The sequence below is a fragment of the Pseudomonas sp. NPDC089547 genome (assembly GCF_050280665.1).
Taxonomy (GTDB): domain Bacteria; phylum Pseudomonadota; class Gammaproteobacteria; order Pseudomonadales; family Pseudomonadaceae; genus Aquipseudomonas.
Window position 1 is genome coordinate 1 of the sequence record NZ_JBNNVS010000013.1, and the last position, 57,671, is coordinate 57,671.

A 57,671-nucleotide genomic window follows, 5' to 3' on the forward strand; every position below is an offset into this window, starting at 1 on the left:
TTGAACGTATCCAGTCATTGCTTGCCTCACTCTGCTCAGCTATTTCGCTCTTCTGTATTAAGCCTGTAGCGCTTCTCTAAACACGTACCAGTGCTAGGTGAAGCTGTACGAAGACAGCGTGCCACTGTTCAACCGCTTCCAGATCGAGAGCCAGATCGAAACCGCCTTCCAGCGCGTGGTCGACCTGCCGTCCGGCGGTTCGATCGTGATCGACCCGACCGAAGCCCTGGTATCCATCGACATCAACTCCGCGCGTGCCACCAAAGGCAGCGACATCGAAGAAACCGCCCTGCAGACCAACCTGGAAGCGGCCGAGGAAATCGCCCGCCAGCTGCGCCTGCGTGACATCGGCGGCCTGATCGTCATCGACTTCATCGACATGACCCCGGCGAAAAACCAGCGCGCCGTTGAAGAGCGCGTTCGCGAATGCCTGGAAGCCGACCGCGCTCGCGTTCAGGTTGGCCGCATTTCGCGCTTCGGCCTGCTGGAAATGTCCCGTCAGCGCCTGCGTCCGTCGCTGGGCGAAAGCAGCGGCATCGTCTGCCCTCGCTGCTCCGGCACCGGCATCATCCGTGACGTCGAGTCGCTGTCGCTGGCCATCCTGCGCCTGATCGAAGAAGAAGCGCTGAAGGACCGCACCGCCGAAGTCCGTGCACAAGTGCCGATCCCGGTAGCTGCGTTCCTGCTGAACGAGAAACGCAACTCGATCACCAAGATCGAACTGCGCACCCGCGCACGCATCATCATCCTGCCGAACGACCACCTGGAAACCCCGCACTTCGAAGTCCAGCGCCTGCGCGACGACAACCCGGAAGTGCTGAACAACCAGTCCAGCTACGAAATCGCCGCCACCGAGGCCGAAGAGCCCACGCAGCCGACCGCCACCCGCACCCTGGTTCGCCAGGAGGCCGCCGTCAAGACTGCCCCGGCCCGCGCCAATGCGCCGGTACCGGCCAGCGAGGAAGAGCCACAAGCTGTTGCGCCAGCGGCCCCTGCCCCGAGCGCCCCGGAGCCCAGCCTGTTCAAGGGCCTGGTGAAGTCGCTGGTCAGCCTGTTCGCCGGCAAGGAAGAGCCTGCCCCTGCGCCGGTTGTCACCACCGCCGAAAAGCCCGCCACCGACCGACCACGCAACGAAGAACGCCGCAACGGCCGCCAGCAGAGCCGCAACCGCAACGGCCGCCGCGACGAAGAACGCAAGCCGCGCGAAGAGCGCGCCGAGCGCGCACCTCGTGAGGAGCGCCAGCCACGTGAAGAACGTGCCCCGCGTGAAGAGCGTGCGCCACGTGAAGAACGCGCACCTCGCGAAGAGCGTGCACCGCGTGAAGAACGTGCACCACGCCAGCCACGCGAAGACCGCCGCAGTAACCGTGGCGAAGAGCGCGTACGTGAGCTGCGTGAGCCGCTGGACGCCACCCCGCCAGCTGAACGCGAAGAGCGCCAGCCGCGTGAAGAGCGTGCTCCACGCGAAGAACGCGCACCTCGTGAAGAACGTGCTCCACGCGAAGAGCGCGCACCTCGTGAAGAACGTGCCCCACGCGAAGAACGCGCACCTCGCGAGGAGCGTGCTCCACGTGAAGAACGCGCACCTCGCGAAGAGCGTGCCCCACGTGAAGAGCGTGCCCCACGTGAAGAGCGCGCACCTCGTGAAGAGCGTGCCCCACGTGAAGAACGCGCACCGCGCCCACCACGCGAAGAGCGTCAGCCACGCGTAGCCGAGGAAGCGGCCGAGCAGGCTGCGGAACTGGCCGAAGAGCAACTGCCAAACGAAGAACTGCTGCAAGACGAGCAGGAAGGCGCCGATGGCGAGCGCCCGCGCCGCCGCTCCCGTGGCCAGCGTCGTCGCAGCAACCGTCGTGAGCGCCAGCGCAACGCCAATGGCGAGCTGATCGACGGCAGCGAAGAAGAAGGCAGCGAAGAGCAACCACAACAGCACCAGGCCACCGAGCTGGGCGCCGAACTGGCTGCCGGCCTGGCCGTAACTGCCGCTGTCGCCAGCAGCAACATCAGCGCCGACGCCGAAGCCCAGGCCAACCAGCAGGCCGAGCGTGCCACCGCTGAAGTCGCTGCAACAGCAGAAACCGACAACAGTGAAGCCGCCCAGCCGGTTGAACAGGCTGAAAAGGTCGAGCAGGTCGAGGCTGTTGCCAAGGCTGAAGAAGTGGCCGTGGCCCCAGTGGTCGAGCTGCCTGTCAGCGAACCGGTGGTCGTGGCCGAAGCCACTGCTGCGCCAGTGGTTGAGGTCGCTCCGCAGCCGGTCATCGAAGCAGCACCTGCCGCTGAGCCGGTAGTGGTTGCCGAAGCGCCAGCGCAGGCGCCGGTGGTCGAAGCCGGTGAAATCGAGCAGGCTCCGGCCGTGATCGAAGCCGCTCCGGTTGTCGAGCAGCCTGCACCGGTTGTTGAAGCCCAGCCAGAAGTGGTGGCCGAGCCTGCACCTGTGGCAGTCGAGCCGGCGCCGGTCGAAGCCCCGGTAGCGGTAGAACCTGCCACTGTCATGCTGGCCAACGGCCGTGCGCCGAACGACCCGCGTGAAGTACGCCGCCGCAAGCGTGAGGCCGAGGCTGCTGCCAAAGCTGCGCAGGAAGCTGCTGCCACCGAGGAACCAGCCCTGGAAGCCGCCGATGAGCATAAGCCTCATCACGGTTGATAGCCAAGGCTGAATGAAAAAGCCCCGCCAGTGCGAACTGGCGGGGCTTTTTCTTGGGTAGGTGCCTTGGGTCAGCGCTGGCTGCCGCCCTTGTAGGAGCGGCCTTGTGTCGCGAAAGGGCCGCGCAGCGGCCCCGGCAACTCATGATTTGATGCTGAAGCCCGGGGGCCGCTTTGCGGCCCTTTCGCGACACAAGGCCGCTCCTACAAAGAGCAGCATCATCACCGCATCAGTAAAGATTAGGCTCCATCTCCAGCTCAACCCCGAACCGCTCCAGGATATCGGCCTGAATGCGCTGGGCCAGCGCATGCATCTGCGCCCCGCTCGCCTGGCCATGGTTGACCAGTACCAGCGACTGCAAGCGATGCACACCCGCATCCCCCTCGCGGTAGCCCTTCCAGCCTGCTTGCTCGATCAACCAGCCCGCCGCCAGCTTCACCTGGCCATCAGCCTGGGGATAAGCCACCACGCCCGGGTACTGCGCACGAATACGCTCGACCTGCCCAGCCGACACCACCGGGTTCTTGAAGAAGCTCCCGGCATTGCCGAGCTGCGCCGGGTCTGGCAGCTTTTCGCGGCGAATACTGCAAATGGCATCACTGATTGCCTGCGCAGTCGGTTCGGTCACGCCCTGCTCTGCCAGGCGCTGGCGCACCGGGCCGTAATCGAGATGGGCCTGCAAGGTGCGGCTCAAGGCAAAACGCACGCGCAGGATCAACCAACGCCCCGGGTTGCGCTTGAACAGGCTGTCCCGGTAGCCGAAGGCACACTCTGCCAAGCCGAAATCATGGAGCTCGCCGGTTTCGCGATCCAGGGCCGTCAGGCCGGCAAACACGTCCTTGATCTCTACCCCATAAGCACCCACGTTCTGCATCGGCGCAGCGCCTACGGTACCGGGGATCAGGCTGAGGTTTTCCAGGCCGCAACAGCCCTGCGCCAGTGTCCACTGCACAAACGGGTGCCATGGCTCACCTGCCTCGGCCTCAATCACCACGCGCTCGCCATCGTCGCTGAGCACGCGGCGACCCTGGCTGGCCATGTGCAGCACCAATGCATCGATGTCACGGGTCAGCAGCAAGTTGCTGCCGCCACCGATCACCAGCACTGGCAAGCCCTGCTGATGGGCATGGCTCAGCGCCTGGCGCACCTGCTGGTCATCCTGCGCCTGGCTGAAATAGCGCGCCTTCACGTCGATGCCGAAGGTGTTGTACGGCTTGAGCGATACCTGCTCCTGCCACTGTACCGTCATAGCCGCCCCTTGATTTCCAGCACCAGAGCCTGGCACGCCGCCTCGACCAGGTCGAGCACCTGCTCGAAGCCGTCGGCGCCGCCGTAGTATGGGTCCGGCACTTCATCCAGTGCGCAACCGTAGCGGCGCAGGAACAAGTCGAGTTCGCCTACCGCCATGTGCGGGCGGAGGGCGCGCAGGTCACGCAGGTTGCTCTCGTCCATGGCCAGGATCAGGTCGTACTCGGTAAAGTGCGCCGCCTTGACCTGCTGGGCACGCTGCTGCGACAGGTCGTAACCACGCGCCAGCGCAGCCTTGCAGGTGCGGCTGTCGGGCGCCTTGCCGACATGCCAGTCACCGGTGCCGGCAGACGCCACCTGCACCCGGTCAGCCAGCCCCGCAGCCTGCAATTGATGGCGCAACACGCCTTCGGCGGTGGGCGAGCGGCAGATGTTGCCCAGGCACACGAACAGGACGCGCATCAAGCCTCCAGCAAGCGCCTTACGCGCTCCAGGTCTTCGGGGGTATCCACGCCCACGGCAGGCGCCTCGATGGCGTCCTCGACGTGAATGCGCACGCCGTGCCACAGGGCTCGCAACTGCTCCAGCGCTTCGGTTTGCTCAAGCCAGCATGGGCCCCAACCGACAAAGTCCTGCAAAAAGCCAACACGGTAGGCGTACATGCCAATGTGGCGGCGATACGGCACGCCTTCAGGCAGCGCGTTGCGGTCCTTGGCAAAGGCATCGCGGGCCCAGGGCAGCGGCGCACGGCTGAAGGTCAGGGCCAAGCCGTTCTTGTCACTGACTACCTTGACCGCATTAGGGTTGAACACGGTTTCCGGCTCATGGATGGGCTCGGCGAGGGTGGCGATGCCCGCCTCTGGATGCGCAGCCAGGTTGGCCGCCACCTGGTCGATGATGACCGGCGGAATCAGCGGCTCGTCGCCCTGCACGTTGACCACGATGGCATCAGCCGGCAGGCCCAGGTGCGCGGCCACTTCGGCCAGGCGGTCGGTGCCCGATTCATGGTCGGCACGGGTCATCAGCACTTCGGCGCCGAAGGCCTGGCAGGCTTCAAGAATGGTGACGTCGTCGGTGGCGATGACCACGCGGCTGGCAGCGCTTTTACGCGCCTGCTCCCACACATGCTGCACCATCGGCTTACCGGCAATCGCCAGCAGCGGCTTGCCCGGCAAACGCGTGGAACGCAGCCGGGCAGGAATCACTACCGTGAAGTCCAGGCTCATTTGTCCAGGCGCTCGTCGTCGGTCAGGGTACGCGCCTCGCTTTCCAGCATGACCGGGATGCCGTCGCGGATCGGGTAGGCCAGGCCGGCGCCCTTGCTGATCAGCTCGGTCTTGTCGGCGCTGAGCTTGAGCGGGCCTTTGGTGATCGGGCAGGCCAGGATATCGAGCAGTTTGGTGTCCATTGGAGGCTTCCTTTAGGCCGGGTGGCCGGAAAATGAAAACGGGCTCAGGGCTTGTGCAGCAGGCGCTGCAGCTGGCTGTCGAACCAGGCGCTGAACGCCGGCGTGGGCTGCGCCTCGACGGCCAGATACCACCAGTCGTCAGCAGCGAAGGCCCGGCATTTCACCGCGTCCTTCTCTGTCATCACCAACGGCAGCGGCGGGTTGAAGGCCAGGCTCTGGGCGCTGAACTGTGCATGGTCGGCAAAGGGGTGCGGCACCGGCTGCCAGTTTAGCCCCAGCAGGGTATTGAAGAAACGTTGCGGGTTGCCGATACCGGCCACCGCGTGCAGGCGCTGGCCTGCCGGGAAGTGGTCAAGCGCGCGGCGTTCGCCACTGCGCAGGTTGACCAGTGCGGACGGCTGCAGGCAGAAACCAAACCCATCGACGCGGTCTGCGCTGGCGCCATTGAACAGCACCGCATCGGCGCCCTGCAGGCGTTCGACGGGCTCTCGCAGGGGCCCTGCCGGCAGACAACGGCCATTGCCCAGGCCGCGGGCGGCATCGATCAGTACCAGTTCCAGGTCACGGGCCAGCCGGTAGTGCTGCATGCCGTCGTCGCACAGAACCAGGTCTAGCGGTTCGCTGGCCAGCAGCGCCTGCACCGCGCGCGCGCGGTCGGGGTCGATCATCAGCGGCACGCCTGTGCGCTGCACGATCAGCAGCGGCTCATCACCGGCCTGATCGGCAGCCTGGTCCGCCCGCACGCGCCAAGGCAACTGCGGCGGCTTGGCGCCATAGCCGCGGCTGACCACACCTACCTTCAGCCCCTGCTGGCGGCAGTGCTCGATCAGCCAGAGAATCATTGGCGTCTTGCCGGTGCCCCCGACCGTGATATTACCCACCACGATGACCGGCACGGGCGCCCGGTAGCTGGCACTTTCGCCACTGAGAAAGCGCGCCCGCTTGCGCATGACCACGCGGCGGTACAGCGCCTCCAGCGGGCGCAGCAACGCCAGGGCCGGGTGCCCGGCATACCAGGCAGCAAGCAAACGGTCGGTGAAAGCCATCAAGGCGTGCCCTGGGCCGCCTCGACAGTGGTCATGCGCAACTGGCTGAAACCGAGCTTGCCGGCAGCATCCATTGCAGTGACCACAGCCTGGTGCGGGGTCTTGCCGTCGGCGCTGATGGCCAGCGGCAGCTTGTTGTCGCCGCCCGACTCACGCTCGATGGCTTCGCTCAAGGTGGCCAGGTCGCTCTTGGGCAGCAGGTGATTGTTCACCGAATACACACCCTCGGCGCTGATAGTGATTTCCACCAGCTTGCCCTGATCGGCCGGCGCCTGTTCGGCACTGGCGGCCTCGGGCAGCTCGACACGCAACTGAGTCTCGCGGGTAAAGGTGGTGGTGACCACGAAGAACAGCAACAGGACGAACACCACGTCGATCAGCGACGCCAGGTTGATGTCGACGTTCTCCCGCTGGCGATTGCGCCGGAACTTCACGCCTTGCCTCCGGCCACTTCCACTTCGCGGTCGCCCTGGATCACTTCCACCAGCTTGATCGCCTCCTGCTCCATGCCCACCACCAGCTCATCGATGCGGCGCAGCAGGAAGCGGTGGAAGAACACCGCCGGGATACCGACCATCAGGCCGGCAGCGGTGGTAACCAGGGCCTTGGAGATACCACCGGCCAGCACGGACGCATTGGCGGTCATCTGCGAACCCATGAAGGCGCTGAAGATGTCGATCATGCCCAGCACGGTGCCCAGCAGGCCCAGCAGCGGGGCCATGGCGGCGATGGTGCCGAGGGTGCTGATGTAGCGCTCCAGTTCGTGGATGACGCGCGAGGCGGCTTCCTCGATGCACTCTTTCATGATTTCGCGACCGTGACGCGAGTTGGCCAGGCCTGCGGCAAGGATTTCGCCCAGCGGCGAATCGGCGCGCAGGGCCTTGAGCTTGTCACTGGTCAGCTGTTTGTCCTTGATCCACATCCACACCTGGCCCAGCAGGTGCGGCGGGGTGACGCGACTGGCGCGCAGGGTCCACAGGCGCTCGACGACGATAGCCATGGCAGCGATGGAACTCAGAATGATCGGCAGCATCATCCAACCACCGGACTTGACCAATTCCCACACAGTAAACGCCCCTTCGGAAAAAGGCCGCCACTCTACCATAGGCGCGCCAAGGGCTCATCTGCCGGAGGTCAGGGAATTGGCCTGCAACCTGCGCCGGCCCTTTCGCGGGCTCGCCCGCTCCCACAGGTACTGCACCGGCCTCAGGTTCAGTGCAATGCCTGTGGGAGCGGGCGAGCCCGCGAAAGGGCCAGATCAGCCACCCACAACATCACGCCAGAATCGCCGCTGCCCGCGCATACCCTCAACCTCCCCCTGCCCCCCCAATACCAGCCGCAATGCACCCTCCACAGCGGTGTCATGCATCTTCACCCCGTGCCGACGATAGCGCTCGACCACCTGCGCATGCGGGTGCCCAAAGCTATTATTACGCCCACGCGATATCAGCACCCCACGCGGCGCCGTGGCACGAATGAACGCCTCGCTGGACGAACTGCGGCTGCCATGGTGCGGTGACTGCAACCAGTCAATCCGGGGAGCCTCGCCAGCCGCCAGCCAGGCCCGCTCGGCCCCGGCTTCAATATCACCCGCCAGCAACAATCGCTCACCCCGCGCCTCGACCAGCAGGACACAGGAACGGTCATTGCTACTGCGCCCATCAACCCAGCGCCACAGCGAAAAACGCACGCCATCCCATTCCCATTGCTCGCCACTGGCACAAGGCTGCAACTGAACGTCACTCAGCGCTTCCCCTCCAATCATCCGTCTGACCGGCAAACCACGCTGAATGGCTGCAGCACCCCCGGCATGATCAGCATGGGCATGACTGACCAGCAGCAAATCCAGGCTACCCACACCCAGCTTGCGCAAGGTCGGCAGCACCACCCGCTCCCCCAGGTCGCTTTCACCCCTGGCCGGCCCGGCGTCGTACAGCAGGTTGTGATGCCGAGTGCGCAACAGCACCGCCAAGCCTTGGCCGACATCCAGCTGCCAGACCTCGACCTGCCCGAACGGCACTGCTTCCCGGGGGACCCACAGGGCTAGCAGCATCATCCCACCCAACCCTCGCAGCGGAACGCCACGGGGTAGCAGCACCAGCAATGCGCCCAGGCAGACCAGCAGCCACGCCCATAATGGCAAGGCCGCCGGCACCCACGCCGGCCGTTGCTGAGCCACCAGCGCCAAACCCCGGAACAGCGAATCCAGCAGACCACCTGCCAGCCACAACAAAAGCTCCCCAGCCCCGCCCAGCGGCAGCAGCAAGGTACCCAGCAACGCCAACGGCAACACCGCCAGGCTGATCCACGGTACCGCTACGAGGTTGGCCAGCGGCGCAGTCAGGCTCACCGGCAAACCCACGGCCAGCAACACCGGCAGCAAACCGATGGCAATCACCCATTGCGCGCGTGTCCAGGCTTGCCAGGGCCGCCAGCCACCCAGGCGGGCAGTGAAGCAATAGGCAAGCGTGGCGACGGCGCCAAACGACAGCCAGAAACCGGGTAGCAGTGCTGCCAGCGGTTCGATCAGCAACACGGCAACCAGCGCCAGCAGCAACGGTAGAAAAACACCAAGGTGACGAAAGCGCAGGCGCCACAGCAGCACCACTGCCAGCATGAGGCAGGCGCGCTGCACCGGTACACCCGCACCGGCAAGCCAGCCATAGGCCAGCGCCGCCGCCATGGCCAGGCCACACGCCCAAGGCAGCCACGGCAACCGGGCGGGCCACAACCCCCAGCGTGCCAGCCCGGCTATCAGGCCATACAGCAAACCGGCCACCAGGCCGATGTGCTGGCCTGAAATCACCAGCAGGTGCACCGTGCCGGTGGCCTGCAACGTCTGCCAGTCCTCTCGAGCCAGACCTGCGCCGTCGCCGAGCACCAACGCAACCAGAGCGGCCTCCCGGCCATGGGCCTCTACAGCCAGCAAGCGCTGACGCAGGCTGTCACGCCAGCCAGCAACAACCGGTGCCAGCATTTGCCCAGCCTTGACCGAACCTGTGCCGCCCACCCGCCGCGCCAGCAACTGCGCCTCCCGGTCCGGCCCATGCGGGTTCAGCAGCCCGGCCGGGCGCTGCAAGGTTACCGCCAGCCGCCACTGTTCACCCGCCCGCACTGGCGGCCCGTCGAACCAGCTCAGTTGCAGGCGTTGTGGCAGCTCGGCGCGCCGCGAGTGCGCTGCCTCCAACTCGAAGCGCACACCTTGTGCAGTCCGGGCCGGCAAGCCGACCACCCGCCCCTCCAGCCACAGCGTGCGGCCATCAAGTGCGGGCGCAAGGCGATCATCCAGCGCCCCTTGTGCAGACCAGCACGCCCAGCACAAGCCCAGCAGAAAAATGCCCAGCGGCCACAACCGGGTAAACAGGCTACCGACGGCGCCGCCAGCCAGCAGCACCAGCCACCCGACCGATGGCAATGCGGGGAGAAAACCCAGGCACAACAGCCCGAGTGCGAGCGCAAACATCCCTGTGCGCATGAGGTAGAGCTCCAGAAGCGAAATCACCTCTGAGGCATAGCCCAATTATCGGCAAAGCTTGCTCAACAATTGTCACAAACTCTAAACGAGGCTGAACCCGAATCAGGGCATACTGCCCGGATCAACGCTCCGGGAGCCTACATGCCGCGCCGACTTTTCAAACGCTACATGCCGGACCCGACCAGCATTCGGGAACACAAGTCCTTACGCTTTTTCGGCAAGTTGCTGCACGACCCGAACCTATGGCACCTGAACCGCCACTCGGTGGCGCGGGCCATGGGCGTGGGCCTGTTCGCGGCGCTGATTCCGATGCCGGCACAAATGCTACTGGCTGCCGCGCTGGCCATTCCGGTGCGCGGCAACCTGCCAATTGCTGTCAGCCTGGTGTGGCTGACCAACCCGCTGACCATGCCGCCGGTGTTCTTCGTCACCTACATGACCGGCGCCTGGCTGATGCAGGTGCCGCCACGCACCCTGCCCGACGAACTGACCTTCCAGTGGATCACCGACCAGCTGTCGACGCTGTGGCAGCCCTTCCTGCTCGGCTCGGTGGTGTGCGGCGTGGTGCTGGGAATCGCGGGCTACTTTGCCACCATGCTCTACTGGCGCTGGTGGGTGGGCCGGCAATGGCGCCGCCGCCAATGCCGTTGCAAGGCCTCAGGCCCGCATGCCGCGGCCGCTGACCAACAGGCGGACACACACACCATAGAGCACCGCGGTGGCGACCAGCATGAAGGTAATCGCCGTGCCAATGCTGATGTCCGACACCCCTAGAATGCCGTAGCGGAACGAGTTGACCATGTGCAGCACCGGGTTGGCCAGCGACACGGTCTGCCAGAACGGCGGCAACAGGTTGATCGAGTAGAACACCCCGCCCAGGTAGGTCAGCGGTGTCAGCACGAAGGTGGGAATGATCGAAATATCGTCGAAGTTGCGTGCAAACACCGCGTTGACGAAGCCCAGCAGCGAGAAAATGGTGGCAGTCAGCAGCACCACGACCACCGTCACACCCAAGTGATGCACCTGAAGGTCGGTAAAGAACATCGACAGGATGGTCACGATCACCCCCACCGCCAAACCGCGCAACACACCGCCCAGCACATAGCCGACCAGAATGGTATGCGGCGATACCGGCGACACCATCAGTTCTTCGATCGAACGCTGGAATTTGCTGCCGAAGAAGCTCGACACCACGTTGCCGTAGGAGTTGGTGATTACCGACATCATGATCAGCCCCGGCACGATGTACTGCATGTAGGTGAAACCACCCATGTCGCCGATCTGCCGGCCGATCAGGTTACCGAAGATGACGAAGTACAGAACCATGGTGATGGCTGGCGGCAGAAGGGTCTGCGGCCAGATGCGCAGAAAGCGCCGTACTTCGCGGTAGACGATGGTGTTAAGGGCGACCCAGTTGGTGCGCAGTTCCACACTCATACGGCCACCTTCGACAGGTTTTTTTCCACCAGGGACACGAACAGCTCCTCGAGTCGGTTGGTCTTGTTGCGCAGGCTCTGCACCTCGATGTTCTGCAGCGCCAGCTGGCCGAACAGCGCGGTAATGCCGATATCCTTCTCCACTTGCACCTCAAGGGTGTGCGGGGTCAACAGCCGGCACGGGTAGCCTTGCAGTACCGGCGCACTGGTCAGGTCCTGCTTGATGTCGAGTACGAAGGTTTCTACATGCAGCTTGCCCAGCAGCTGGCGCATGCTGGTGTTCTCGACGATGGTGCCGTGGTCGATGATGCCGATGTTACGGCACAGCTGTTCAGCCTCTTCCAGGTAGTGGGTGGTGAGGATGATGGTGATGCCTTTCTGGTTCAGTTCGGTGAGGAAGCTCCACATCGAACGGCGCAGCTCGATGTCCACCCCGGCAGTGGGTTCGTCGAGTATCAGCAGGCGTGGCTCGTGGATCAGCGCACGGGCGATCATCAAGCGGCGCTTCATGCCGCCCGACAGCGAACGCGACTGCACATCACGCTTGTCCCACAGGCCCAGCTGGGTCAGGTACTGCTCGGCGCGCTCCTTGGCCAGCTTGGGCGGAATGCCGTAGTAGCCGGCCTGGGTCACGACGATGTCGAAGGTTTTCTCGAACTGGTTGAAGTTGAATTCCTGCGGCACCACGCCCAGGCAGCGCTTGAGCGCCGAAGGCTCGCGGTCCAGGTCGTGGCCAAACACATTGACCGTGCCGCTGGTCTTGTTTACCAGGGTAGAGAGGATGCCGATGGTGGTGGACTTGCCGGCGCCGTTAGGGCCGAGCAAGGCGAAGAAGTCGCCTTCGGCAACGTCCAGATCGATCCCTTGGAGGGCCTGGAAGCCATTGCCGTAGGTTTTGGTCAGCTGTCGAATGGACAGGGCAGAACTCATAGCGGGTCACGTACCGAGTGAAAAGGTCAGGACACGCCAGGGCAGATCACTGGCGCAGTGAGTGCGGCCATGGTGCAAGGCCAGGCCGCACAAGTACAGTCACATCTATTGATAATGACTATCGAAGAAGGCTCAGGTGAGGGCAGTCATCACCGCCGCCTGATAGGCCGTGCGCGCTTTCAACCGCTCGTACCAGGCTTCCAGGTGGTGCATGGCCGGGCGCTCGATGGGCATTTCGAACCAGGCATAGACAAAGCTACCCAGTGGGATGTCGCCCATGCCTATCTGGTCACCAGAAAGGTACGGCTGTGTGGCCAGGGTTTCGTCGGCGATTGCCAGCAACTGTGCGCATTGCTTGTGCGCGGCATTGATCGCCACCCAGTCGCGCTGGTCTTCCGGGGTGCGCAGCAGGCCCCAGAACAGCGGGCGGAACGGTGCGGCGAACGATGAGGTGGTCCAGTCCATCCACTTGTCGGCCAGGGCGCGCTGGCGCGGGTCTTCGAGGTACCAGCCCTGCTCTGCGCCGTATTCGGCGCACAGGTAGCGCACGATGGTGTTGGACTCCCACAGGGTCAGGTCGCCGTCCTCCAGCATGGGTACCAGGCCGTTGGGGTTGCGGGCACGGTAGTGCGGCTCGTTGACCACGCCGAAGCCGCCACCGGCGTCGATGGACTCGAAGTCCAGGCCCAGTTCGTGGGCGATCCACAGTGCCTTGCGCACATTGCTCGAATTCTTGCGGCCCCAGATCTTCAGCATGGCGATGTCCTTATGGATGCAAAGGGTGAACAGTCTACTCCAGAGTTTTGTCGCCTGTACCGGCCTCTTCGCGGGTGAACCCGCTCCCACAGGATCACCACAGCCCTCAGGTTCGTTGATCCCTGTGGGAGCGGGTTCACCCGCGAAGAGGCCGGCACAGGAAAACAATGCACTGAAACTCCCACCGCCACACCCTGTCACTGTTCTGACCCTGCCGTTCACAGCGTTGCGTCTAAGCTATCCGGGACGGCTCAAGCCCTTGGTTCCAAGGAGGACCGATTATGTTGCTGTTGTGGTTGGTAGTGTTGGTGATCGGCGCGGCTTACCTCACGCACCGACGCCTGGCGCCCTTGCAGATTCTCGGGGTCATGGCGGCCTACGTACTGCTGATGGGCATTTTCAGCAACGCCCCCGGCTGGCTGCTGGCCCTGATCTGGATCGTATTGGCGCTGAAAATAGCCTTGGTGGCGCTACCGGAATGGCGCCGCAAGGTCTTCACCGGGCCGGTATTCAACTGGTTCCAGCGTACCCTGCCGCCGATGTCACAGACCGAGCGCGAAGCCATCGAAGCCGGCACCGTCTGGTGGGATGGTGAGCTGTTCAGCGGCCGCCCCGACTGGCGCATCCTGCTCGATTACCCGGCGCCGAAACTCACCGAAGAGGAACAGGCCTTCATCGATGGCCCCACTGAAGAACTCTGCGCCATGGTCAGCGACTGGCAGATCGGCCAGGACCTCGACCTGCCGCCCGAAGCCTGGGCGTACATCAAGCAGAACGGCTTCTTCGCCCTGATCATCCCCAAGGAATACGGCGGCAAGGGTTTCTCCGCCTACGCCCACTCCCAGGTGGCGATGAAACTGGCCACCCGCAGCGGTGACCTGGCCTCCACGGTCATGGTGCCGAACTCCCTCGGGCCGGCAGAACTACTGCTGCATTACGGTACCGACGAACAACGCAATCACTACCTGCCGCGCCTGGCCCGTGGCGAGGAAATCCCCTGCTTCGCCCTCACCGGCCCGCTGGCCGGATCTGACGCGGGTGCCATGCCAGACACCGGCATAATCTGCAAAGGCCAATGGAACGGTGAAGAAGTCATCGGCCTGCGCCTGAACTGGGAAAAGCGCTACATCACCCTCGGCCCGGTCGCCACTCTGCTGGGCCTCGCGTTCAAGGCTTACGACCCTGACCACCTGCTGGGTGAAGAGGAAGAACTGGGCATCAGCCTGGCGCTGATCCCCACAGACACGCCCGGTGTGGAAATCGGCAAGCGCCACCTGCCGCTGGGCGCTGCCTTCATGAACGGCCCCAACAGTGGCAAGGACGTATTCGTCCCGCTGGACTTCCTGATAGGCGGCCACGCCATGCTCGGCAAAGGCTGGATGATGCTGATGAACTGCCTGTCGGTGGGCCGCTCGATCTCCCTGCCCGCCGTAGGTACCGGGGCCGCCAAATACACCAGCCTGGTCACCGGCCAGTACGCCAACATCCGCGAGCAATTCAACGTGCCGCTGGCAGCCTTCGAAGGCATCCAGGAATCGCTGGCACGCATCGGCGGCAATGCCTGGCTGATGGACAGCGCCCGCCTGCTGACCGCCAAGGCCGTGGACCTGGGCGAGAAACCCTCGGTGTTGTCGGCGATTCTCAAGTACCACCTCACCGAGCGCGGCCGCGAATGCATCCAGCACGCCATGGACGTGCACGGTGGCAAGGGCATCATCATGGGCCCGAACAACTACCTGGGCCGGAACTGGCAAGGTGCACCGATTTTCATCACGGTCGAGGGCGCGAACATTCTCTCGCGCAACCTAATGATCTTCGGCCAGGGCGCCATTCGCTGCCACCCGTTCGTGCTCAAGGAAATGGCCCTGGCTGGCCGTGAAGACCGCGACCAGGCGCTGACGGAATTCGACGACCTGCTGATGAAGCACATCATGTTCGCTGCCGGCAACGCGGCGAGCACACTGGTGTTCAACCTTGGGCTGGGCCGACTGGAGAATGTGCCGGGTGATGCCTTGAGCCAGGGCTACTTCCGCGCCCTCAACCGCCAGGCATCAGCCTTTGCTCTGCTGGCCGACCTGTCGATGATGCTACTGGGCGGCGCGCTCAAACGTCGCGAACGCCTGAGCGCGCGGCTTGGCGACGTGCTGAGCTACCTGTACCTGTCCAGCGCCGCGCTCAAGCGCTACCACGACCTCGGTTCACCGAAGCACATGCAGCAACTGCTGCGCTGGGCCATGGAAGAAAGCCTGGGCCAGGCGGAAAAAGCCCTCGACCGGCTGCTGGACAATTTCCCCAACCGCTTCATCGGCTGCGCCCTGCGCGTGCTGGTATTCCCCTTCGGCCGTCGTCATACCGGGCCCAACGATGAACTGGACGCCGAGGTAGCAGCGCTGATTGGGCGTAGCAAAGGCGATCCGGCGCTGGAGGAACTGCTTGCCGGTTGCTTCCGGCCACAAACCGATGGAGATCCAGTGGCGGCACTGCAACGGGCCTGCGACTTGCTGGAGGAAGCAGCACCCTTGCACAAGGCGCTGCATCAGGCGATCAAGGACGGCAAGGTACAGCCGGCACCTGGGCAGTCGGCAATCGATGCCGCAGTACAGACCGGTGCGCTTCAACCAGGTGAAGGCCTGAAGCTGCACGAGGCCGAAAAAGCCCGCAGAACCGTGATTGATGTGGACGCCTTCAACAAAGCGCAATTGCTGCCCGAGCACGGCAAGGTACGCTGAAACAAGGGGGCCGTTTTGCGGCCCCCTCCCTACCGGCGTATACTCCGCGCCCGTTTCAACCACCTCGAGGACCATCCCCATGGCCACCCCCCACCAGCAATACCACCTGCAACTGCTGAACCACCTGCGCACCATCCTGGTGGCCCTGGGTGACGCCGAGCAGGTACCGGAGGAAAGCCACGCCCTGTTCCTGGAGCGCTTCGACGAACTGTTGACCCTGCTGCCACAGAACCCGCTGGAAAGCCAGTACCTGGGACAGGACCTGCTGTGCCAGGTGATCCAGCGTTACCCGCAGATTGCTCATCTGGTACCCCGCGATTTGCTGTGGTTCTTCGGTGGTGACTGCCTGCATTACATGCCTGATGAAGAGCTGGACCTGTACCAGCAACTCGAGGAGCGTCGCTACGAAGCCGAGCGCAACGACGAGCCGTTCGACTGGCACCAGGAAAAGCAGCTGCTGGCCCAGACACCGCCTTCGACCCGCCACTGACCGGGCCATTGCTCAACGCGAGTAGTAGTCGACCAGCGTGTCAATATCGAGCATCGGCATCGCAATGATCGTCAGCCCCCAGCGCCATTCATCCAGGCTGGACGTGTCCACCCCCATGACGACAGAGTAAGGGCTCGGGCTGTTCGCGGCCGGCTTGAAAACGCCTGAAGTAACCGAGCCATTGCCCGCAACTACCTGCCAGGATACACGCGAGTCTGCAACCGCTTTTTCCTCTTGATCGAGGTTGAAGTAAAACAATGAAAGCTTGAGGCCCCCGACGTGCCTGGCAACCCGGATAAAGTGCGTCGGGTGTACCCAGCGAATTACAAACGTAGCATAGGCCGCTTGCCCCCCTGCAGTTACCTTGATGATATCTGTGGCGGTCGGGGTAGCCAGCGACGCGCGGTAGGCGGCAGGTATGAATGTGTCCCCGCCTTCATTGAAACGCACTGCCGGTTGCATTGATTGCGGCGGTTTGTAGTGGTGCTTGCCGTCCTGCAGCAGCAGCTCGCCACGCAGTGTGCCTTCCGCCCCCCAGGTTGCCTGCGCCCCTGCTGGCATCAGCTGGAGCTCTTCCAGCTTGCCTCCACCATCGCACAAACTAATCAGTGGAGAGCACTGCAGTGGCTGTGCATGGATAGTGGCCTTGGTTTGCGCCGTCGCAGCTTCAGTAATAACGTATCCACCGACGTAGTATTCCATCGGAGGCATATACCCTCCCGCTGTCCACTTCATTGACTTGCTGGGCGCGTACAGCCCAACGACCCAGTCTTTGTCCAATGGCGGCACTTGGGTCAGGGTGATCGGGAATGCCACGATATGAAAACCGACTGCCGAGTCTGCGTACGATGGCGTCTGAATTGGATCTGATTGGGCAGCTACCTGACCAGGCTGGTTGAAAACCTGGGCCCGTATCTGCGAATCGTCATAGTTGAAATAAACCCACACGTCCCCAAGAAAAACAGACATTGGCATTGTCAAGGTTGAGACCTTCATTCGCTTCAACGGCTCATAGTGCTGCTTGAACCGGTCGGCACTCAATCGGTCATTATCTATTACGTAAGTAGCAGGTTTCGCCCAGTGCAGCCGAACCTCACGGCCTTCCCCTGTGTGGTATTCGATATGACTGCTATTGAGATCAAAGATCACCTCAAGCACCTTGCCGACGCTGGCGTCCGACTGCTCGATTCTCACAGCCTGGCGCGCATTCATACCATTGGGTTTACTCAACGCCAGCCGCAGGTCGGTCAGCAGGTTCTTGTACAAATTCAATTTTTGCCCTGACGTATCGAACTGCAACTTTGGGTAGCCCAGGTTCACCAGGCTCAGCTCCCAAGTCGTTCTGTTCATCTCGCGCTCGGCAACCACCAACTCACCCTCGCCTACATCGTGACCACTGCGCGCATAGCGCTCGGCCCATAAATTGTTCAGCTGCGATACATCGTTATAGCCAATGACGAGCAACACCGAAGCCTCTGCGGCTGCCGATGCGTCCAAAACTTCTTTTCCAACACGCTCATTGCTTTCTTTCTTTTTCTCCCTACTCATGACGTCACTCTCCCATCAACAAAGCCCTGATTTGCCCATAAACAGGCAACATTGAAAACTGGCATTTTTGCCAGTTGCCGGGCGTGAAGAAGCGACCCACTCTTGAAGCAGAATCACGCATTAGGATTTTACCAAGCACTTATCGGTATTTTCCTACATGCGATTATTACCTGACGACCTAATCTTTTCTTCACCTGCCGTCCAGTTGTCCGGCAGAAATCCATAGGCCGAAACACCCTGCCTACAACTGTTCCACAGTGGAGTTCAACATGAAGAAGAAGCTTATCCCGCTTGCCATCCTGCTTGGCCTTGCCAGCAATGCAGCATTCGCCAATACCGGTTCGATCAACTTCTACGGCCAGGTGCACGCTGGCACTTGCCCGATCGAAATCATCGACCCGTCGACCGGCCTGCCGGTAGCCCGTATCAACATGGGCAACGTCAGCGTTTCGCAGTTCGCGGCCATAGGCGATGAAGCTGCGTCGCGCGCCTTCGGCATGCGTGTCACCCCGGGTGCTGGTTGCGTCGTCACCCCTGGCAGCAGTGCCAAGGTGACCTTCACTGCCGCCTATGGCGGCGCAGGTACAGGTGGTGCGCTGTATGCACTGGAGCCAGGTGGGGCAAACGACCTGGCCTTGATCATCAAGGACAATGCCGGCACACCGATAGACAACGCCACGCCTTCCAAAGACTACCCACTGGATGACACAAACCCCACCACCATGATTTTCTCTGCGGCCTATAAGTCCACTGGGGCCGCCGTCACCGCCGGTACAGCCAATACCGATGTGCAGTTTCTTGTCGACATCCCATGAGAAAGCACCTCAGGCGAGCTGACGCCGCCTGAGGTTTCCTCATTCCATTCAAAAGGTATCGCCAGATGAAGATTCACCTGCGCCGCCTTGCCTTGGGTATTTGCCTCGCGGGCATGATGCAAACTGCTCAGGCAGCGCTGACCGTCAATACCACGCGAATCGTGTTCGACAGCGACAAACGCAGCACCTCCGTAGTGATCGCCAACCCCAGCCCCCGCCCCTACGCGGTGCAAAGCTGGGTCAACACCGCAAAGGACGACACCGATACAGCCGTCCCCCTGGCAACCTCGCCCGGGTTGTTCCGCCTGGACCCCGGCAAGGAGCAAATGGTGCAGATCAGCCGCTTGCCCAATAAGTTGCCCGAGGATCGGGAAACGCTGTTCTACCTGAATGTTCAGGAGATCCCCGAAGCAACGCCGGAGGATGTCAACGTACTCAATGTTGCACTGCGTACGCGCCTGAAGCTTTTCTATCGCCCCAAAGAATTGAAAGACCGGCCCGCAGACCGCATTGGCGAGCTGAAGTGGTCCGTGCGCCAAGGCCCTGGGCGTGTCGAACTCGTGGTACACAACCCAACGCCCTACCATTACACGTTCGGCCGCCTTGAGGTCAGCACTGCTGGTAGAACGGAAGCGATCCAGGCAATGGCCATGGCGCCGCCATTTGGTCTGCAGGTATATGAACTGGCCCAGATCAAAACGCTCAATGGCTTGCAGTTGACCTTTACCACCATCAATGACTACGGGGTCGCTACCCCGCCGATGCAAAAAGCACTGTCGAGCCTGCCCTGAGCCCGCCCCTGGGTCACATCCGATCAAGCCCCTACGGGCTCGTTTTCTATTGCTACTTACCTTGAACAGGACACTTTTTATGAAGCCCTTAGTCGTTGCCATTGGACTTGCCATGGTCAGCCAACAAGCGCTTGCAAACACGGGTTCGATCAACTTCTTTGGTCAGGTCCACAGCGGGACCTGTGCAATTGAAGTCATCGACCCTTCGACCGGCCTGCCCGCCAGCAGAATCTACATGGGCAACGTGAGCGCCGCCCAGTTCAAGCAGCCAGATGATGAGGCTGCAAACCGCGCCTTTGGTTTGCGCCTTACCCCCGGTAGAGGCTGCATACTAGTCCCCGGTGCCAATGCCAGCGTAACCTTTACCGGAAATTACGGCGGCGCCGGCGCCAGCGGCACACTGTACGCTTTGGAGCCAGGTGGCGCCACGGGGTTGGCTTTGATCATCAAGGACAATGTGGGTACACCCGTAGACAACGGGATCGCCTCCAAGCAGTACCCCCTGCATGACAGCAAACCTACCGACATGTTGTTTTCTGCTGCTTACAAAGCAATCGCTACACAGGTAACCGCTGGTTCCGCTAACAGTGATGTGCAGTTCAGGGTGGACATACCGTAAGCAGGGCAAAAAAATCGGGCCTCACGGCCCGATCTTCATTGCATCTGCGTCATGCCTCCTGGCCCGACAGCCTGTCCAATGGGTCGTAGCTGTAGCCGCTACCATCGTAGCTGCTCAGCCGCCCCAGGGCGTCATACGTCAACACCTTGCCCTTGTCATCCACATTCATGTTGCCGTCCTCGTCATATTCCAGCGTGAAGTCGGCATAGTCAGCATGAGTGTTTTTCACACCTGTCAGTTGGGCGGGGTCGTCATTTTCAAACAGGTAGCTAGCCTCGTTTGAGTCTTTACTACCGTCCTCTTCTTCGAAGTCGGTGAGTAACCAGGTGATATTATCGAGCGCATCGAACTCGAAGAACTGCTGACGAATGGTCTTTCCAGCCGGGTCTTTCGGGCTGTGGGAAAGCAATCCCTCACAGACATACTCCTCGAGGCGACCACGCCGGTCATATTTGTAGGTCTCGTCACGCAAGACACTACCATTCTCGGACAGGCGTTTGGACGTGATCTGGTCAAGCTGGCTGTATTCCTGCCCCAGCTCCTGTACCCCCTGTACCAGCAGCCCTGCTGTGTCCACCAGCGCCTGCACACTATCATTGGCAAACTGGAAACCTTCGATCGGTGCCTCGACCACGGTATTCAGGAACACGAACCTGCGCAGGCATTCCCGCCCCTGGTGGTCATATTCAAGCTCCGTGGCCAACCCTTGCGTACCATCGAGCGTGAGAATGCACTGGGTATTGCCCAGCCCATCGTAGAAGAACCGGCTACTGGTAGTCCCCAGCGCAGTCTGCTCCAACAGGCCACTGGCGTAGTAATCGTACGTCTGCGTCTGACCGAGCACATCTTTGTAGAACAACTGGCGCCCCAGCAGACTGGTGCCATATTCCATGGACCAGGTCTCGTTCCCGATCGTACGGGTTTCCTGCTTGATCTCGCCAGTGCTGAAATAGGCCCGGGTGAGTTCCTCGCCCTCCTCTTTGCACCAGGTGAGCCGCGCGTTATGCGGGTCGAATTCATAGTCCGCCTGTCGACCCGGAATACGCCGCACTTGAGGTTCCTCACCCAACTGCGGAAGGTACTGGTACTCGATGACATTGCCGGCGGCCGTCTTCACTTTGCTTGGTTTGGTCTGGCCTGGCTCGTACTGCATGTGGCGAACCCGCCCCCCGGTAACGGAGGTAATCATTCGGTTCAGGCCGTCGAAAACCTGCTCACCCAGCACGATGCCCCCGACGCTGATGCTGATCGGCAGGTCTTCACTGCTGTGCACAGCATAGTCGCGATGCACCACGGACCTGTCTGCCAGGGTCTGGTCCACCAGACGGCCGAATACGTCATGGCTAGAACGGGTGATGGTGTCGCGTGCATCGATTTCGCGCACATTTCGCCCCAGCCCGTCATAGAAATACTCATGTTTGGCATACAGCTTGTTCGCCAGGTCGAATCGCCGAACCAAGGCAGGTTGCTCAAACAAATTCAGCCAGGTGGTGGTCTTGCCCAGGCTCAGCGTTCCATCGGCAGACTCACTCCACACGGTCTGGGTAGGCAAGTTGCCTTTGGGGTCCGAACCGAAAGGGTTGGACCCGATCAGGTCTTGCTCCTGGAACCGCTTGACACCATCCGGACCGATCTCGCAACGCTGCTGCCCCCAGTCGTCGTAGTCATAGCGGGTCGCCAGCGGCATTTGCTCGGCGCCCTTCCAATCGTATTCGACGGCTTCGGTCAACTGGCCAAGCTCATCGTAGGTAAACGCATTACGAGGGCGGAAGACCTGACGCAGAAGGGCATCCCCACCGTCGACATCGGCATCATGACGCTCCTCCCTGGCCACTCGTCCCAGACCATCGATGTACGAGCGGACAGCAACCCCCTTGACATCCACCCGACTTTGCGAGGCCTGGCCACCAGCCCCGCTCACAAGCCCGTACTCGTAGGTGCGGGACGCCTTGTACTTGTCGTCATTGGGCGACACCGTTTCCCGAATCACACGGCGCAGAGCGTCGTAGGCGTACTCGATTTCAACATCGTTGTCATCGCGATTCAGAACGGGCTCGCCAATGAGTATCGAATGCTTAAGCGTAATCACCTTGCAAACATTGCGCGGCAGGCCAGTAACCGGGTCGATCTCGCCATGATCGAAGCCAGTCACCTGCTGCTCGGTCACCAGCACAGGGTGCCCAGCAAGGTCTTCCGTGCTGTAAGTAAAACCGGTGTTGGTGCTTTTACCGCCCATGAGCAAGGTTTGCAGCAACGGGCGCCCATGGCGCAGCAGGTCGGTGGCATCATCGATCGGGCGGGTGGTAGTGACCTGCAACGGCGGCTGCTCCACCTCGCCAACCACTTCAAACAGGCTCTCCTTTGTCAGCACCAACCACACGGACGCGGGCAGTTTGGCCGAGGCCCCCGGGTACCCCACCCGAGGGAGCTCTTCATACTCGAAGTGTCGACGCAATACAGGTGCAGGCTCGTCGCCACCCGCCGCAGGGTATTCCGTCACGCTCTTCTGGTTGCGCACGAAACCGTCCGGATCATCCTCGCCAGGGTAATACTCGATAACGGTACGCTGCCCGGTGGGCAAGGTCTGAGCAATCAAATTGCCATGCAGGTCATACTCGGTTCTGGTGGCAGGCTCCTCGCGTACCCGAGAGGCCTCCCCCTGCACCGACCATGTGCTGCCTTGCTCCAGCGGTAGCTGGAAGTTGCTCGGCTGATTGTCGAATTCAGTCGCCGTATTGCCGTGATACGTTGTGCTGCTGGCGACTTGGTTCTTGCCCTGCACAACAACCTCATTCACCTGCAAGTGAAAACGGTTGTAAGTGCGCTCGGTGGTGCGCAACACCTGGTCCTTGCCATCAGCGCCCTTGCCCCATTGGTGAGCCATACTGGCATACAGGTAATCGGACCGGGCGCGATAGAGGTTGTCTTCGCCATCGTCACGCCAGCTGACACCGCTGCCATTACCTACAAAGTTGTGCGGGGCCTGAATACCCTCATTCAAGATGGTATAGGTGTAGGTGGTTTTCATCGACGGCTGGCCTGCGCCAGGGTTGACGGTATGAGAGGTTACCCGCGGTATCGCTGCGCGCGCGCCCCCCCCTGGCAGCAGGTGGCCGGTATCGCCATTCTCCCCATAGCGGATATCTTCCACACTACCGTAGGGTGTCGATACCTTGGCCAGGCAAGTAAGCCCATTGGCGGTGGTGTATTCAAAACGCCAGTTGCCACCTGCTTCACCCGGCAAGTCAACTTGGCGCAACTCGCCACCGGTCAGGCTGAGCTTGTACTCTGCGACCGGCTTGCCATCATTGGCATGGGGGTGCAGCTTGAGGATTACCGTGGTGCCATAGCTGATTTCCAGCAATACCAGGCCCGTGCCGTCGACAATCTGCTCCAGCCTTTGGTTGTTGTCATACTTCAACAGGATACGATGGCCCGATGCCGCGCGGATCTCTGAAGGTAATGCCACCACATTATTCCCGGTCCCGTACTCACTCAGGACTTCTTCCATGTGGGACTTGTGAACCACACGATACTGCTTCTTGCCTCCCGCACTGTCATCGAAAAAGCGAAACATTTCGAGTTTTCTTTCCTTGATGCCTGGCTCATCGCCAGACCCGGTCACCTTGAAACTTTCGCCGGTATGAAGCCGCAACATGCGAGTGGTCGGCACGTATTGGGTAAGGTCGATATACCAACCTTGGCCAAAGCCGGCGTTCTTGTCGCTGAATGGATTGAACACCAGGCGAATCGGCAATTCTGGTCCAACCTGATAGTTACCCACGAGGGAGGGCAGGTTGATACTCAGCGCGTACTGGCCAGTGCGCGGATCGACTGTGTTCTGCACAAAACCGGACGCATTGAATGCATTGGAGTGAAGTACGGTTTCAATAGCCATATTATTTATCATCCGAAGGAGATTGTGTTGCATCTCACCTCAGTGCACAGGCGCACTGAGGTGAGCCGTTGTTTAACGAATCGAGAGTTTCAGGACATCGCGATGGGTAATGCCCTTCTTCTCTTCATCCGCCGTGACGGCAAAACTAAACTTCAACGGATGTGTGTTACCCTCCACATCCAGCAGGGTGAACTCCAGGTCCTTTTCAAGTGCCCGGCGATACCCCGGATCTTCGAGGCCACTCGACAGAACAAAGCCTGAATCCCGCTCCAGGGTGATCATCAACTGCCCGGCACCCGGCTTCGCACCCTGCACTTGGCTCGGCAATGTGTATCCCCGATTCCTGGCCATGCGGTAGAGGAGACCGTCGAACAACAATTCGTCCCTGATCTGGCCATTATTCGACTCGAAAGAGAACCCGGTAAAGCTGACAAAATCATCGTCTTTGATAGGCGGCGTGGACGACCCGGGCTGCCACGACCAACGCACACCCGATTTTTTATCGGTATCCTTGATAAACAGCCGGGCAAACTTGGTCACCCGGCCCTCTCTGAGCACGTGCTCTAGCAACCAGTTATCGGTACTGGTGTCGACGTAAGCGAACTCATCACCCTCGGACGGTGACGTATCCCCCGCTACGCGCGTACGCCTGAAGCAGTACAGCTCCTGGGTAAAGGACGGGATGTCCTGCCCGCGCAATTCCAGTTTACCATTTTCGCCAATGCGTTCAGACGTAACCACTTTTCCTGTCAAGGTGTTCTGTATCGACGCAATCACCCGGATCATCCCCGGCTTACGGGAATGCAGGAAAAATCGGCGGTTTCTGGTCTGCAAAGGCGCGCTCCCCCCAGCCTGCACTGCAGGTTGACGCTGGATGTTGTTTGCATCCCTGTTGACCGCCCAGTCTTCCTCGTCACCATCTCCGGCAGCCAAGGCTTCCTCCAGCGGGGCGAGGAAAGGCAGATCGTTATTGCTGTCGGCATTCAAGAACTTCAACGTGGCCATATCGGCGTCGGAGATTTCGACCGGTTGACCATTGTGATCATTGGCAGCAGCAACGGTCACCTCGACTTCGATTTGCTGCCAACCATTGGCGTAGCACTGGGGTGCACCGAGGGCCTTAAGCTCGAAAGTGCTTATTAGTTCCCATGACAACAGACCGGCTGTTCCCTGCCGGCTTTCGCTGAACTCGACGATGGCGTAGCCGGTGCGATCAATGCCATCAAACGCAGTCACAACCGCAACCGGCAATTGCGGACTTTCCGGGGGAATGTATAGGTTACCCTGGAACTCCCCCTCCCCATTTACAGTCCAGGTCACAGCGTGACCAAGGTCTTGCTTGAAGTCTTCAGACATTACCGTGAACGGTATAGGCTGCACCGACAAGGCTTGAGCCACATGGAACGGAGCCACATTCAGGCTCGCATGCCAGCGGATCACCACCACTGCGCCTTCGGCGCTATCCCCGGTCAACCGGTTGGTGCAACGGATCCGCTGGACCTTGAAAAAATCGCGGTCGCCGCCAGGCGGATGGGGCGTGAAAATCGCCCGACCGTCACCCTTGTCGTCAAGCTCACCTATCGGCTGATCGAGCGTTTGCACCCGATTGTCGCCCCCCGACAGAAGTACCGCCTCGACCAGGCTCCACTGCAGGCTACCGCCGTCGACACTGGAGGCGCGGAGTTCGATCGGGGCTTCACCTTGCACCCATGTGGCAACCCGCGGTGCTACTTGCACCGCACGGGCACTTTCCACTACCAACGCGTGACTACGCACCGGGTCACCGGCTTCAGACGCAGTGGCGGTTACCAGCACCATCTGCTGGTCCTCGACAAAACTGCCTGCCGGGCTTGTGCTGTAGCTGGTGCCATTGAATGTGCCAACCGCCGCTGGGCGCTTCAGGTTGGTGGCTGACCACAACACCTGGCCCGCTGCGCCATCAGCAGTGAACGCGATGGACTGCCTAGGTATCACGTTCGCGAAGGCGGGCTCGACCGTTACCGCGCCCGGTCTTTTTTGCCAGATTCCGGTCAGGACAAGATCGACACCTGGGCTTGCTGCCCGCGTCACGAACTCATGGCCACCGGGCAGGCTGAAAGTACGCAGCACATCCATCGTTTGCCCCGCCTTCAGCTCCTCGATATCCGGTACGAGGATCAGCGTACCCGGCAGATCGCTCGCACCTTCGGCAATCGGATAAGGTAAGTCGGTGCCAGGGTTTGGCTGCCCGCCTGGGCGCAAGTCGATCCCCAGCTTCATGTAGACCAGCACTGCACCATCCCCGTACCGAGGGCTGCCTTCGCTTTGCCCCCATGGAGCGACCATCGTACGCACCATGAACTGTTCCGGGCTCAGCGGGTAGTAATCGTCCATGACGAAACGGCCCAGGGAATAGGTGTGCTGGTAAGCCCGCATGTAGCTGATCGATTCCTGCAACCGCCGGCCAAGCATGGCTTGGGCATATTGGGTTGGCCCAAGGTTGGTGGAGAACGTGTCCGCGCTGGCAAGGTCCAGCTCCAGCAGGGTGAACCGGCTACCTTTGAGCCGGCCGACGCGCAACTCCAGCGGAGCTTCGACCCGATAGCCCATGGCTTCGGTAAGGGTAACGCTTTCCACGACGCGCTTGGGTGCGCCAGGAAGCTTCACTACCCGCATGTATTCCCCGGCGACAATGTTCATCCGCAGCACCAGGCCCGAGCCGAACCCTGTTGCATGCTCGAAGCTGACCTGCGGCGCACCCAGTATCAGCCCTTGCAGCGAAACGCTGATTCGCTCGGCCTCATCAAGGTAGGCCTCCAGATGGATAGGGTCCATTGCACCGAAGTTACCGAGTGCGTCGAGGTACTGTTCACGAAGCACAAGATCAAGGAGGCGCCGGTCCAGGGCAAGCATGCCACCCCAACCGAAGCGTACCGAGGTTTCCTGTTTTTCCGGCAAACTAGCCTTACGTTCCATCTCACACCTCCTTGTTGGCGCGGTTGAGGATATCGGCGTAATGGCGTACGGGTACGAACGGCAGTGGCAAGATGACGTAGTCGTGCCTGTCGGCGGTATCGTCGTTGACTTGGTAGGCCGATATGATTACGTACTGGTCGTCCTCATCCGCGCCAGGGGTATAGACTTGGGTAGCCTGGTCGACGGAGCCTCTGCCGCGAAGCACAGTCCATTCGATTGGCTCGGGAACCTTGACCTTGTTCCCATCGAGGTCAAGCCTGTAGAACGGAAGCGCGACGGTGCCATCGCTCCTGGGTTCTGGCTCCATCCAGTAATTGCGGTTCTTGGCACCAACGACCAGCATGTCGATTCTCGCTGGATCGCCTCCCGCCGCTGGTCGAACGGTGACCTCGTCCAGGCGCAGCACCCTGTAGTGATTCGGCTCTGATGGTTCACGCTTGGGCAGTTTTACCGGTGCGGTATATTTGTAACCCCCGGGGTTCAGCGGATCGGTATCCGGGCCTACGGTACCCAGTTCGGGATCATCCCATTTCAGTGCAGCACCGTCTGGCGTTCCCGCAGACAGCGCAAAGGATTGGCCCACATCCACCTTCGCCACCCAGGGGTTTACCGTGACGTGGCTTGGTACAACGCTAACCAGTGCTCTGCTGACCAGCTCGCCACTGGTGGCCGTCACGATTAGTCGACGTTGGCCCTCTGTATGCAATGCGTCATCGGAGGGGGCCGTATAGCGTCCCACCGACGGGTCTTTGAACGCTCCTGTTTCGCCGGTTTCGCCAGGGAGGTTATTAACGGCCCAGGTGACGCTTTCCCCTGTAGGCGGAACGCTGAAGTCGATGATCCCACCGCTTGCCACGATCGGCTCCGAAGGGCTTATGACCATCGTGGTGCGCTTGGGCGCCAGGTTACCCAGCAGGGTCAGGTCGGTCGGCAGGGCCACGTCGCGCGGTGCTACGACGTTCTCACCACGGAAGAGCAAGTTGTTCAGACGCAAAGCGTCGATTTCGAACGTCATATCCATGAGTTCTCTGGCTTTCACCTCGACCTCTGACGCTAGTTTGGCTTTCAAATCAGCTACAATGTTCTGGGCACTTTTCCTGGCGGCTGAAGCACCTTCGCCAGAACCGAAGCCGTCTTCGATTTCAACTTCCGTGACAATGTTGAAATCATCCATCACAAATTTCAGGAGCGACTTACCTTCCGCAGTATCAGTCACAAACTTGTAGCCAACATCAATAGACACTGTCATATTGATAGCTAGATTTTTATAGCGCCCTCCCGTGCTCCCAGTCTCATAATAATATACCACTTCACCTGCCTTGCCAGTAGAGCGCCAGCGCGCCTTAAGCTTCCTGCCCTCGAATACCAATTCATCGCTCTTGGAAAATAGCTGAGCGCGAATTCCATTAACCGACAGACGCCAGCGCCAAGGCTGTCCAGTTCCTCCATGACCATCATCATAATATTCGTAAGTTACGCCGTAAGCAGCCGACCCGTTCGCGACCAGCTTATAGCGCTCGCCAGGTAGCTCTTCAACATCGAACTTTCCCTTTATCCATTGAAATTGATCAAGGCCAGCCTTAATGGCTTGATTAGCCATAAATTTTTGCGACAGTACCAGATTACTGGTATACGGAATAGTCGCATCAGGCAACATGTACAGCATTGCAGTATCGTCATGGGGGTACGCACCAGGTTCACTGCCTACCATTGCAACAAACACAACCACCGCGCCTTCGCCAAAATTTTCGGTGCCGAGCACAGTAGCACCGGGCGCCGCGTGAGTGCGAATACCAAATACGCCTGGATTTATTGGCGAATTGCTATCAACGACCATCTCGCTGAGTGGGAATTGCGTAATCCGCTCATCATCTTCACTCCAGTCGTCCAATACTTTTTTAAAGTACAACCCCAAGCGTATTTTTTCAGGCCCTGTTGCCCCGCCACTGAACAGATGGTCCAAGCCGTCCTTCAAATCAAGCAACACCTTGCCGCTCTCATCAACGGAGCCTTGTACGGCTTTCAGGTCTATCTCCATCTCCAGGATCCCGCGCGTGGCAGCGTTGTAGACGGTCAGGGCCGATACACTCCTGTGAGGCTCGCCATCACGGTACGTTTCGATTACCTCAAGATGCTTACCGCCCACCAGACGCATCTGCAACTTGCCCTTCGAATCCTGGATAGTTGCGTTCTCGAAAGACAACCGTGGCTTGTCAAGTACCAGGCCTAGCAGGACATGTTCGATACCATTACCTGACTCGACCACACCGTCGGGCAGCGTAGGGAAAAACACATCCTCAATGTCGATACGGTCAATGTACTCTTGCGTCAGCAGGGCGTTCGCCGCCGCCCTGTCAAACACCAGCAGCGCATCCCACTTCAATGTTTGCGCCCCCTGGTCCATTTTATTCAAAAATTCATCAAGCGATTGAATACCCACGGCTCGAGCCCGTACAGGTTCTTTACTGTTCATTGGTAGTTGACTCCATGTTTCATGCGTTAATCAGCGCAACGGCACATCACCCGCCAACTTACCCGGCGCGGCCAATTGCACAGTCATTTATTTGGACTTTTTGGGAATAATTAACAGCGGGCGAAGTTTGTGCCAACTGTCTCCCTTATCGAAACTTATATCCCCATAGAAGGTGTACTGCCTGCCTTCTTCCAACCCGTTATACGTTGCAAGATTCAACCACTGTTGAATGCGCCCATTGCTGTGTTCGCCGGCAGTGACCGGCACTCGATTACGTAATACGGCGCCATCTTCAATGGCCAGCGTGAACAGTTGACCGGGTGCCGCGAACGGCCAGAGCAGCCTCCCGGAAACTTCAAGCATTGCACCGTTGGTCTTGAGTTTGCTCCGCCAAAGTTCGCCGTTGGTCTCGGCCTCCAGGCAATTGATGTTGCTATCGATGACCAGCGGCTGAACCCGCAAGTCCACCGCGTCAGAAGGTGCAGAGCGCGCACCGCTATCATCGACGATGTGGTAGAACACCTTGAACCGCCTGCTGTGATTTTGCCCAGGCTGATGCATGTTCGCGGCGACCACACCAGGGTCGATCTTGAATCGTCGGCCGTCACCCTCCTCCGGTGTGTCGGTCACCTGCTTGCCGTTATGCTCATAACCATCCCAGTGAACCTCAAAGTGTTCACCTGGGCGCAAGGGCACATCCGGTACCGTTACATAAGCGCCAAGAATTGCGTAGTCCGCCAAAAGCTTTTGCGTGCCAGGCTCATCCGCTTCGGCACGCTCGATGCCTGGCGCTGCAAGGTTGCGTACCGTCTCGAACGCGACCTCCAGGCTATGTGAAGTCAACGCCTGCCCTGCACGGGCAAACTGGTAGAACACTTGATGTTCACCCGGTTCAAGCAAAGCCGCGTCAATGCGGAAGACGGTCTCGTCGCTTTGCAGGCTGCTCGTATCCATGCGTGCAAACTGCACTTCAGGCTCGAGCGCCCGGGGGCTTTTCCAGTGCAGCAACACGTGATCACCCACTTGAACCCCCGGGTATGCAGGCACCCGAACGATCAAGCCATCGGGGAACATGCCCGGGTCAAGCGGCGCACCCGTGAAGCCATCGACTGTAGCCTCAGGCAACAGGTCAACCGGGCTTTCCGCCCTTGCTACGGCCATTTCCTGCACAGGGGATGAAACTTGCTCGCCGTTACCCCCCAGGGTAATGGTGTATTGAAACTTTGCCCGGCCGTCCCGCGCACGAATGAAGTGTGACTTGGCGACTTGCCATTGCAACGGCTCACCGGCATTGGCCTCGGTCACCTCATGCAGCTCAGTTGCCGGAGGCGTAACTTCGTCCCCTGCAGCATTGAACATGCGCGCCACCAGCTCGATGCTGTCACCGACCTGCATGGCCCGGTAGCTTGGCGCCAGCAGGCGCACACCTTCACTCTCAAGGTCTGAAGCGACAATCACACGATCATGCGATTCCCGCGCCTGCGCCACCGCCAACGTTTCGGCACTATCACCACGGTCGCGCAAACCCAGGTAACAAAAGACACGTTTTGAATCCAGCGTGTCCTCATCTGCATCATCAACCTTGTAGGATAAAAATGCCCACCCACCGTCAAAAGGTTCTACAAAACGATTGGTCACCTTGGCGGTCATCGTTTTTGTAGTGTCGTAGTCTATGGGCACCTCAACCATTGCATCCAGTTCATCAAACGGCGTACCGTCTGCGGCGATTCCGCGCCAGATCGGATATATGTACTGACCAAACTTGATGTCAGCGTCTTTGATTACAAACTCCAGATCGTCGCCATTCAGGTTATTGACATCAATCTCACCCAACGCAGTTTGCGTCGGGATTTCAGGCGGGGGGTTGTGCTGGGACTGCTCGTCCCTGCCGTCCACTGAGCGTCGGGGCATCATGAACATACTCCTGATGGGTTGAAGATACCCTTAGTGTCATGGTGCACCACAGCGGCTGGCTACTGGCAGAAATAACAGGTGGCACGTGGCACGCCGGGGAAAGCCAGACCTGACAAATCTGCCAGGTGACAAAACAGAAAAAACAGGTGTGCTCTTGTAGCCTTCGCCGATTATCCCGGCGCACCTGTTAATTCTGACAGGTGCGGCAGTGCGGCAACTTCAATAAGCTCCAGACAGGCAACACGCCTTTATTGGCCCTGCAATGCAAATGCATGTCTTCTTTTATCTGTTCATACAACCTGAACAAGGAGCCTTGAACAATGAATAACCTTCATAACGACCGCCTCACGATTACTTCAGCCATTAAACAGGCAGTACTGGCTGTACCGTTGCTTGTTAGCGGTGTGGCCGCCGTTGCAGCCGGCACCACCAGCTCAACCCTGGCCGATCCGACCCCCATCCTCGCCCTCTTCCAGACCGTGGACAACAGCACCGAACCTTCTTGCGGGTTGGAGCTGCCGGAAGCGGGCAGCGGCACTACCGTGAAACTGCTCCCCAAAAAACAATGCCCGCCAGAAGGCAGAGACCCTCACTCCATTCGCATCCGAAACGTGCCGATCAAATCGACGTTCCTGCTGACTGATAATGAGCGCTGTGAGAAGGCCAACAGTGCCTGGGTTGAACTCGACACCAGCCGCACAAACGCTTCACTGGAAAAAATGGGCATCGACAAGATCTGGATCTACGCGGGCAGCCCGGATAAACCAGGCTACCTGACCAACAGCGGCCTCGACAGCGATGTGCCAAGCCGTGGCTTCCGAATCACCGGTAAAGGCAAGCAGATCGAGCAAGGAGAACTTGCCTGCATCGTGGTAACCATCGCCCCGAGGAGCAATTGATCATGATCAACGCTTCTGGAGTACACAGCAACGCCAGCAACTTTCAGAGTTTCGTGCAGAACAATGTCGACCAGCGTACCGGCCAGTACAACCTGGCCATTGACTTGCAAGTGCCGGCCGGCAACGACCTGACCGGCCCCGGCCTGCCCTTGCGCCTGTCGTACAGCCCTTTCAACAACGAAGACGCGGGCTTCGGCACTGGCTGGCAACTGGCAATGACCCGCTATGAGCCCGCTACCCGGATGCTTACCCTGCACACGGGTGAAAGCTACAAGGTGACAGGTACCGGAACGCAACCCACCATTCGCGAAAAGAAAATTCACAGCTTTTACTTTTACGATGACAGCGCTGAACCCGGTGACGGCAAAGGCCCCTTCCGTGTGGTCCACAAGTCCGGCCTTGTGGAAATACTGACACTGCACGATGTGCTCAACCCCGTCGCCTTGCCCAATAAAGTCAGGGCGCCCTCCGGCCACGGGATAACACTCAGCTACATCCCTGAGAACCGCCGACTGGCCAGCATCGTCGATGACAATGGCACGCTGCTGCTGGAGCTGAAGTACAACGATGTCGGGGCAACCATCGATGCACATCCAGGGGCAGGTGCTAATGGGCAGCCCTTCATGCGCTACAGGCTTGAGCTGAAAAACCGGGCTTTGGTGGAGGTCAAACTGCCAGATGAAACCGGCGGCAACTGGCGCTTCGGCTATACCACCGCCCGCGGCCTGACCTGCCTCGCGAAAGTATCCACGCCCATGGGGGCCGTGGAGGAAATCCGCTACGGCGAAAATGACGACCCGGGCCACTTGTTGCCCAATACACAGCCGCAAAGGGTCTTGCCACGGGTAACCAGCCATGAAGTAAAGCCCCGTGCCGATCAGCCACCGCTGAAAACGACCTACACCTACAAGCACTTCGATGAGGACAACAACGTCGAGGTAGAGCACAGTTATGTGGGCAGCAACAGCACTGTCAGTTGGCGTGACGACGGCGAGGACAACTTGTACCGGGCAAGTGCCTCCTACCACTACAGCGTCACTGCCCATTACTGGAAGGCGGGCAAGATCGCGCGCACACAGACACAAACATTCAACCGCCACCACCTGCTGACCCGGCAAACGCTGGAAGAAGACGGCCGTATCGAAGAAACCGCAACCGAGTTCCACGAACGCGCCGGCGTCAGTTTCGAGGATCAACCACGCTACTTCCAGCTGCCCAAGACCATCACCAAACGCTACAAACTACGTGCTGACGCCAGCAAGCTTCGCCTGGAAACCGCGACCACCCTGTATGACGATTATGGCAACGTCACCGAGGAGGTAGCCCCCACCGGCGTACGCATCACTTACGCGTACTATGACAAGGCCGGCGAGAAGCAGGACGACGATGAGCATGGCGAAGCCTGGGCCTGCCCGCCCGACCCGCAGGGTTTTGTGCGCAACATCAAATGCAAGACTGTCTACCCCCTGCCCGGGTTGCCCGGCGATGCCCCCGTCCAACGGACCCGGCTGACCTACAAGACCTACCCGGCGCTGTCCAGCCTGGGCCAGGCAAGCGAATGGCTTGCGCCTTGCGAAGAACAGGTGCTGCAAGTATTCGATGTTCAGCAGCCCGACGAACGCGAACAGCTACTGATAAAAGTGGAACGGGCCTACCTGAACATGCCAGACAATGCCTTCCTGCACGGTCGGCCGAATTACCAGGTGACCACCCGTTACGGTGACGACAGCGCCAACCCGGTGCGCCGAGCCATCGAAAGCCGCACTTCACGTATTGAGTGGGGCTACCGCAAGCTCGTCGACGAGGGGCACGGCCTGGAATACTGGACCGATGAAACCGTGTGCGGCTTTGACCTGGTGCAGAAAACGACCCGCTCGGCCGCATCTGGGCTGCATGGTCAGACGGTGTACGAAGAGGATGACACCGGCAACAGCATTCGCCGCATCTACGACCCGCTCGCACGCCTGAAGGAAGAAACTGTTGCGCCAGGCCAAGGCGAGGACGAGGCCAAGGTCATCCATCAGTACGGGTTGGTCACCCACCCCGAGGAAGGCGCAGCCGGGCTGGCCTCGCAGTCGGTTACCGGCAGCACGGGCGTGAGCACCTTCGTCACCTTCGATGGCTGCAGCCGGGTGGTGACCGAAGAGCGCGAAACGGAAGTTCCGGATACCTCGCCAGGCGCTAAACCCTTGCGGCAACGTAAAGTTGTTGCCCAGCGCAAGTACGATGAACTTGGTCAAATGAGCGAAGAAACCACCTTTGACTACTATGACGGCAAGACCCTGAAGCTGACATCCACCTTCGAATACGATGCCTGGAGCCGGCTGTGCAAGACCACGCTGCCCAATGGCACGACGCAGCACAGCGAATTTTCGCCGTTCGGCAAATCGGGCGACATCATCACCCACTGGGTCGAGACAACGGACAAACCGGGGGTTCGTCAACAGCAGCAGGTTACCGAAAGCAATCACTTCGACAAGCCGGCCTATCAATACCGGCTGGACGAAGCAGGCCAGATTGCTGGCCGCCATGACTTCAGCTACGACGGCCTGGCTCGCTGCACCCGTGAAGAACACACCTTCAACCGAAACGGCAGGCCGGTCAGCCGAGTCAACCAGTACACCTACGATTCCGAAGGCCGGGTAACCCGTAGCGAACGGCCCGACCAATCGGCGGTGCTCAGCCATTTCGCGCTACACAGTGCTGCCCCGCTGGCCGAGCAACTGCTGGTCGAGCGACGCAAAGGTGTACAACCCACCCTGGCCTGGCAGCGGGATTACGATGGCCTCGACCGCCTGAAGGCGCTGACGGCCGGGTTGCAGCAAGAAACCTACACCTACAAGGAAAACACCTCGCTGGTAGAAACCCGCACCACGGCGCAGCGCACGTTTACCTACCACTATCGCCCCACCCGCTCGGCCCAGCCCAGCCAGATCGACGTGGACACAGTGCCGAGCACAACCTTCGATTACGACAGCAAAACCTCGGCCATCAGTACAGCCAGCGATACACAAGGCAAGCACAGCTATACCTACACCGATCAAGGCTACCTGCTGAAAAGCCAATGGGAAGATCAGGATGCCAAGGGTTACCACTGCGACTACCGCAACTCGTTCCAGGGGCTGCCCTTGGGCTACACCGAAAGTGACGGCGTTGGAGTGGACCACGCCTACAACGACCTGGGCCAACTGGAACAGACCCGTCAAGGTGACCTGGTCGCCTCATTCGAGTACGACAAGCTGGGGCGGCTCTGGAAAACCACAACGCAGGACTTGATCAACAAACAGGTGCTGGTGTGCGAGCAAACTTACGACCCTTTAGGCCGCGAGGACAAACGCGAACAAACCCTCACCCGGCAGGATGGCTCCACCCTCACCCAAAGCATCGTGCTGACATGGCAGGAGGATGACCAACTACGTACCCGCGCCCTCACCCGTGACGGCGAACAATTGTTGCTGGAAACCTTCAACTACGATGCACTCGACCGGCTGGAAGAACACAGTTGCACTGGCAGCGCCCTGCCGAAGAACGCGGCTGGGCGCGCGATCAAGAATCAGTTTTTCGTCTACGACGAACTGAATAACCTCACAGAGTGCTACACCGATTTTGCCGACGGTGCAGCAGACGAAGCTTTCTATACCTACGACGGCTTCATCCTGACACGGGCGGAGCATGCCCTGCAGCCCGACTACCCGGCCAGCCAGGCGTTCGAATCCGATGCCGAAGGCAACCTGCTGAACGACGAGCACGGCAACCGGCTGGTGTACGACGAACGTGGCCGCCTGAGTGAAGTCCGACGGGCGAGCGACGGGCAGCCCCTTTACCGCTACCGCTACGACGGCCACAACGACCTGATCGGCGTGCGCCAAGCGCAAGACGCAGAGGTATCGCGCCGCTACCAGGGCTACCGGGTGACCAGCACTCGCGAAGCAGACTTTCTTACCGAGTACCTGTACGCCGGCGACCGCCCTCTGGGCTTGCAACGCCCGGCCCAAACCGCCGACAACCGGCTGTTCGTAACCGACGCGGCAAACAGTGTGCTGGGTGAATGCAGCAGTGATGAACTGCACGACAACACGTATACCGCCTACGGCGACTCACCGGACAACAACCAGTTGGTGGGCCTGCTCGGCTTCAACGGTGAAGCCCGCGAACGTGCGTTGGGCTGGTCTCTGCTGGGGCGCGGCTACCGTGCCTACAACCCCGGGCTGATGCGCTTCCACAGCCCGGACCTCGCAGCGCCTGAAGTTGCGGGCATCAACCCGTATGTGTACTGCGGCGGCAACCCGGTCAACTGGCACGACCCAAGCGGCCATTACGGCATGCGACACAGCACGGAGCAGCCCTACATCCCACCCAAACCACTGAAGGGCAAGGCAGACTTGCGATCCTGGATTGGCGTGCTCCTGGGTGCTGCTTTTGCCGTGGTCAGCTTCATGTTTCTGCCGCCGGTAGGCCTGACCATGGCGTTTGCCCTCGGCGCAGGCAGCCTTGTCATTGACGTGGCCTCGACGGTGGTGGGTGGGGCGGCCCTGCTGACAATGAGCGAGGCGGCTAATGACTGGGCGTTCGGGCTGGGGATTGCCAGTGCGGTGAGTACGTTGGGGATTATGGGGTATAGCAAGTTCGCAGCGAGGGGCGCGGGAAAAGTTGCAAACGGAAGCGGTAAGGTATTTGCAGTTAGCGACGATATTAATACCACAACTACTATAACTACCAAAACCGTCCACAACAACTATAAGACAGTCCACATCCACAAAACCACTAATAACATCAAAAAAATCACAAAATCCGCTCCGAGAAAGGCACCCACTTTAGACATGACGGATAACTTCATCACCCGTACTAATCCTATCTTTGATGAAGCACCCTCCGTATCGGCAACTTCATCCAGGAAAACCTCTATTTCCTCGCTAGAGCCAGAAGCTACCACCCCTATAGCAGAACCTCTCAGCATTTCTCCAAGTCAGCCCCCTGCAGCACCCACTGTAGAAGTGGGTCCGGTGAAAGGTGGCTACAGGCAAGCCGGAAAAGGTAAATGGCAGCCCGTCGGTACAATCCGGGACTTCAGAAATGGCAGATTCGCCATAGGCCAACCAGCCCTGAAGCCAGGTACATAACCTCTTAGGCGGCCTTCGCCGAAGGCCGCTACTCAACATGAGAGATTATATACCCTCAAAATTCGGATTTTTCCTACAGAGCAGAACCCACTGTCTAGCTATCTTCGTCCGCCTTAACGCGCATGTATCCTGAGCGGCATGTCAAATTTAACAGCTAGCGCTGCAGGGCCTCTCGGCTGGCGCAAATCAACGGTTCTTTCTTATGCGTACCATCATCCGAAACCGATTGTTGCCTGCAAGCCTTTACTCAGCTCTACTTTGCTTAGGCGCAAATATTAGCTTGTTATTCATATCTATCGCTCCTGTTACAGCCAATGAACGCCCCCTGCAATTCAACCCCAACTTCATGCGCCAAACCCCTGGGCAATCCAGCGACGCCAGCATAGCCGCCCTGAACACCCTGGCCGCTCAAGCCTCCCTGGCGCCTGGCCGCTATCAGGTTGAAGTGCTGGTCAACCTGGCCCCGGCAGGGAAGCACGAAATCGACTTCCGCGAACGCAGCGACGGCAAGGGCCTGGAGCCCTGCCTCAGCGCAGCCCTGCTGCGCGAACTGGGCCTGCGCGAGCAGGGGCTGGCCGAGCCCTTGCCCAGCGACGAGCGCTGTGTGGACCTGCCCGCCCTGGTGCCCGACGCCACCTACGACCTGGACCCTGGCCAACTGCGGCTGGCGCTGTCCATCCCGCAAGCGGCCCTGCGCCGTGATGTGGCGGGCAGCGTGGCCCCCGAGCGCTGGGACGACGGCATCAATGCCGCCTTTGTCAGCTACCAGGCCTCTGCACAGCATTTCAGCGGCCGCACCGGCACCTCCAACAGCAGCCAGGACCTATACCTCAATGGCGGTATCAACCTGGGTGGCTGGCGCCTGCGCAGCAGCCAAAGCTGGCGCGACGACGGCGAAAGCCAGGACTGGGTGCACTTCAATACCTACGCCCAGCACGACCTGCCCGGGCAGTGGGGCACATTGACACTTGGCGAAACCTTCAGCAGTGGCGACGTATTCCGCAGCCTGCCCATCAAAGGGGTACAGCTGGCCACCGACATGGGCATGCTGCCCGACGTGATGCAAAGCTACGCGCCCGTCATTCGCGGCGTAGCCCAGACCCGGGCCAAGCTCGAAGTGCTGCAGAACGGCTACCCGATCTACTCCACTTACGTTGCCCCCGGCCCTTACGAAATCAACGATCTGGGTATCGGTGGCAGCAGCGGCGACCTGGAAATCGTCCTCACCGAGGCGGATGGCCAAGTGCGCCGTTTCATTCAGCCCTACTCCACCCTCAGTAACCTGCTGCGCGAAGGCGTGTGGCGCTACAACCTGGTGGCTGGCCGCTATGACGGCGCCGACGGCATCGACAACCCCACACTGTGGCAAGCCACGCTGGCCCGCGGCGGCCAGTGGGGCACCACCCTGTATGGTGGGCTGCTGGGCAGCGAGTACTACGATGCTGCCAACCTTGGCATCGCCCGCGACTTTGGCACCGTTGGCGCAGTGTCGCTGGATGTGACCCAGGCCCGTACCGATCTTGGCGAGCAAGGCGGCCAGGTACAGGGGCAGAGTTACTCCGTGCGCTACGGCAAAGCCTTCCAGACCGGTACCAGCCTGCGCTTCGCTGGCTACCGCTACTCTACCGAGGGCTATCGCGAGTTCGACGAAGCCGTGCAGCAGCGTAACGCCTCCAGCCGCTACCAGGGCAACCGCCGCAGCCGCCTGGAAAGCTCGATCTACCAGTCGTTCAACAACCGCAACTCGCTGAGCCTGACCTTGTCGCAGGACGATTACTGGCACACCAACCGCCAGCGGCGCCAGTACCAGTTCCAGTTCAATACCCAGTATCGCCGGGTCAGCATCAACCTGTATGCCTCGCAGTCGTTGAGCGACGACAACGGCAGCGACCGCATCGTAGGCGTGGGCGTGACCATCCCGCTGGACTGGGGCACGTCAACGACGGCAAGTTTCGACGTGCAGGAAAGCAACGGCCACTTCAGCGAACGCGCCAGCTTGAGCGGCGGCTCGCAGGACAACCGCCTGAGCTACCTGGCATCGCTGGCCAACGACGAACAGCAGCGCAAGACGGCGTCGGTATCGATGGGTTACCAGACGCAAAAGGTCAACGTGGGTGCCGGCTACACCGAAGCGGACGACTTCCGCAGCGTCTCGGTCAATGCCAGTGGCGCGGTGCTGGCGCACGCCGGCGGCATCGTGCTGGGGCAATACCTGGGCGAGACCACGGCGTTGGTGCATGTGCCCGACGTGCCCGGCGTAGGTGTCGACAACGTGCCCGGTGGCAGCACCGACAACAGTGGCTACATCCTTGCCCCCCACATGCGCCCCTACCGGATCAATCAGGTCACCCTGCAAACCGACCAGCTCGGCCCTGATGTTGAAATCGAAAATGGCGCCACTCAGGTTGTGCCACGCCGAGGCGCGGTCGCCCTGGCGGCGTTCAAAGCGCGCCAGGTCAGCCGCCTGATCCTGACCCTGCAGCATGCCGACGGCCGGCCACTGCCCTTCGGCACCCAGCTCAATGACCAGCAGGGCGAGCACCTGGCCGTAGTGGGCCAGGCGGGCCAGGCGCTGATTGCAACAGATGCCCAGGCACAAACCCTGGAAGCGCGCTGGGGCGAACGTGCAGAACAGCGCTGCCTGTTGAAGATCGACCCGGCAACCATGCCAGAAGAGCAAGGCTACCATCTGCAGACCCTGCGCTGCCCTACTCCATGACCCCACCCCCGCGACACTGTCGCGGGAGTGCAACAGGAACCGACCATGCCCACTTTATCGCGTTATTTCATCGGCATCGCTGCGGCAGCGACGATGATGACACTGTCAAGCCAGGCCTTTGCCCTGGGGTGCGAATGGCCCACGACCGTAGGCCCGTTGCAGTTCACCCATAACCTGGGTGGTGTAAAGTGGGTGGCACGCGATGCACCCGTGGGTAGCAAGATCTACTCTGCAGCCACCACTGGCGTACAGGGCCCTGGCTTCGCCCTGAAGTGCGACAACGATGGGACACTAAGCCTGACAGCCAACATGGGTACGCCATTAGCTGTCGAGCCCGGCACCTTCCCCCCCGTCGACGGCAGGAATGTAACAGGTAAAGTGCTGCGAACCAGCATTCCGGGGGTCGGCCTGTATCTGGAGCTGGGCGGCTTCCTCAACGCGTCGGCCAGCAACGCCTTCCAGGCAAACGATGGGGGTATTGGCGCCATTCCCTATGTAGGCGAGAACCAAAGGGATATGGCACCTACCCCCATGCTGATGGAAAACCTCACCATCAAGTACATGGCCCTGATCAAGACTGGCCCGATTCCGGCGGGTGTCAGCTCATTCAACCAGGAAGTCGTCAGGGGCGTGGTCAGCAATGTAGGGGATGCCGTAAGGCTCACATTGGGTGGGCAGGTCCAGCAGGCCCAGTGCACGGTCAAGGCTGACGCGGTCAGTGCCAACCCGGTGCAACTTGGCACTCACGACATCGCTAGCTTCACAGGCCAGGGCAGCACAACCAACCCGGTTGATTTCTTTATCACCCTAAGCGACTGCGAGGACGACCCGGCAGGTAGCGTTGCCCGCGCGTTCATGCGCCTGGACGGCGTAGACGGGTCGGTGCCGGTGGACCGGGACATGGGGTTATTCACACTGACGACGGACTCGACCGCCGCTGGCATTGGCATTCAAGTACTGCGTAGCGACAATACCCCGCTGAAACTGGAGGAGTATGTGGATATGGTGGGCCTTACCCCCGGCATCACGCGCCTCGACCTTCGCGCCCGCTATTACCAGACCGCAGCAACGGTTACCCCCGGCGAGGCCAAGGGTGCATTGAACTTCACCATCGAGTATCGCTAACAGGCCCTGCCATGGCTTGATCGCCGTGGCCAGGCTTTAGATCAGGCAAAAAAAAACGCACCAAAGGAACGTTAAATTCCTTGGTGCGTTTTGTATTGGAGCGGGAAACGAGACTCGAACTCGCGACCCCGACCTTGGCAAGGTCGTGCTCTACCAACTGAGCTATTCCCGCATTTAAAGCTTTTACAACCTACTACACCGTCATGAACGCCATAGTTTTAGAAACTGGAGCGGGAAACGAGACTCGAACTCGCGACCCCGACCTTGGCAAGGTCGTGCTCTACCAACTGAGCTATTCCCGCAAATGGCGTCCCCTAGGGGACTCGAACCCCTGTTACCGCCGTGAAAGGGCGGTGTCCTAGGCCACTAGACGAAGGGGACACACAACACTTTTCAGTGCACCAGACTTGAACCTCACGATTCACCCTGGATTTTCTTTTCCTGCCCCGCCGTTAAGCAGTGCCGGAGAAACTGGAGCGGGAAACGAGACTCGAACTCGCGACCCCGACCTTGGCAAGGTCGTGCTCTACCAACTGAGCTATTCCCGCAATATGGCGTCCCCTAGGGGACTCGAACCCCTGTTACCGCCGTGAAAGGGCGGTGTCCTAGGCCACTAGACGAAGGGGACACGCTGCTGGCATTACTGCCTGCTTTCACTCCCTGCTGCGTTTCGCTGTGTGCTTTACGCTGCAAGTGGCGCGCATTCTATGGATGCTTCGAACATGCGTCAACCCCTTTGTAGAAATTTATTTAAATCAATGACTTCCGGGTAGCCTGGGGTGCAGATGCGGGCCGGGGTGTCGATATAGAAAGAAGCAATCCTGTGCCGCTGTTCGTCCCCAGGCGAACTCACTACACTCATGGGTGTAATTCTTCTTCAATGAGGCATTAACGGTGACACCACTTCTGATCACCCTGCTTATCGTGGCGGGCATCGCGTTGCTGATCGTGATCGGCTACCTCAACAATGTGGTCGAGAACGGCAAGCTTGAACGCGTCCGGTTGAAGATCGAGCTGGGCGACCGCCTGCGCCGCTGCGGCGAAATCACCGAGACCTTCCCCGGCCAGTTCATGTCCCCGGCCCTTAAACTGTTGCTGACCCGCCTGGAGCTGAACCTTAACCAGCGCCAGCTGGCGGTGGACAAGCACAATGCCGAACTCAAGGCACGCATCGCCGAACTGGAAGGGCTGATTGCCCTGGGCGACAAGCTACCGGTAAACAACCCGCCCAACCCGATCCACACCGAGGTCAAGGCCAAGGATGTGCGCTTCTTGCTGGAGGCGATGCACAACCAGGTAACCCGCGCCGCTCAGGAAGGCTTCCTGCCTGCCACCGAGGCCAAGCACTGGATCAAGGAGATCCGCCACATCCTGGTGCTGCTGCATATCGAATTCTTCAACAACCTCGGCCAGCAGGCCTTGCAGAAGAACCAGCCGGGCCAGGCACGCCTGGCGTTCGAGCGGGGCGTGCAGTACCTGCGCAAGCAGCCGGAGCCGAAGGTGTATGAAGAGCAGCTGACGTACCTGGAGAAGCTGCTGGCCCGGGCCAACGCCCAGGTGATGGACCGTATGGCCCCGGCCGAGGACGAGCACAACGAATTGACCGATGGGCTCAAGACCGATGAGGAAGAGACCTGGAAGAAGAAGGTGATGTACGACTAAGCCCTGCGCCGCCCCCTGTAGGAGCGGCCTTGTGTCGCGATGGGCCGCAAAGCGGCCCCGGCGATATCGGCATTGATACAACAATCTGAGGCCGCTTTGCGGCCCATCGCGACACAAGGCCGCTCCTACAGGGACCGCGCAGGGCTTGCAACAGTGTTTAGCAGTCAGTCAGCTCCAGAAAGATCGCCGCCAACCGCTCCAGCCCCACCTGGTCCGCCTCGCTGAACCGCCCGACCTTCGGGCTATCCAGGTCCAGCACCCCAATCAACCTGCCTTCCTTCACCAGCGGGATCACCAGCTCGCTGTTGGACGCGCTGTCACAGGCAATGTGCCCCGGGAACGCATGCACATCCTCCACCCGCTGGGTCTGCCGCGTTGCCGCCGCAGCCCCGCACACGCCCTTGCTGAAGGGAATGCGCACACACGCCACCTGGCCCTGAAACGGCCCCAGCACCAACTCTTCGCTACGGTTGAGGTAGAAACCGGCCCAGTTCAGGTCGTCCACCTGGTTATAGAGAAACGCCGAAAATTGTGCGGCATTGGCGATGAAATCACGCTCGTCGGCAAACAGCGCCTGCACTTGCGCTGCCAGCAGGTTGTAGCCGTCGAGGCCGGCGCCACTGGCATTAAGGTCGATCATTTACTTTTGCTCCAGCAATTGCAGCCCGACCCAGTAGCGGGCGAACTGATAGGCACAACGGCCATTACGGTTACCGCGGCCGGTGGCCCAGCGCACGGCGAGGATGTCGAGCTCTTCGGTACGCTGCCAGGCCAGCCCCGCGGGGCGTGCCAGCTGGCCGATCCAGTGCTCGACCACATTCAGGAAGTGGTCCTGGGTAAACGGGTAGAACGACAGCCACAGGCCGAAACGGTCCGACAGGGCAATCTTGTCTTCTACCGCTTCGCTAGGGTGCAGCTCGCCGTCCACGCGTTTCCAGTTCTCGTTGTCGCTTTCTTTCTCCGGCACCAGGTGGCGGCGGTTGGAGGTGGCGTACAGCAGCACGTTGTCTGGCGCCTGCTCCAGCGAACCGTCCAGCACGCTCTTGAGCACCCGGTAGTCGCCCTCCCCGGCTTCGAACGACAGGTCGTCGCAAAACAGGATGAAGCGGTGCGGCAGCTTTTGCAGCTGCTCGACCACGCGTGGCAGGTCGGCCAGGTGGTCGCGTTCGATTTCGATCAGGCGCAGGCCGGCACTGGCGTGCTCGGCCAGCAGGGCGCGCACCAGCGATGACTTGCCGGTGCCGCGTGAGCCCCACAGCAGTGCGTGGTTGGCCGGCAGGCCGTTGATGAACTGGTGGGTGTTGCGGCCCAGCTGGTCACGCTGCTTGTCGACGCCAATCAGGTCGGTCAGGCGGATGTCCAGGCTGACTTCCAGTGGCAGCAGGTAGCCGCTGCGGCCATCGCGCTGCCAGCGGGCAGCCAGGGTGGTGCCCCAGTCGATGTTCGGGCGTACTGCAGGCAACAGCGGTTCGAGGCGCGCCAGCACCGATTCGGCGCGGTCCAGGAAAGCAATCAAGCGAGCGTCCATGACGACTCCTAAAAATTTCAGTTTTTTGGGGCCGCTGCGCGCCCCTTCGCGGGCGCGCCCGCTCCCACAGGGATTGCGTTAAGCCTGGGGGCTACGCTGTACCTGTGGGAGCGGGCAAGCCCGCGAAGGGGCGCAAAGCGGCCCCCGCTTGGCGATCAACTGAAATGAACAGACAGACCCACCAGTAGCCGGGGTTGATCGGCTATGCTTGCGCAGCGCAAGGAACGTGAAACCGGCTCGGGACTCATGGATATCAAGTTCACCAATCGCCTGTCATACAAGCAAGCCCGGTTGACAGTCCTGGTCGGCTTCATCCTGGGAACATTGCTCAGTCTCATCCAGATCGGCATCGATTATGCCAGCGAAGACGCGTCCATCAACCGCGAAGTGCATGCGTTGCTGCAAATCAGCCACAATCCGGCTTCGCGCATCGCCTACAACATCGACTCGGAACTGGCGCTGGAGCTCACCCGCGGCCTGCTGCAATCGCCGGCCATCATCCGCGCACGGCTGATCGACAACAACGATACCGTACTGGCTGATGTCGAGCGCCCACGCCTGCAGGACCGCTACCGCCCGCTCAGCGACTTTCTGTTCGGCGAGCAGCGCCAGCTCAAGGAACGCCTGTACCTGACCCACATGCCCGAGGAATACCTCGGCACCCTGTACCTGGACGTCGACACCTACGCCTTCGGCAGCCGTTTCCTGGACCGCGCCGGCATCACCCTGCTCAACGGCTTTGCGCGCAGCCTGGTGCTGACCGGCATCCTGCTGGCGCTGTTCTACATGATGCTGACCAAGCCGCTGGTGACGGTGATCGGCGCGCTCAGCGGCAGCGACCCGCGCAAACCCCGGCAAACCCGCCTGGACTGCCCACACGGCCACGAACACGACGAAATTGGCGTGCTGGTGAAGGTTGCCAACCAGCAGTTCGTCAGCATGGCCACCGAGATCGAACAGCGGCGCACCGCGGAAAACCGCCTTACCCAGTACCTGAACGAACTGGAAGACATCGTCTCGGCACGCACCAACGAACTGAAAGCCAGCAACAGCAGCCTGAGCCTATCCAACCAGGAACTGGAAGAGGCCCGCCGCCGCGCGCTGGACATGGCCCAGGCGCGCGCCGCCTTCCTGGCCAACATGAGCCACGAGATCCGCACCCCGCTTAATGGCATGCTGGGCATGATCGCCCTGGCGCTGGACAGCCCGCTGCCCAGCGAGCAGCGCCAGCAGCTGGCGATTGCCCATGACTCGGGCAAGGTGCTGGTGGAACTGCTGAACGATATCCTCGACCTGTCCAAGTTCGACGCCGGCCAGCTGGAGCTGGAGCGCATCCCGTTCGACATGGGCTCGATGGTGGAAGACACCGCCAACCTGCTGTCGCAGAACACCGCGCAAAGCGTGGAGCTGACCTGCCTGATTGCCCGCAACTTCCCCAGCGCCGTGCTCGGTGACCCCACGCGCGTGCGGCAAATCGTCAGCAACCTGCTGTCCAACGCGCTGAAGTTCACCCGCTTCGGCCGCGTCGATGTACGCCTGGTCACCATCGTCGGCGGCGTGCGCCTGGAAGTGCGCGACACTGGTATCGGCATCCCCGAAGAAGCCCAGGCGCGAATTTTTCAACCCTTCACCCAGGCCGGCGCCGGCATCACCCGCCAGTATGGCGGCACCGGCCTGGGCCTGGCGCTGACGCGCAACCTGTGCAAGGCCATGCAGGGCCACCTGCACATTCGCTCGGAGGCGGGCTTTGGCAGCTGCTTCAGTGCCGAGCTGCCATTGGCCGTGCACACCGAAGCCATTGCGCCGCTGCCATTGCACGGGCGCGTGGCAGCCCTGAGCGCAGCCGGCAGTGGGCTCAACGAACTGCTGCAAGGCCTGTTGCCCGCCTGGGGCCTGGCGTACCAGCGGCATGACAGCAGCGCAACACTGGACGCCAGCGCAATGGACCTGCTGATCACCGACGACGTAGACCACCTGTTCCAACTGCGCCCGGCGTTGAAAACACCGATCTTGCTGGTGACCGCCTACGGTAATTTCCTGCCCAGCGAACAGTCGATGGCCCTCGCCCCGCTCCATCAGCTGGCCCGGCCGCTGGCACGCAACGCCCTGTACCAGACCCTGCGCCGCACCTTGCAAGGGCACGAGCCCGAACACCCGCTGGCCAACCCGGCCATTACCCTGGAGGCAGGCCGTGCGCGAATCCTGCTGGTGGAAGACAACCCGGTGAACCAGCTGGTAGCCAAGGGCATGCTGGCCAAGCTCGGCTGCCAGGTGCAGCTGGCCACCCAGGGCGCCGAGGCCCTGGAGCTGCTGCAACAGGATGAATTCGACCTGGTGTTGATGGACTGCAACATGCCGGTGATGGACGGCTACGAAGCCAGCCGACGCATCCGCCAGAGCGGCCGCTGGCCCGACCTGCCGATTGTTGCCCTCACCGCCAACGCCATGCCCGAGGAGCGTGAGCGCTGCCGGGCGGCGGGTATGAACGACTACCTGGCCAAGCCGTTCCGCCGCGAAGAGCTACTGGCGCTGGTCGACCACTGGGTGCCGGTCAACGGCTGAGCAGGCGCTCGATGTCGGCTTCCAGGGCCTGCGGTTTGGTACTGGGGGCGTAACGTTTGACCTGGCCATTGGCCGGGTCGACCAGGAACTTGGTGAAGTTCCACTTGATCTTCTGGCTGCCCAGAATACCCGGTGCGCGCTGCTTGAGCTCAACGAACAGTGGGTGAGCGCCCGGGCCGTTGACCTCGACCTTGCGAAACAGCGGGAAGCTCACGCCAAAGTTGCGCTCGCAAAACTGCGCAATATCCCGTGCATCGCCCGGCTCCTGCTTGCCGAACTGGTTGCAGGGAAAGCCCAGCACCACCAGGCCACGCTCGCGGTAAGCCTGCCAGAGCTGCTCCAGGCCCTTGTACTGCGGGGTAAAGCCACACTGGCTGGCGGTATTGACCACCAGCAACGCCTTGCCCGGGAAGTCACCAAGCTTCTTGTGCTCGCCGCCCAGGGTCACGCAGGGGATATCCAGCATTGTTCCAGCCATGGTCGGGCTCCGGTCAGTCGCGTGGGCGCAGGTCGATGCACACCGAGTTGATGCAGTAACGCAGGCCGGTCGGTGGCGGACCGTCAGGGAACACGTGGCCCAGGTGCGCATCGCAACGCGCGCAGGTGACTTCGGTGCGGATCATGCCGTGGGAGGTGTCACGGATCTCGATCATCGCGCTGTCCTCGATCGGCGCGTAGAAGCTCGGCCAGCCACAGCCGGAATCGAACTTGGTTTGCGCATCGAACAACGCCAGGCCACAGCAGATGCAATGGTAGATGCCATCGCGACGCTCGCTGTTGTACTTGCCGCTGAACGGCCGCTCGGTGCCCTTGAGGCGGCATACCTGGTACTGCTCGGGGTCGAGCATCGACCGCCATTCATCCAGGGTTTTTTCGATCTTTTTCATGTAGGGACCTCGGCAGGCTTAATTTCACCCCGCACCGTCTTTTCCGGGGCGCGGGTGGCACGTATATTAGTTGGCTTCGTGTGCCAGGCGTTCAGTCTGGCACCCGCTTCCTGCCGTTTCAAACCTTTCGGCGTGGGTTGCGCGTTTTCTCATATCGGGATCCCATCATGCAGTTCAGCAAATCGAACAAGCTCGCCAATGTCTGCTACGACATTCGCGGCCCAGTGCTCAAGCACGCCAAGCGCCTGGAAGAGGAAGGCCACCGCATCCTCAAGCTGAACATCGGCAACCCGGCGCCGTTTGGCTTCGAGGCGCCCGATGAAATCCTCCAGGATGTGATCCGCAACCTGCCCACCGCACAGGGCTACAGCGACTCCAAAGGCCTGTTCAGCGCCCGCAAGGCGGTGATGCAGTATTGCCAGCAGAAGGAGATCGAAGGCGTCACCATCGAGGACATCTACCTTGGCAACGGCGTGTCCGAGCTGATCGTGATGTCGATGCAGGCCCTGCTGAACAACGGCGACGAAGTGCTGATCCCGGCGCCTGACTACCCGCTGTGGACCGCAGCCGTGAGCCTGGCCGGCGGCAAGCCGGTGCACTACCTGTGCGACGAGCAGGCCGACTGGTTCCCTGACCTTGAAGACATCAAGGCCAAGATCACCCCGAACACCAAGGCCCTGGTGATCATCAACCCGAACAACCCGACCGGCGCGGTGTACTCCAAGGAGCTGCTGCTGGGCATGCTGGAGCTGGCCCGCCAGCACAACCTGGTGGTGTTCTCCGACGAGATCTACGACAAGATCCTGTACGACGAAGCCGTGCACATCAGCACCGCCTCGCTGGCGCCCGACCTGCTGTGCCTGACCTTCAACGGCCTGTCCAAGTCGTACCGGGTGGCGGGCTTCCGTTCCGGCTGGCTGATCATCTCCGGGCCCAAGCACCACGCCCAGAGCTACATCGAAGGCATCGACATGCTGGCCAACATGCGCCTGTGCGCCAACGTGCCTGCCCAGCATGCCATCCAGACTGCGCTGGGCGGCTACCAGAGCATCAACGACCTGGTGCTGCCGCCAGGCCGCCTGCTGGAGCAGCGCAACCGCACCTATGAACTGCTCAACGACATCCCGGGCGTTAGCTGCGTGAAGCCGATGGGTGCGCTGTATGCGTTCCCGCGGATTGACCCGAAGGTGTGCCCGATCCTCAACGACGAGAAGTTCGCGCTTGACCTGCTGCTGTCGGAAAAGCTGCTGATCGTGCAGGGTACGGCGTTCAACTGGCCGTGGCCGGACCACTTCCGCGTGGTGACCTTGCCACGGGTGGACGACCTGGAAGCGGCGATTGGGCGGATTGGCAATTTCCTGCGGACTTATTCGCAGTAAGTGATGGCCCTGGGGGGCGCTTTGCGCCCCTTTCGCGACACAAGGCCGCTCCTACAGGAGATCGCGTACTCCTGTAGGAGCGGCCTTGTGTCGCGATGGGCTGCGCAGCGGCCCCAAAATACCCAAGGCATGTTTCTTACATCCTGCAACGCTCTATCCCACAGCCCCCGCGCCATCCTCTGCCATACTCCGCCGTACACAGTTTGAAATAGTCGCCCGATTGAATCGACGCGACAGGCCCCTTATATACCCCGCAGTAAGCGACAATTCATCCGTCAGGAGAACGTAACAACCATGATGCGCATTCTGTTGTTTGTGGCCACCAACCTTGCGGTGGTGCTGGTTGCAAGCATTACCCTGAGCCTGTTCGGTTTCAACGGGTTCATGGCCGCCAACGGGGTCGACCTGAACCTCAGCAGCCTGCTGGTGTTCTGCGCCGTGTTCGGCTTTGCCGGCTCCCTGGTCTCGCTGTTCATCTCCAAGTGGATGGCGAAGATGAGCACCGGTACCCAGATCATCAGCCAGCCTCGCACCCGCCACGAGCAGTGGCTGTTGCAAACGGTCGAGGAGCTGTCCCGCGAAGCCGGTATCAAAATGCCCGAGGTGGGTATCTTCCCGGCTTACGAGGCCAACGCCTTCGCCACCGGCTGGAACCGTAACGACGCGCTGGTAGCGGTATCCCAGGGCCTGCTGGAGCGCTTCTCGCCCGATGAAGTGCGTGCGGTGCTGGCCCACGAGATCGGCCACGTGGCCAACGGCGACATGGTCACCCTGGCGCTGGTGCAGGGCGTGGTGAACACCTTTGTGATGTTCTTTGCGCGCATCATCGGCAACTTCGTCGACAAGGTCATTTTCAAGAACGAAGAAGGCCAGGGCATTGCCTACTACGTGGCGACCATCGTTGCCGAGCTGATCCTGGGCATTCTGGCCAGCATGATCGTGATGTGGTTCTCGCGCCGCCGCGAATACCGCGCCGACGAAGCCGGTGCGCAACTGGCCGGTACTGCGGCGATGATCGGCGCCCTGCAACGCCTGCGGGTGGAGCAAGGCCTGCCGGTGCACATGCCTGATACCATGAAAGCTTTCGGCATCAATGGCGGCCTGAAGCACGGCCTGGCCGGGCTGCTGATGAGCCACCCGCCGCTGGAAGACCGTATCGAGGCCCTGCGCCGCCGCGGTTGATCCACTGGGCAATTCAGAAAGGGCGACTTCGGTCGCCCTTTTTTGTACGAATCACCGGCTAACCCGATACACCCGTTCCAACAGGCTGGAGGCCCCAGCCTGCAAGAACTTGGGGCTTTCCTGAATCATCTCCACGGCTTCCAGCTCATCCAGATACCATCCGGCCAACCCCTGCCGTACCTCTTCATCCCCCACCGAAAACGGCGGCCCATCCAGCAGCGACTGGTCATAATCCAGTGTCACCAGCAGCCCCCTGCACCTCGCAGGCAACAATGACGACAAAGCCTCCATGTACTTCGCACGCATCTGCGATGGAAGCGCAATCAGCGCCGCACGGTCATACAGCCCCACGCAGTCCCCGACATCCTCCGCCCGCAGCGCAAAGAAGTCGCCACACCACAACTCCACGTCACCATGACGCCAGAGCTCGAATGCGCCTTGCTTACGCACCTCGGGTTCAAGCCCATGCTCGCGGAAGAAATCCTCCACCGCCCGCCGCGACAGCTCCACACCCAGCACGCGATATCCCTGCCCCGCCAGCCAGGCCAAGTCCAGGCTTTTGCCACACAGCGGCACCAGCACGCGACCGCCAGGCGCCAGGCCCAACGTTGGCCAGTGCGCCTGCAAGTACGGATTGACCTGCCCCTGGTGAAAGCCGATCTGGTTGTCGGCCCACCGTTTGTGCCAGAACGCTGGCTCCATGGTTGCTCCTTGTTTATCGAGTAAACCGATAGAAAACGCGTAAAACTTGCGATGGATATCGATCAGTTTCTGATCGAAGATGAGTGCATCTTAACCCTCAGGACCTCGCCATGCTGCCCAGCCTGTTCATCTCCCATGGTTCCCCCATGCTCGCCCTGCACCCCGGTGCCAGCGGGCCAGCGTTGGCCGGGCTGGCCAACAGCCTGCCACGGCCCAAGGCCATCGTGGTGGTGTCGGCGCACTGGGAGAGCCGTGAGCTGCTGGTGACCAGCAGCGCACAGCCCGAGACCTGGCACGACTTCTACGGCTTCCCGCCGGCTTTGTACGCGGTGCAGTACCCGGCGCCGGGCGAGCCTTCCCTGGCAGGCGAGGTCAGCGAGTTGTTGAAGGCTGCCGGCCTGCCAGCCCGCCTGGACGCTCAGCGGCCGTTCGACCACGGCGCCTGGGTGCCGCTGTCGCTGATGTATCCGGATGCGAGCATTCCGGTGGTACAGGTTTCACTGCCCAGCCACATGGGGCCGACGTTGCAGGTGAAGGTGGGCCAGGCCTTGGCGGGGTTGCGCGCCGAGGGTGTGCTGCTGATCGGTTCGGGAAGTATCACCCATAACCTGGGCGAGCTGGACTGGCATGCCGGGCCGGAGGTGATCGAACCTTGGGCGCTGGCGTTCAGGGATTGGGTGGTGGAGCGGCTACGGGCGGGTGATCTGGCGGCATTGCTGGATTACCGGCAGCAGGCGCCATATGCCGTGCGTAACCACCCCAGTGATGAGCATTTGCTGCCGCTGTTCTTTGCCCTGGGGGCTGGTGGCAAGTTTGGGGTGGTGCACCAAGGGTTCACCTTGGGGGCGCTGGGGATGGACATTTATCGGTTCGACTGAAAATCGCTGGGGGCGCTTTGCGCCCCTTTCGCGACACAAGGCCGCTCCTACAAGGGACCGCGTACCGCCATGGGCCGCGCGCCCTGTAGGAGCGGCCTTGTGTCGCGATGGGCTGCGCAGCAGCCCCAAAATCCCACAGGCAAAAAAAATCCCCAGCCAAGGCCGGGGATTTTTTATTGCGCCAGGATCAATCCTCGCGGTAGCGACGCAGCTTCAGCTGCTTGCCAGCCACGCGGGTGTCCTTGAGCTTGGACAGCAGCTTCTCCAGGCCGTCTTCCGGCAGCTCGACCAGGCTGAAGCTGTCGCGCACCTGGATACGGCCGATGGCGTCACGGGCCAGGCCACCTTCGTTGAGGATCGCGCCCAGCAGGTTCTTGGCAGCGATACCGTCACGGGCACCCAGGGCGGTGCGGCAACGCACGCGGCCTTCGGCCAGCGGCATCGGCGCACGGCGCTCGCGGTCACCACGGTCAGGGCGCTCGCTGCGCTCACCACGCTCGGTACGCTCGCCACGTGGGGCACCAACGCCTGGCACCAGCGGCTGCTCACGCTCTACCGCCGCCAGGTCCAGCGCCTGGCCATTGGTGGCCTTGCGCAACAGGGCAGAGGCCAGGGCACGCGCGCTGCAACCCAGGTCGGCAGTCAGGCGGTCGAACAGGTCGCCGTGAGTGGCTTCAGCTTCGGCTACCAGTGGCGCCAGGCTCGAAGTCAGCTTCTTGATGCGGGCATCCAGCACGGCCTGAGCATTCGGCAGGCGGGCTTCGGCTACCTTTTGACCGGTAACACGCTCGATCACCTGCAGCATGCGGCGCTCACGCGGGGTAACCAGCAGCAGCGCACGGCCTTCGCGACCGGCACGGCCGGTACGGCCGATACGGTGTACGTAGGATTCCGGGTCGTACGGCATGTCAACGTTGAACACGTGGGTGATGCGCGGCACGTCCAGGCCACGGGCAGCAACGTCGGTGGCAACAACGATGTCCAGGCGGCCATCCTTGAGCGAGTCGATTACGCGCTCGCGCTGGTTCTGGGCGATGTCACCGTTCAGTGCAGCAGCCTTGTAGCCTTTGGCTTCCAGCGCGGCGGCCAGGTCCAGGGTGGCTTGCTTGGTACGCACGAAGGCGATCAGCGCGTCGAACTCTTCCACTTCCAGCAGACGCAGCACAGCCGGGATCTTCTGGTCGGCGTGGACCATCAGGTGGGCCTGCTCGATCGCGGTAACGGTCTGGGTCTTGCTCTGGATCTTGACGTGCTTGGGCTCACGCAGGTGACGTTCGGCGATCGAACGGATCGACGACGGCAGGGTAGCGGAGAACAGTACGGTCTGACGGGTAGCCGGGATGGCATCGAAGATCACTTCGAGGTCGTCCATGAAGCCCAGCTTCAGCATCTCGTCGGCTTCGTCCAGTACCAGGTACTGCACGGTCGACAGGACTTTTTCGTCACGACGCAGGTGGTCGCACAGGCGGCCCGGGGTGGCCACGACGATTTGCGCGCCATTGCGGATTGCACGCAGCTGTGGGCCCATCGGGGCGCCACCGTATACGGCAACCACGTTCACGCCCGGCATCTGCTTGGCGTAGGTTTCGAAAGCGGTAGCAACTTGCAGCGCCAACTCACGGGTTGGCGCCAGGATCAGGGCTTGCGGTTCGCGCTTGCTCACATCGATCTTGTTGAGGATCGGCAGGGCGAAGGCAGCGGTCTTGCCGGTGCCCGTCTGCGCCTGGCCGATCATGTCATGACCGGCGAGGATGATCGGGATCGATTGTTGCTGAATGGCGGACGGCTCTTCGTAGCCGGTCGCCAGAACGGCAGCAACAATATTCGGATTAAGATCGAGAGCGGCGAAGCCGCCGGTTTCCTGGGTCATGGGTCTGCCTCTAGGTGCATCCGCAAAGACCCATGCTCCAAAGCTGCACATGCCTTGAAAGACCGTCAGGTCACCCAGGCAGCTTTGGCGGCGGGGATTTGCGAAAACGATTGAAAAAGAATACTTGGGAAGGTCCGCCTAGCGGACGTGCAGCCGAAGCTGGACTCGGAGGATTTGCACCACCTGATTTTGAGGTCCGCTAAAAGACCGGCGCGTACTATACCCGAAATCGTGCGGGGACGTGAGGAATATTTTCAGGGTGCAGGGCCAGTATCGAGCCATCAATGGCCAGGCGCTGAATCGATAATTCCTGAATGCCGGCACGGTCCCTGTAGGAGCGGCCTTGTGTCGCGAAAGGGCCGCAGAGCGGCCCGGGCATTATCCGCTGCGAAGCTGAAAATGTGGGGCCGCTGCGCGCCCCGCTCGCGACACAAGGCCGCTCCTACAGGGACCGCGACAGCGCTCAGGTTTCGCATAAGCCGCGCCAGCCATTCAGGTAGCCGGCCGAATCTCGCGGATCAACCCTTCCAGGCTATAACCCAACCGCGGCGCCAGCGCCTCGGCCCGGGCCCGCAGCCCTTCCACCTCCAGCGTTTGCTCGAGGTCCGCCGGCACCAGCAGGATCACATTGCCCTCCTTCACCGGCAGTTCCCAGTAATGCCGGTGGTACAGCCCGCGCAGCAATGCCGCACCCAGCGGCTTGCCATCATCGGTGGCCCACTGGTTGATCACCAGCCAACCACCCGGGTTCAGCTGTTGCTGGCAGTTCTCAAGAAAATTCCACGCCAGGTGCCCCACGCCCGGGCCGTGGTCGGTGTACAGGTCGACGAACAGCAGGTCGGCCTTCTCTGCCGTGGGCAGCAACTCGATGGCATCACCAATGCGCACGTACAACCGTGGGTCGTCATCCAGCCCAAGGTGTTCCATGGCCAGGCGCGGTACATCCGGGCGCAATTCGATGGCCTCGATGTCTTCCAGCGGCAGGAACTTCATGCACGCCTGGGTCAGCGTGCCGGCACCCAGGCCAAGAAACAGCGCGCTCTCCGGCTGCTCATGGCACAGCGCGCCCACCAGCATGGCGCGGGTGTAGTCGTACTCCAGCCAGCTGGGATCGGCCGTGAACACACAGCTTTGCTCGATGGCATCGCCGAATTCCAGAAAGCGGTAGTCGTCTACTTCATACACGCTGATGACGCCAAAGGCATCCTCCACTCGCGCCAGCAGCCGCTCTTCCCGTTCCGCCGTCATGCTCACCACCCACCCGCGCAAAAACGCGCATTGTCCGCCAACACCCTGGATGCAACAAGCACAGCGCCAACTGTTACCATGGCCTGAAGCCTACAACCTACAAGACCGAGCCCGAGATGAACCAACCGTGGAGCCCTGACAGCTGGCGCGCCCTGCCGATCCAGCAGCAACCGACCTACCCCGACGCCGCGCACCTGCTGAAGGTTGAACAGACCCTGGCCAGCTACCCGCCGCTGGTGTTCGCGGGCGAGGCACGTGAGCTGCGCAGGCAGTTTGCCGAGGTAACCGAAGGCCGTGCCTTCCTGTTGCAGGGTGGCGACTGCGCCGAGAGCTTTGCCGAATTCTCGGCGGCAAAAATCCGCGATACCTTCAAGGTGCTGCTGCAAATGGCCATTGTCATGACCTTTGCTGCCGGTTGCCCGGTGGTCAAGGTTGGGCGCATGGCCGGCCAGTTCGCCAAGCCACGCTCCTCGGGCGATGAAACCATTGGCGACATCACCCTGCCCGCCTACCGTGGCGACATCGTCAACGGCATCGGTTTTGACCCCAAAAGCCGCATTCCCGACCCGGAGCGCCTGCTACAGGCTTACCACCAGGCCACCGCCAGTCTCAACCTGTTGCGCGCCTTCGCCCAGGGCGGTTTTGCCGACCTGCACCAGGTGCACAAGTGGAACCTGGACTTCATCGCCAACTCGGCGCTGGCCGACAAGTACCACCAACTGGCCAACCGCATCGACGAAACCCTGGCGTTCATGCGTGCCTGCGGCCTGGACAGCGCACCGCAACTGCGCGAAACCAGCTTCTTTACCGCCCACGAAGCGCTGCTGCTGAACTATGAAGAAGCCTTTGTGCGCCAGGACAGCCTGACCGGCGACTACTACGACTGCTCGGCGCACATGCTGTGGATTGGCGACCGCACCCGCCAGCTGGACGGCGCCCATGTGGAGTTCCTGCGTGGGGTGCACAACCCGATCGGGGTCAAGGTTGGCCCAAGCATGAACCCTGAAGAGCTGATCCGCCTGATCGACACGCTGAACCCGGCCAACGACCCAGGGCGCCTGAACCTGATCGTGCGCATGGGCGCGAGCAAGGTCGGCGAGCACCTGCCGGGGCTGATCCGCACCGTCGAGCGCGAGGGGCGCAAGGTGCTGTGGAGCTCAGACCCGATGCACGGCAATACCATCAAGGCCAGCAGTGGCTACAAGACCCGGGATTTTGCGCAGATCCTGGATGAAGTTAAGCAGTTCTTCCAGGTGCACCAGGCCGAAGGCAGCCATGCGGGCGGCATTCACATCGAGATGACCGGGCAGAACGTTACCGAATGTATTGGCGGCGCTCGGCCGATTACCGAGGATGCGTTGTCAGATCGTTACCACACGCACTGCGATCCGCGCATGAATGCCGATCAGTCGCTGGAGCTGGCGTTTTTGATTGCCGAGACGCTTAAGCAAGGACGGCGCTAAAAGCATTCGCGGGCACGCCCGCTCCCACAGGTTTTGCACAAGACTTGAGCGCTGTGCAGTACCTGTGGGAGCGGGCGTGCCCGCGAATAGGCCGGTAAGCCCACCGACAAACTCAGCCTATTTACGCAGCGGATCATCCCAGAAATGCCGCTCGGCCTCTTGCTGGATATCCGCCCTGCTCAACCCCAGGTCATGCAGGGTCGCATCACTGAGGCGGGCCAGCTCCTGACGCTGACGGTACAGCTGCAGCCAGCGCGCTGGGCGCTGCAGGGCCGCATGCCACAGGTGGTTCAGGGAGAAGGCAGGTTGCTGGATGCTGCTGACATGACCTTTCATCGTGAAGCCCTCCGTGTTGGATGGCTTCAGTCTCGCGCCGGGCTTAAGATCAATCCAACGAATGTTTCTGATGCCATGCATCTCGGAGATTGATGCAATGTCCCAGTACCAGAGCCTCGATGCGGACGTACTGCGCACCTTCGTCGCCATCGCCGAGCAAGGCGGCTTCACCCGCGCCGGCGAAGTGGTCAACCGCACCCAGTCGGCGGTGAGCATGCAGATGAAACGCCTGGAAGAGGACATTCTGCAACGCCAGCTGTTCGAGCGTGACGGCCGCCAGGTAAGGCTCACTGCCGAAGGCCAGGTGCTGCTGGGCTATGCCAGGCGCATTCTCAAACTGCATGGCGAGGTGTTCAACACCCTGCGCATGCCGCACATGGTCGGGCTGGTGCGCATCGGCACGCCGGACGACTACGCCATGCGCTTTTTGCCGACCATTCTGTCGAGCTTTGCCCAGGCCTACCCGCTGGTACAGGTAGAGGTGCATTGCGATTCATCCAAGCAACTGATGCTGCGCCAGGACCTGGACCTGACCATCGTCACCCGCGAGCCGGGCAACGAGATTGGCCAGCTACTGCGCCAGGAACGCCTGGTATGGGCCGCCGCCGAGGGCTTTTGCCCGCAAGAGCAGCGGCCAATGCCTGTAGCGCTGTTCAACACCGATTGTTTCTGCCGCGCCTGGACGTGCAATGCACTTGAGGCGCAGGGCATCGATTACCGCATTGCCTATACCAGCCCAAGCCTGGCGGCGATCTTTGCCATTGTCACGGCGGGGTTGGCGGTGACTGCGCAGTTGCAGAGCCTGATTGGCGGCAACATCCGCATATTGGGTGAACAGGATGGGCTGCCGCAGTTGCCAGTGGCCAATGTGATGCTGGTGCGCAGCACCCAGAACCCTTCGCCGATTACCGACTGCATGGCCGACTATATCGTCGA

Annotated in this window: 39 protein-coding genes, 5 tRNA genes and 3 pseudogenes (1 of these 47 running past the window's edge); 18 read left to right on the top strand and 29 right to left on the bottom strand. The window is 61.1% G+C overall.

Annotated elements, in window-relative coordinates; genetic code table 11:
* Positions 1–97: 97 nt before the first annotated feature.
* Positions 98–2,644, top strand: a pseudogene (locus ACQKPZ_RS11510) (ribonuclease E/G); the annotation flags it as partial.
* Positions 2,645–2,873: 229 nt separating this feature from the next.
* Here ACQKPZ_RS11510 and murB read toward each other — a convergent pair.
* The 8 genes from murB to ACQKPZ_RS11550 form a co-directional block, all read right to left on the bottom strand.
* The gene (murB, locus tag ACQKPZ_RS11515) at positions 2,874–3,893 is read right to left on the bottom strand and encodes a UDP-N-acetylmuramate dehydrogenase (protein ID WP_427537916.1); all 1,020 of its coding nucleotides are present in this window, start codon (positions 3,891–3,893) and stop codon (positions 2,874–2,876) included.
* Entirely contained in the window at positions 3,890–4,354 is a 465-nt protein-coding gene (locus ACQKPZ_RS11520) for a low molecular weight protein-tyrosine-phosphatase (protein WP_427537919.1), read from the bottom strand. The genes murB and ACQKPZ_RS11520 overlap by 4 nt, the downstream gene beginning before the upstream one ends.
* A complete protein-coding gene (kdsB, locus tag ACQKPZ_RS11525) occupies positions 4,354–5,118 on the bottom strand; it encodes a 3-deoxy-manno-octulosonate cytidylyltransferase (RefSeq protein ID WP_427537922.1) in 765 nt (254 codons plus the stop codon). Before kdsB ends, ACQKPZ_RS11520 begins: the two co-directional genes overlap by 1 nt.
* Positions 5,115–5,300: a Trm112 family protein gene (locus ACQKPZ_RS11530; RefSeq protein ID WP_003247142.1), complete on the bottom strand. Its 186-nt coding sequence runs from the start codon at positions 5,298–5,300 to the stop codon at positions 5,115–5,117. The genes kdsB and ACQKPZ_RS11530 overlap by 4 nt, the downstream gene beginning before the upstream one ends.
* 44 nt (positions 5,301–5,344) lie before the next feature.
* Entirely contained in the window at positions 5,345–6,346 is a 1,002-nt protein-coding gene (gene lpxK / locus ACQKPZ_RS11535) for a tetraacyldisaccharide 4'-kinase (protein ID WP_427537925.1), read from the bottom strand.
* Complete coding sequence (locus ACQKPZ_RS11540; protein WP_012271149.1) at positions 6,346–6,780, bottom strand: ExbD/TolR family protein; 435 nt, start codon at positions 6,778–6,780, stop codon at positions 6,346–6,348. The genes lpxK and ACQKPZ_RS11540 overlap by 1 nt, the downstream gene beginning before the upstream one ends.
* The gene (locus ACQKPZ_RS11545; protein WP_028614013.1) at positions 6,777–7,412 is read right to left on the bottom strand and encodes a MotA/TolQ/ExbB proton channel family protein; all 636 of its coding nucleotides are present in this window, start codon (positions 7,410–7,412) and stop codon (positions 6,777–6,779) included. Before ACQKPZ_RS11545 ends, ACQKPZ_RS11540 begins: the two co-directional genes overlap by 4 nt.
* A 192-nt stretch (positions 7,413–7,604) precedes the next feature.
* Complete coding sequence (locus tag ACQKPZ_RS11550; protein ID WP_427537928.1) at positions 7,605–9,821, bottom strand: DNA internalization-related competence protein ComEC/Rec2; 2,217 nt, start codon at positions 9,819–9,821, stop codon at positions 7,605–7,607.
* Between the two features lie 141 nt (positions 9,822–9,962).
* On the opposite strand from ACQKPZ_RS11550, the pseudogene ACQKPZ_RS11555 reads away from it, so the two are divergent.
* Positions 9,963–10,469 (top strand): annotated as a pseudogene (locus ACQKPZ_RS11555) (DUF2062 domain-containing protein); the annotation flags it as partial.
* Between the two features lie 9 nt (positions 10,470–10,478).
* Here ACQKPZ_RS11555 and ACQKPZ_RS11560 read toward each other — a convergent pair.
* The 3 genes from ACQKPZ_RS11560 to ACQKPZ_RS11570 form a co-directional block, all read right to left on the bottom strand.
* A complete protein-coding gene (locus tag ACQKPZ_RS11560) occupies positions 10,479–11,258 on the bottom strand; it encodes an ABC transporter permease (protein WP_019098550.1) in 780 nt (259 codons plus the stop codon).
* Positions 11,255–12,187: an ABC transporter ATP-binding protein gene (locus ACQKPZ_RS11565; protein WP_427537931.1), complete on the bottom strand. Its 933-nt coding sequence runs from the start codon at positions 12,185–12,187 to the stop codon at positions 11,255–11,257. Before ACQKPZ_RS11565 ends, ACQKPZ_RS11560 begins: the two co-directional genes overlap by 4 nt.
* Before the next feature lie 132 nt (positions 12,188–12,319).
* Positions 12,320–12,943, bottom strand: a complete 624-nt coding sequence (locus ACQKPZ_RS11570; protein WP_427537934.1) for a glutathione S-transferase — start codon at positions 12,941–12,943, stop codon at positions 12,320–12,322.
* Between the two features lie 281 nt (positions 12,944–13,224).
* Here ACQKPZ_RS11570 and ACQKPZ_RS11575 point away from each other — a divergent pair, with 281 nt between their 5' ends.
* Positions 13,225–15,672: an acyl-CoA dehydrogenase gene (locus ACQKPZ_RS11575; RefSeq protein ID WP_427537937.1), complete on the top strand. Its 2,448-nt coding sequence runs from the start codon at positions 13,225–13,227 to the stop codon at positions 15,670–15,672.
* A gap of 79 nt (positions 15,673–15,751) precedes the next feature.
* Positions 15,752–16,162: a PA2817 family protein gene (locus ACQKPZ_RS11580; protein WP_427537940.1), complete on the top strand. Its 411-nt coding sequence runs from the start codon at positions 15,752–15,754 to the stop codon at positions 16,160–16,162.
* 12 nt (positions 16,163–16,174) lie between these two features.
* On the opposite strand, the gene ACQKPZ_RS11585 is transcribed toward ACQKPZ_RS11580, so the two are convergent.
* Positions 16,175–17,710, bottom strand: a complete 1,536-nt coding sequence (locus ACQKPZ_RS11585) for a hypothetical protein (RefSeq protein WP_427537943.1) — start codon at positions 17,708–17,710, stop codon at positions 16,175–16,177.
* A gap of 269 nt (positions 17,711–17,979) precedes the next feature.
* Here ACQKPZ_RS11585 and ACQKPZ_RS11590 point away from each other — a divergent pair, with 269 nt between their 5' ends.
* From ACQKPZ_RS11590 to ACQKPZ_RS11600, 3 genes are all read left to right on the top strand, one after another.
* Positions 17,980–18,525, top strand: coding sequence for a fimbrial protein (locus ACQKPZ_RS11590; protein WP_427537946.1), 546 nt, complete (start codon positions 17,980–17,982; stop codon positions 18,523–18,525).
* Positions 18,526–18,590: 65 nt separating this feature from the next.
* Positions 18,591–19,316 (top strand): fimbrial biogenesis chaperone, encoded by a 726-nt coding sequence (locus tag ACQKPZ_RS11595; RefSeq protein WP_427537949.1) that lies wholly within the window; start codon positions 18,591–18,593, stop codon positions 19,314–19,316.
* Positions 19,317–19,395: 79 nt separating this feature from the next.
* On the top strand, positions 19,396–19,935 hold the full coding sequence (locus ACQKPZ_RS11600; RefSeq protein WP_427537952.1) for a fimbrial protein: 540 nt from the start codon (positions 19,396–19,398) through the stop codon (positions 19,933–19,935).
* A 49-nt stretch (positions 19,936–19,984) separates the two neighbouring features.
* Here the strand turns inward: ACQKPZ_RS11600 and ACQKPZ_RS11605 are convergent, their stop codons facing one another.
* The 4 genes from ACQKPZ_RS11605 to ACQKPZ_RS11620 form a co-directional block, all read right to left on the bottom strand.
* A complete protein-coding gene (locus ACQKPZ_RS11605) occupies positions 19,985–23,833 on the bottom strand; it encodes a hypothetical protein (RefSeq protein WP_427537955.1) in 3,849 nt (1,282 codons plus the stop codon).
* 72 nt (positions 23,834–23,905) lie between these two features.
* Positions 23,906–26,788, bottom strand: coding sequence for a hypothetical protein (locus tag ACQKPZ_RS11610; protein WP_427537958.1), 2,883 nt, complete (start codon positions 26,786–26,788; stop codon positions 23,906–23,908).
* 1 nt (position 26,789) lies between these two features.
* On the bottom strand, positions 26,790–29,261 hold the full coding sequence (locus tag ACQKPZ_RS11615; RefSeq protein ID WP_427537961.1) for a hypothetical protein: 2,472 nt from the start codon (positions 29,259–29,261) through the stop codon (positions 26,790–26,792).
* A gap of 87 nt (positions 29,262–29,348) precedes the next feature.
* Positions 29,349–31,175: a hypothetical protein gene (locus ACQKPZ_RS11620; protein WP_427537964.1), complete on the bottom strand. Its 1,827-nt coding sequence runs from the start codon at positions 31,173–31,175 to the stop codon at positions 29,349–29,351.
* A gap of 320 nt (positions 31,176–31,495) precedes the next feature.
* On the opposite strand from ACQKPZ_RS11620, the gene ACQKPZ_RS11625 reads away from it, so the two are divergent.
* The 4 genes from ACQKPZ_RS11625 (at position 31,496) to ACQKPZ_RS11640 (ending at position 41,038) form a co-directional block, all read left to right on the top strand.
* The gene (locus ACQKPZ_RS11625; RefSeq protein ID WP_427537967.1) at positions 31,496–32,074 is read left to right on the top strand and encodes a hypothetical protein; all 579 of its coding nucleotides are present in this window, start codon (positions 31,496–31,498) and stop codon (positions 32,072–32,074) included.
* 2 nt (positions 32,075–32,076) lie between these two features.
* Positions 32,077–37,194 (top strand): RHS repeat domain-containing protein, encoded by a 5,118-nt coding sequence (locus tag ACQKPZ_RS11630; protein WP_427537970.1) that lies wholly within the window; start codon positions 32,077–32,079, stop codon positions 37,192–37,194.
* A gap of 202 nt (positions 37,195–37,396) precedes the next feature.
* The gene (locus ACQKPZ_RS11635) at positions 37,397–39,913 is read left to right on the top strand and encodes a fimbria/pilus outer membrane usher protein (protein WP_427537972.1); all 2,517 of its coding nucleotides are present in this window, start codon (positions 37,397–37,399) and stop codon (positions 39,911–39,913) included.
* Between the two features lie 45 nt (positions 39,914–39,958).
* Positions 39,959–41,038: a fimbrial protein gene (locus tag ACQKPZ_RS11640; protein ID WP_427537975.1), complete on the top strand. Its 1,080-nt coding sequence runs from the start codon at positions 39,959–39,961 to the stop codon at positions 41,036–41,038.
* Positions 41,039–41,134: 96 nt separating this feature from the next.
* On the opposite strand, the gene ACQKPZ_RS11645 is transcribed toward ACQKPZ_RS11640, so the two are convergent.
* The 5 genes from ACQKPZ_RS11645 to ACQKPZ_RS11665 all read right to left on the bottom strand — a co-directional run bounded on the left by ACQKPZ_RS11645 (position 41,135) and on the right by ACQKPZ_RS11665 (position 41,666).
* Positions 41,135–41,210, bottom strand: a tRNA-Gly gene (locus ACQKPZ_RS11645).
* 54 nt (positions 41,211–41,264) lie between these two features.
* A tRNA-Gly gene (locus ACQKPZ_RS11650) sits at positions 41,265–41,340 on the bottom strand.
* A gap of 3 nt (positions 41,341–41,343) precedes the next feature.
* Positions 41,344–41,419 (bottom strand) — tRNA-Glu (locus tag ACQKPZ_RS11655).
* Positions 41,420–41,510: 91 nt separating this feature from the next.
* Positions 41,511–41,586: transfer RNA gene (locus tag ACQKPZ_RS11660), tRNA-Gly, on the bottom strand.
* Positions 41,587–41,590: 4 nt separating this feature from the next.
* A tRNA-Glu gene (locus ACQKPZ_RS11665) sits at positions 41,591–41,666 on the bottom strand.
* A gap of 266 nt (positions 41,667–41,932) precedes the next feature.
* Here ACQKPZ_RS11665 and ACQKPZ_RS11670 point away from each other — a divergent pair.
* On the top strand, positions 41,933–42,700 hold the full coding sequence (locus ACQKPZ_RS11670) for a hypothetical protein (RefSeq protein WP_427537977.1): 768 nt from the start codon (positions 41,933–41,935) through the stop codon (positions 42,698–42,700).
* Positions 42,701–42,857: 157 nt separating this feature from the next.
* Here the strand turns inward: ACQKPZ_RS11670 and ACQKPZ_RS11675 are convergent, their stop codons facing one another.
* Positions 42,858–43,340 carry a GAF domain-containing protein gene (locus ACQKPZ_RS11675; RefSeq protein WP_427537980.1) on the bottom strand — a complete coding sequence of 161 codons (483 nt, stop codon included), beginning with the start codon at positions 43,338–43,340 and terminating at the stop codon, positions 42,858–42,860.
* Complete coding sequence (locus tag ACQKPZ_RS11680) at positions 43,341–44,228, bottom strand: ATP-binding protein (RefSeq protein ID WP_427537983.1); 888 nt, start codon at positions 44,226–44,228, stop codon at positions 43,341–43,343.
* A 204-nt stretch (positions 44,229–44,432) separates the two neighbouring features.
* Here ACQKPZ_RS11680 and ACQKPZ_RS11685 point away from each other — a divergent pair, with 204 nt between their 5' ends.
* On the top strand, positions 44,433–46,790 hold the full coding sequence (locus ACQKPZ_RS11685; RefSeq protein WP_427537986.1) for a response regulator: 2,358 nt from the start codon (positions 44,433–44,435) through the stop codon (positions 46,788–46,790).
* Here ACQKPZ_RS11685 and ACQKPZ_RS11690 read toward each other — a convergent pair.
* Both ACQKPZ_RS11690 and msrB read right to left on the bottom strand, forming a co-directional pair.
* Positions 46,780–47,268: a glutathione peroxidase gene (locus ACQKPZ_RS11690; protein ID WP_391135549.1), complete on the bottom strand. Its 489-nt coding sequence runs from the start codon at positions 47,266–47,268 to the stop codon at positions 46,780–46,782. The two genes, ACQKPZ_RS11685 and ACQKPZ_RS11690, sit on opposite strands and share 11 nt — an antisense overlap.
* Before the next feature lie 13 nt (positions 47,269–47,281).
* Complete coding sequence (gene msrB, locus ACQKPZ_RS11695; RefSeq protein WP_016715103.1) at positions 47,282–47,677, bottom strand: peptide-methionine (R)-S-oxide reductase MsrB; 396 nt, start codon at positions 47,675–47,677, stop codon at positions 47,282–47,284.
* Positions 47,678–47,844: 167 nt separating this feature from the next.
* Here msrB and ACQKPZ_RS11700 point away from each other — a divergent pair, with 167 nt between their 5' ends.
* On the top strand, positions 47,845–49,056 hold the full coding sequence (locus ACQKPZ_RS11700; RefSeq protein ID WP_012313392.1) for a pyridoxal phosphate-dependent aminotransferase: 1,212 nt from the start codon (positions 47,845–47,847) through the stop codon (positions 49,054–49,056).
* A gap of 294 nt (positions 49,057–49,350) precedes the next feature.
* Entirely contained in the window at positions 49,351–50,238 is an 888-nt protein-coding gene (htpX, locus tag ACQKPZ_RS11705; protein ID WP_016715101.1) for a protease HtpX, read from the top strand.
* 51 nt (positions 50,239–50,289) lie between these two features.
* Here the strand turns inward: htpX and ACQKPZ_RS11710 are convergent, their stop codons facing one another.
* Positions 50,290–50,940: a thiopurine S-methyltransferase gene (locus ACQKPZ_RS11710; RefSeq protein ID WP_427537989.1), complete on the bottom strand. Its 651-nt coding sequence runs from the start codon at positions 50,938–50,940 to the stop codon at positions 50,290–50,292.
* 110 nt (positions 50,941–51,050) lie between these two features.
* Between ACQKPZ_RS11710 and ACQKPZ_RS11715 the strand changes: the two genes are divergently transcribed.
* The gene (locus ACQKPZ_RS11715; RefSeq protein WP_427537992.1) at positions 51,051–51,818 is read left to right on the top strand and encodes a DODA-type extradiol aromatic ring-opening family dioxygenase; all 768 of its coding nucleotides are present in this window, start codon (positions 51,051–51,053) and stop codon (positions 51,816–51,818) included.
* A gap of 187 nt (positions 51,819–52,005) precedes the next feature.
* Here the strand turns inward: ACQKPZ_RS11715 and ACQKPZ_RS11720 are convergent.
* A pseudogene (locus ACQKPZ_RS11720) lies at positions 52,006–53,722 on the bottom strand (DEAD/DEAH box helicase).
* 458 nt (positions 53,723–54,180) lie between these two features.
* Positions 54,181–54,936, bottom strand: a complete 756-nt coding sequence (locus ACQKPZ_RS11725; protein ID WP_427537995.1) for a spermidine synthase — start codon at positions 54,934–54,936, stop codon at positions 54,181–54,183.
* A gap of 116 nt (positions 54,937–55,052) precedes the next feature.
* Here ACQKPZ_RS11725 and ACQKPZ_RS11730 point away from each other — a divergent pair, with 116 nt between their 5' ends.
* Complete coding sequence (locus ACQKPZ_RS11730) at positions 55,053–56,399, top strand: class II 3-deoxy-7-phosphoheptulonate synthase (RefSeq protein ID WP_427537998.1); 1,347 nt, start codon at positions 55,053–55,055, stop codon at positions 56,397–56,399.
* A 117-nt stretch (positions 56,400–56,516) separates the two neighbouring features.
* Here ACQKPZ_RS11730 and ACQKPZ_RS11735 read toward each other — a convergent pair whose 3' ends face one another.
* Entirely contained in the window at positions 56,517–56,735 is a 219-nt protein-coding gene (locus ACQKPZ_RS11735; RefSeq protein ID WP_012271115.1) for a DUF1127 domain-containing protein, read from the bottom strand.
* A 97-nt stretch (positions 56,736–56,832) separates the two neighbouring features.
* Here ACQKPZ_RS11735 and ACQKPZ_RS11740 point away from each other — a divergent pair, with 97 nt between their 5' ends.
* Positions 56,833–57,671, top strand: the 5' portion of a protein-coding gene (locus ACQKPZ_RS11740; protein ID WP_427538001.1) for a LysR substrate-binding domain-containing protein. It continues 13 nt past the right edge of the window; only the first 839 of its 852 coding nucleotides appear in the window; it begins with the start codon at positions 56,833–56,835; its stop codon lies beyond the right edge, outside the window.

Bases quoted from the DNA above. Each gene is read 5' to 3' on its own strand.
- murB (WP_427537916.1), bottom strand. From the start codon at position 3,893: ATGACGGTACAGTGGCAGGAGCAGGTATCGCTCAAGCCGTACAACACC.
- ACQKPZ_RS11520 (WP_427537919.1), bottom strand. From the start codon at position 4,354: ATGCGCGTCCTGTTCGTGTGCCTGGGCAACATCTGCCGCTCGCCCACC.
- kdsB (WP_427537922.1), bottom strand. From the start codon at position 5,118: ATGAGCCTGGACTTCACGGTAGTGATTCCTGCCCGGCTGCGTTCCACG.
- ACQKPZ_RS11530 (WP_003247142.1), bottom strand. From the start codon at position 5,300: ATGGACACCAAACTGCTCGATATCCTGGCCTGCCCGATCACCAAAGGC.
- lpxK (WP_427537925.1), bottom strand. From the start codon at position 6,346: ATGGCTTTCACCGACCGTTTGCTTGCTGCCTGGTATGCCGGGCACCCG.
- ACQKPZ_RS11550 (WP_427537928.1), bottom strand. From the start codon at position 9,821: ATGCGCACAGGGATGTTTGCGCTCGCACTCGGGCTGTTGTGCCTGGGT.
- ACQKPZ_RS11560 (WP_019098550.1), bottom strand. From the start codon at position 11,258: ATGAGTGTGGAACTGCGCACCAACTGGGTCGCCCTTAACACCATCGTC.
- ACQKPZ_RS11565 (WP_427537931.1), bottom strand. From the start codon at position 12,187: ATGAGTTCTGCCCTGTCCATTCGACAGCTGACCAAAACCTACGGCAAT.
- ACQKPZ_RS11570 (WP_427537934.1), bottom strand. From the start codon at position 12,943: ATGCTGAAGATCTGGGGCCGCAAGAATTCGAGCAATGTGCGCAAGGCA.
- ACQKPZ_RS11575 (WP_427537937.1), top strand. From the start codon at position 13,225: ATGTTGCTGTTGTGGTTGGTAGTGTTGGTGATCGGCGCGGCTTACCTC.
- ACQKPZ_RS11580 (WP_427537940.1), top strand. From the start codon at position 15,752: ATGGCCACCCCCCACCAGCAATACCACCTGCAACTGCTGAACCACCTG.
- ACQKPZ_RS11585 (WP_427537943.1), bottom strand. From the start codon at position 17,710: ATGAGTAGGGAGAAAAAGAAAGAAAGCAATGAGCGTGTTGGAAAAGAA.
- ACQKPZ_RS11590 (WP_427537946.1), top strand. From the start codon at position 17,980: ATGAAGAAGAAGCTTATCCCGCTTGCCATCCTGCTTGGCCTTGCCAGC.
- ACQKPZ_RS11595 (WP_427537949.1), top strand. From the start codon at position 18,591: ATGAAGATTCACCTGCGCCGCCTTGCCTTGGGTATTTGCCTCGCGGGC.
- ACQKPZ_RS11600 (WP_427537952.1), top strand. From the start codon at position 19,396: ATGAAGCCCTTAGTCGTTGCCATTGGACTTGCCATGGTCAGCCAACAA.
- ACQKPZ_RS11605 (WP_427537955.1), bottom strand. From the start codon at position 23,833: ATGGCTATTGAAACCGTACTTCACTCCAATGCATTCAATGCGTCCGGT.
- ACQKPZ_RS11610 (WP_427537958.1), bottom strand. From the start codon at position 26,788: ATGGAACGTAAGGCTAGTTTGCCGGAAAAACAGGAAACCTCGGTACGC.
- ACQKPZ_RS11615 (WP_427537961.1), bottom strand. From the start codon at position 29,261: ATGAACAGTAAAGAACCTGTACGGGCTCGAGCCGTGGGTATTCAATCG.
- ACQKPZ_RS11620 (WP_427537964.1), bottom strand. From the start codon at position 31,175: ATGATGCCCCGACGCTCAGTGGACGGCAGGGACGAGCAGTCCCAGCAC.
- ACQKPZ_RS11625 (WP_427537967.1), top strand. From the start codon at position 31,496: ATGAATAACCTTCATAACGACCGCCTCACGATTACTTCAGCCATTAAA.
- ACQKPZ_RS11630 (WP_427537970.1), top strand. From the start codon at position 32,077: ATGATCAACGCTTCTGGAGTACACAGCAACGCCAGCAACTTTCAGAGT.
- ACQKPZ_RS11635 (WP_427537972.1), top strand. From the start codon at position 37,397: ATGCGTACCATCATCCGAAACCGATTGTTGCCTGCAAGCCTTTACTCA.
- ACQKPZ_RS11640 (WP_427537975.1), top strand. From the start codon at position 39,959: ATGCCCACTTTATCGCGTTATTTCATCGGCATCGCTGCGGCAGCGACG.
- ACQKPZ_RS11675 (WP_427537980.1), bottom strand. From the start codon at position 43,340: ATGATCGACCTTAATGCCAGTGGCGCCGGCCTCGACGGCTACAACCTG.
- ACQKPZ_RS11680 (WP_427537983.1), bottom strand. From the start codon at position 44,228: ATGGACGCTCGCTTGATTGCTTTCCTGGACCGCGCCGAATCGGTGCTG.
- ACQKPZ_RS11685 (WP_427537986.1), top strand. From the start codon at position 44,433: ATGCTTGCGCAGCGCAAGGAACGTGAAACCGGCTCGGGACTCATGGAT.
- ACQKPZ_RS11690 (WP_391135549.1), bottom strand. From the start codon at position 47,268: ATGGCTGGAACAATGCTGGATATCCCCTGCGTGACCCTGGGCGGCGAG.
- msrB (WP_016715103.1), bottom strand. From the start codon at position 47,677: ATGAAAAAGATCGAAAAAACCCTGGATGAATGGCGGTCGATGCTCGAC.
- ACQKPZ_RS11700 (WP_012313392.1), top strand. From the start codon at position 47,845: ATGCAGTTCAGCAAATCGAACAAGCTCGCCAATGTCTGCTACGACATT.
- htpX (WP_016715101.1), top strand. From the start codon at position 49,351: ATGATGCGCATTCTGTTGTTTGTGGCCACCAACCTTGCGGTGGTGCTG.
- ACQKPZ_RS11710 (WP_427537989.1), bottom strand. From the start codon at position 50,940: ATGGAGCCAGCGTTCTGGCACAAACGGTGGGCCGACAACCAGATCGGC.
- ACQKPZ_RS11715 (WP_427537992.1), top strand. From the start codon at position 51,051: ATGCTGCCCAGCCTGTTCATCTCCCATGGTTCCCCCATGCTCGCCCTG.
- ACQKPZ_RS11725 (WP_427537995.1), bottom strand. From the start codon at position 54,936: ATGACGGCGGAACGGGAAGAGCGGCTGCTGGCGCGAGTGGAGGATGCC.
- ACQKPZ_RS11730 (WP_427537998.1), top strand. From the start codon at position 55,053: ATGAACCAACCGTGGAGCCCTGACAGCTGGCGCGCCCTGCCGATCCAG.
- ACQKPZ_RS11735 (WP_012271115.1), bottom strand. From the start codon at position 56,735: ATGAAAGGTCATGTCAGCAGCATCCAGCAACCTGCCTTCTCCCTGAAC.